The following is a 56,845-nucleotide window of genomic DNA, read 5'->3' on the forward strand; positions in this document are numbered from 1 at the left end:
GCGGTTCCTTGATCCTTAAAATCAATAAGCAGCTCTCCCTCAAGAACGATAAATAATTCATCTGTGTCAGGGTGATGGTGCCAGTCGTATTCTCCTGTAAACACAGCGAGCCGTACACAATGGTCATTAACCTCTGAAATGGAGAAATTAGCGTGCTTTTCTTTGACTTCATTTGCAATGGCGAGCAGGTTTTGCATCTCAGGCATAAGTGAAAACTCCTTTTTCACCTATTCTACCGCAGCAGCGTCATTGGAAGGTATATTTTTTTCCATTTCATCATAAAAAGCGATCCAGCTGCTGCGCCGGATCGCTTTTTATTTACAGGTTGTCTGCCTTTTATGCTTTACTTAGTTAGTCGTTGTCGCGGGCGTTTCCGCCTTTTGAGCCGATTTCTTGATAGAATTCCTTATCATGATTTTTGCTTGTCGCTTCTCCGCCTTTACGGCCGATTTCTTGATAGAATTCTTTATCATGATTTTCGCTAGTGGCTTCTCCGCCTTTTTCACCGATTTCTTGATAGAACTCTTTGTCATGGTTCTTGCTAGTGGCTTCTCCGCCTTTTTCGCCGATTTCCTGATAGAATTCTTTGTCATGGTTTTTGCTAGTGGCTTCTCCGCCTTTTTGACCAATCTCTTGATAGAATTCTTTATCATGGTTTTTGCTAGTCGTTTCTCCGCCTTTTCTACCTGCTTCTTCTCTGCTCATTTTGTTATCTTGTGCCATTTTGAATTCCTCCTTTAATTGGTGTTGGTTGTTGTATTCCCGCTGTCATTTCTTTTAAACAAACAAAACACATTGAGTGTGTTTTAACTGAAAAAAGCAGACGGAATGCGGTGCCCGTCTGCTTTTCTTCTATTCATGATTCTGTTCTGTTTCTATGAGCCGCTCAAGGACGCGCCGCTTTTTATAGAGCATCATGCCTGTTTCGGTAATGTCGTTTAAGGTCGAGCGATTAGCCGCCGCGCCAAAGACCATTCCCGCGACCGGCACCATTTGAAAAAGCTTTTTCCAGCCAAAGGTGTCACGGTAGCCTAAAACCACTTCCCTCCAGCCTTGGATTTGGGAAGCGACATTCTTATATGTACGGTCCTGATCATAATCTTTTAATTCTTTCAGAATGGATTTTTTACCGACAACATCTGCTGAAGTAAGCTGCAAACATTTTACTATAAAAACCCGCTCTTTTTTCTCCTTTGGATCATAGCCATAGGCCACTGCGATATCCTGCAGTGTTTTTAATGATAAACCGAGCACAGCCGGAATGTCTGCCGCCAGTGTAAATACACCGCCCACACCCGTGGTCGCTCCCTGAACGGTTGCAGCGTTGATTCGGTTTTTGCCCATCGCTTCAGCAACATCATCCATAACAGCCAGAGGCGCTTTTTGTACGTCCTCCAGTGATTCAAAGGTTTGCTCGGGCAGTTTCTTTTGAAACGTTTTGATAATCTGTTTTTCCGATGTCAGGTACTGTCCTCCAGTTTGAACAAAGCTGCCCACCTCATCCAAAAGCTTGCCGATCTTTTTCTGGATGAATTCCGGCGTCAGCTTGTCCAGCAGCTGAAACGGGAGACGGCTGAGTTTTTCCCAAAACCAGACTTTTTGCTGCTCTTTTTCCCATTTCTCTATTTCTTTTAATTGCTGATGTAAGTCTTCTTTTCGTTCTGTTATCACCCAACTCGCACTTCCCTTCCGTTTTTCTACTATATAGTATACCTTCATTTTTCTCTAAAACGTTTTTATTTTTCACCTGCGGGTACCCTTTTTATAAAAGCAGAAGGAGTGATGGAAATGCCTTGGTCTATGAAGGATTACCCCGCTTCACTGAAAAATCTCGAGAAGCCTGTGAAGAAAAAGGCGATTGACATTGCGAATGCCATGATTGATGAAGGCTATGAGGACGGACGCGCCATTCCGATTGCGACGAGCAAAGCAAAGGAATGGGCGGAAAACGCCTCAAAAAAGGAAATTGACGACTTTCTCAAACATGATGATGAAACAGAACGCGATGAGGAGGCAAACGATGACGCCAGACCGGAGCTAATGAATAAAGCGGAGCATGTCATCAAGCATAAAAATGGCTGGGCCGTCAAAGCTGAGGATGCCAAACGTGTATCTGAAATCAAGGAGACGAAAAAGGAAGCGATTGAACGGGCGAAGGAAATTGCGGAACATAAAGGCACAGACGTCATTGTTCATTTGGCTGACGGCAGTGTGCAGAGAAAGATAAAAACAGAATCATAAGCAAATATGCTTTTGTACGTTTCGGGACTGGCTGGAACGGTTATTGATATATAAATCATTAAGGAGAGGTGAATATGATGCTTAGCTTTTTGGTTTCATTAGTTATTGCTATCTTAATTGGACTAATCGGAAGCGCCATCGTCGGCAACCGCATGCCGGGAGGAATCTTCGGTTCGATGATTGCAGGGCTGATCGGCGCATGGATCGGGCACGGTCTGCTCGGAACTTGGGGACCGAGCCTCGCAGGATTTGCCATTATTCCGGCAATTATCGGGGCAGCGATCTTCGTATTCTTACTGAGCCTCGTATTCCGCGGACTGCGCAAGGAAGCCTAGATATTAGATGATTCAGGAGACATCGTTTCATACAGAAACGATGTCTTTTTATGTATGGACCTTATCAGATGCCCTACATATCATGTTACATAACAGGGAAAAATTTGAGTGTCATTTTTGACCATCATTGGTTGACAAGAAATCGTGATGATCATATGATGTAGATAAAATAATTTGGTTTAAGGAAACTCTTTGTTGTATGGCAAAAACAATTAGAATTCAGGTGAATACATGATGAATAAGGACATCACAGCACAATCTCCCCGTTCCAAAGCAGTCCAAGACGCGCTTGACGGGAAAAGCAGAGGATTCAGAGGACTGCTGCCTTTTTTAGGCCCGGCGTTTATTGCAGCCATTGCCTATATCGATCCCGGTAACTTCGCAACAAATATATCAGCTGGTTCTAAATATGGATATATGCTGCTATGGGTGATTTTATTTTCTAATATCATGGCGCTCTTGATCCAATCACTCTCCGCCAAACTCGGTATCGCGACCGGCAAAAACCTGCCTGAGGTCGCTCGTGAGGAATTTCCTAAGCCCGTCTCTATCGGCTTATGGATTCAAGGCGAGCTCGTCATTATCGCGACTGATCTGGCGGAATTTATCGGAGCGGCATTGGGACTGTATTTACTGTTCGGCATCCCGATGCTCGAAGCGTCTATTATTGCGGCGATCGGCTCCTTCGCGATTTTGGAGCTTCAGCGCCGCGGTTATCGCTCACTTGAAGCCGGTATTGCCGGCATGCTGTTTGTAGTGGTCATCGCCTTTGCGCTGCAGACCTTTTTTGCAAAGCCGGATGCCGTCTCAGTGATGAAAGGACTTTTCGTTCCGACATTTCATGGTACCGACAGCGTGCTTCTTGCAGCAGGTATTCTCGGCGCAACCGTTATGCCGCATGCCATTTATTTACACTCTGCCCTCACACAGCGGCGGGTGGTCGGCAAAACAGATGCTGAACGGAAGAAAATCTTCAGATTCGAATTTATTGATATTTTAATAGCGATGCTGATTGCAGGGGCTATTAATGCGAGTATGCTGATTGTGGCTGCCGCATTATTCTTCAAAAACGGGCTGTTTGTCGAGGACCTTGATGTCGCGTTTCAGCAGTTCGGTCATCTTGTCAGTCCTGTTTCAGCCGCGTTATTCGGAATCGGCCTGCTGGTAGCGGGCCTGTCCAGCTCGTCTGTCGGAACACTTTCAGGCGATGTGATTATGCAGGGATTTATCAACTACCGCATCCCGCTGTATGTACGGCGGTTCATCACCATCATTCCGCCGATCTTGATCATTGCATCAGGAGTCAATCCGACGTCGGCTCTTGTGCTGAGCCAGGTGGTTCTTTCCTTCGGCATTGCCTTTGCCTTAATCCCGCTTATTATGTTCACAAGCAACAAGCGGATTATGGGTTCGCTGATCAATGCCAAATGGGTAACAGTGGTTTCTTGGCTGATCGCTGTGCTGATTGTTGCTTTGAATGTGTTTTTGATCGTCGATACGTTCCGTTAGAAAAAAACCGGCTGAAAGAGCCGGTTTTTTATTTTAGCTTAAAAGCTCATTAATATCATTTTTTACAGAAATTTGTTATGATAGAAGAAAAAATCGGAGTTTTGATAATGTCAGTATTTATTCTGTTTTATTTATGGATTGTCCCTATTGTTATCGGAATTTTATGTTCTGTTATCGCTTATAAATCAACAGGTAAAAAAATGCGAATCGCGCCCGGCATGGTCATGGTGGTGCTCAGTATCATTTCCTTGATTACCGCTTTTACGGCCGGAGGCGCTAATTTTCACGTGTTTATCGGCGGAATGTTTTTATTCGGCACTTTATTAGTTGGGTCTGCTTTTCCTTTCTTTTTCGGACTTTCGAAAAAAGGAAAATAAGCTTATAAAGACATTCATTTTGTAAGATTTGATACAAATAAACAGACAAGGACAAATGCATCTGCTTTGAAAGAAGATGCACTTGTCCTTGTGTCCGTTTTGGGCACGGCGAAAATCATGACAGGCTGCATAGATCATTCCTGCTGATCCCAATAAATATACGAGTCATTTTAAAGGTTCAAACAACCGATTTTATGACTCACCCTCCGTAAAATCAAAAAACAGGAGCCTTCACGGGCCCCTGTTTTTTTAGAATAACCGTTTTAAGCTTTTCTTCAATGACGGCATTTCAATTTTTTGGTTTTCGAAGAAGTTTTTCAGCATATATTTGCTGAAGCCTTTTGCCTGTCCGTAGGTGATTTTCCCGGGCAGCGGCGGTTCGTTTCCGATCATGACGTCGACAACGACCGGCTGATCGGAGTGAAGCGCCTCATGGAAAGCCGGTGCAAGTTCTTCCGCTCTCGTCACCTTGATGCCTTTTGCCCCGCAGCTTTCTGCAAATGCGGCATAGTCGACATTCTGAAGTTTTGTGACATAGTCGATGTTCCCTTTGACCTGCTGTTCATATTCAATCATGCCGAGATTTTCATTGTTTAAAATGACGACAGCAATCGGGAGCTTATATTTGACCGCGGTCGGAAGATCCTGCATGACCATGGAAAAGCCCCCATCACCGCAGACTGCGATGGCTTGGCGCTCCGGTTCAGACAAGCTCGCCGCTATAGCTCCCGGCAGGCCGCAGCCCATTGTCGCAAGCCAGCTGGAAACGATGAAATCCTGGTTCGCTTTCATTTTGAAATGACGTGCCATCCAGACGGTGACAGTGCCGACATCTACAGACAGCACCGCGTCTTCGGCGGCTGCCTCCTGAAGACGCGCGATGACCTGCTGAGGTTTTAGAGGTGTTGCCGCCTCAGTTTCATCTTTTTCAATTTCGTTCCACCAATGTTGCATATGTTCAGTGCAGGCATTCAGGAATCGTCGGTCTTCCTTCCATTCAATATACTCCGTCAATTCGCGCAGACCGAGAGTCGAGTCACAGACAAGCCCCGCTGTTACCGGATAGCGTTTGCCGATTTTCGCTGGGTCTGAATCAAGCTGGATTGCCGGTGTGTCTTCCGGCAAGTAATCACGATACGGGAACGAGGTGCCGAGCATAATTAACAAATCGCATTCTTCCATTGCCTCATAGGCCGGCTTTGTCCCAATCTGTCCAAGGTTGCCGAGAAAGTGCGGGTGCTTATCGGGAACAACGCCTTTTGCGGGGAGTGTGACGACGATCGGCGCCGCTGCTTTATCCGCAAATTCAAGCAGCTCCCGCTTCGCCTTTTTCATTCCCTGTCCCGCCAAAATGATCGGCTTCTTCGCATTGTTAATGTATTGCGCGCATGTCACAAGCTGTTCTTTCTTCGGTTCAAGATTTCCTTCAATATATACCGGTGATGTGTAAACGGGTTCCCGTTTGATTTTCTCCGCAAACAAGTCATCTGACACACTTAATACCGCAACGCCTTTTTTGCTGTAGGCGGTGCGGATCGCTTGATTCAACAGATCCGGCAGTGATTCCGCACTATGTACCTCCCTGTTGAACACTGCCACGTCTTCAAACATTTGCTCAAGTTTAATTTCCTGAAAGTAGTCCCGTCCGACTTCGCCTGAAGAAACCTGGCCTGCAATCGCAAGCACAGGAGCGCCGTCCGCTTTTGCATCGTATAAACCGTTCAATAAGTGCACCGCACCCGGCCCTGCAATTGACAGGCAGACACCGATCTTGCCGGTGAGTTTTGCCTCAGCCGCGGCTGCCAGCGCTGCCACCTCTTCATGGCGGGTTTGGATAAATTCCAATTGATTTCTGTCGTGTCTCAGTTCCTCAATAAATTCGTTAATGCTGTCTCCGGGGATGCCGTAAACATGATCAACTCCCCATTGTTCAAGCAGTTCTGTCATTGCTTGTCCTGCTGTTTTGTGTGCCATGCCGTATCCTCCTTTTTCCTTTTTTTAATACCACAGGGGGAGCCGTTTAAAACCCGGAGGCAACTATCGCTTGCTGTATTTCCTTCTGAACAGGTCTAAGGCCGCCAAAAAGCTCTTGTCCTTGACGGTAATATGGATGCCCGCAGCGCCGTTTAGAAAATCTCTGATTTGCATTTTCCGATTTGGCACCATCAAAAGCGGCAATCGCTCCGGCGAAAACCATTTCAGCCCGGCCGTTTCCATGCCGTTTTCTATCGCTTGTCCGCCTGTTATGCTCCCTGCAAACACATGCTGTTCGTCTTGAAACTTAGGTCTTTGATAGACACCCAATTTCCCGGAAAGCTCTATCAGATATCCCGTTTCTTCCATTACCTCCCGGACCGCCGCTGCCTCCGGGGTTTCTCCTGATTCAACCCGTCCGCCCGGCAAATCCCATAAAGGAACGTCTTTTCGTTTGACCAGCAGAATCTGCCGTTTTGTGTTTGTCACTATGACAAATGCCCCTTCCGTATACATCGCCATCTCCCCTTTATTTTAAAAAAGACCAAGGAGATGTCCCTTGGTCTTAGCTGCTCACTTTTTAAAATGATACGGTAATGTGGCAACGATTATGTCCTTCTTCCAGAACAGCCGGACTCTGAGCAGGAAGGCTGACTGGTTGTGCAGAATGGTGTGCCAGCGTTTTTTTGTGATAAATTGCGGGAACAGCACCATGACAGAAAACTGTTTCTTCTTCGCTTTTGCTTCAACAGTTTCCAAAAACTTATCAAACGGATGGACCAGGCTTCTGTACGAAGAGTGAAGCGTGACGAGACGCACTCCATTATTCAGCTCTTCCCAGCGTTTTTCCACTTTCTTTTCCTGTTCTCTGTCAAACGACACGTGAACGGCAATGACCTGATCTGACAGTGATTTCGCATATTGAATGGATTTTTGCACGACGGTTGTGACGCCGGCTACAGGCACAATTACGACCGTACCTTTGATTTCTTCCGGCTGTTTGTTTACGATGCGAAGCTGTTCACCGACAGCCGTATAGTGATTTTTAATCGCAAAAAACAAAAAAACGACGATAGGCATAAAGATTAAAACAGGCCATACGACATTAAACTTCGTGACAAACAGGATGGACAGAACCATAAACGATATCAATGCACCGCAGGCGTTGATCAGCATTTTTCCAATCCAGCCTTTTGGTTTTTGTTTGATCCATTTGATGCACATCCCTGTTTGTGAAAGGGTAAATGGAATAAACACACCGACCGCGTATAACGGGATTAAGTGCTCCGTCTGCCCTCCAAATAACAGAATCAGCACAATTGAGGCAACGCCTAAAAAGATAATCCCGTTTGAAAAGCCTAAGCGGTCGCCTCTTACTGTAAACATGCGCGGCATGTATTGGTCTCTCGCCAAGTTGAAGGCAAGCTGCGGGAAGGCTGAAAAGCCCGTATTCGCCGCAAGGACCAAAATTAACGATGTCACACCTTGAATGACATAGTAAAACACATTTCTGCCGAAGGTATCCGACGCGATTTGTGAAATGACCGTTTCATTCGGTTTCGGAGCCGTCCCGTAACCGTATGCAAGTACCGTAATGCCGGCAAACAGAACCGCAAGCAAGATCCCCATCATAGCCAACGTTCTCGCCGCGTTTCGCGCAGGCGGGTTTTTGAAGGCTGGAATCGCGTTGGAGATCGCTTCAACTCCGGTGAGCGCGGAGCAGCCGGATGAAAAAGCCTTAAGCAGCAAAAACAGCGTAATGCCGGCTACCGGTGTGCCGATCGGTGTATGATGGACTGGCTGATCAATTTGCCCTGTCATAAGCTTAAAAAGACCGACGGCAATCAGGATGAAAAGCGCCGCCACAAACAGATAGACCGGGTAGGCAAGAATCGATGCTGATTCTGACAGCCCCCGCAGATTTAAAATCATAATCACTAAAACAAGTAAAACAGCAATCGGTATATGATAATCATGCAGTGCCGGGAACGCCGACGTGATGGCGTCCGTCCCTGCGGAAATACTTACTGCTACAGTTAATATATAATCGACAAGCAATGAACCGCCTGCAATCAGCCCGGGCTTTTCGCCGAGGTTTTCTTTTGATACAACGTACGCCCCGCCGCCCTGCGGATAAGCGTAAATAATTTGCCTGTATGAGAGAATCAGCGCGAGCAGCAAAATGAGTACGCCGACCGCTATCGGAATGGAATACCAAAATGCAGCAGCGCTTACCGCCGCCAATATGATAAGAATTTGTTCCGTTCCGTAAGCGACAGATGATAAAGCATCTGAGGAAAGCATGGCAAGCGCCTTTAATTTCGTCAGTTTTTGTTCTCCTGCTGCTTGTGATTTTAACGGTTTCCCAATCAAAAAACGTTTGATTGAATGATACATCGATGTCTTCCCCTTTTAATTTCATTTTTCATTAAAACAATAAAACATCCGCATCTGCTCTCACATTTTGTAATAATCCTTTCTGCTATGATGATTCTGTACGCGATTTACATCCTGAAAATTGAACAGCAAAAAACACAGAGGCAAACGGATGCCCCTGTGCCTTAACATCGAACACAGGTTTCATTCATCTCCTCTCATGAACGCTTACGAGGTTAGCTGACGGATTCGGGCATATGAGAGTTTGCCCTACCTAAAAAGGATTCACCCCGAGCGGCAAAATGCCGCCAAAATGGGTCCCCCGCTCTGTTTACAGATTAAGCGATTTGTTTTCTAAAAGAGATCATACTCCCGTTTACGTATGTTGTAAAGAGGCTTATTGGCCGGGAGAAAAAAATAAAATGACAGGTTCCACATATGGAAAACTTAAACCAAAAACAAAAAACAGAGGCTGAAATCAGCCTCTGTCTTATTCTCTGTCTGTCTTTCTCTTTCTTTGTCTAACGGTTATCCAAATGAAGGCTGCCGCAATTACCATCATGAGAGCCAGCACGCCGATATACAGCAGTTTTTGCCCATGATCTTGTGCTGTTTTTTCCGCTTCAGAACTGTTTGTTTCCGATTTGAGCTGCTGGTGGTTTGTAAACACCTGCTGGCTGTTTGTTTCATTGGTGACGGTCGCCGTGTCATCATTGCTGTTCAAAAAGCTGATGATTTCTTTTGTGACGGCCGCGCCATTTCCTTTCAGCGGTGCAAAAACAGCCATCGTATAATGTGAATCCCATAAAGACGCTTGGGTAAATGCCACTTGTTTCGTCGTCTCGTTCAGCATTTCAAAGCCCGACACGTCAAACGAGCCGTCTTTCGCTTGAGGCACGAGCAGATCAGAAGATTGCTCTTTCAAAAGAGAGAACTGGCTGATGCCGCCGATGAAAATTAAGTTCCGTCCTTTCGCGTCCTCCGCTTTAATTTCAGATGCTTTCCTTACTGTGAAAGATTGCTGGGCTTCGCTTCCAAAGGAATCAGTAACGAGAGAAAGCTCCTTAAGCTTGGATGTGCTCAAGCTGTCAGGGAGCACAATCAGTGTTGCCTGTTCCTGATTTCCGGCGTATGGAAGCGGCCATTCTTGAAAATCGGCTGACGGGGATGTGCCTTTGATCGTGTAAGACAACGTGCTGCTTTTATCAATGAAGACCCATTTCTCTTCGTCCGTTGTGTTGCAAGGGTTGTTTTCCTTTAAGCCCGTGGTGATAAACTGTATATCAATGTAGCGGTTTTTCCGCAGCAGCTCAGGGTCTACTTTCAGCGTGACATGATAGTATCCGTTTTTATCTTCTTTTCCTAATTCATCAAGTCGAACTGAATGCGGCTGACCGTTGATGAGGACCTTCAGCTCTGCTGCTTGAGAGGCTGAACCGCTTTCTGCCGCGGCTGCTTGAATCGTTTCCGATTTCTTTAGTTTAAGCGACAGCTTGGCTGATTGATTTTGGTCTATCATCGCAGAAGCCGGATAAAAATAATGTGCTGAAGATGTTTTGTCAGCTCCGATTGTCATATCTTCTGCCCCGAATTTCTCAAGGGTCAGCTTATTGCTTTCCTGCTTTTCAGCCTTCTGAAGCTTGCCAATTGAAAGTGTTTCCCCGCTTAGCTGGCCGGTGTAAGTCTGATCGGTGATGACGCTGATTTTTTCTGAGAGCACATCATCAGATGCCGCTTGTGCAAACAGAACCGGCTGCTGCTTGCCCTGTGCTTTCAGCACGCGCTCCGCAAGCAGCAGTTTTTCTCCTTTTGCCTGTAAGCCGGCTTGTTTGATCAGATTCTTCACCTTGCCGTTCCAATGCTTATCCACTCCGATGAAAATCGTCGGCTTGTCGATTTTCTTCATTTCAGATTCCGTGACATACGAAATGCTGATACTGCTGTCCACCATTTTCAAATAGCCTTCTGTTTTCACTGCAGCTTCAATTTCCGCCGAACTTGGGTCATCCGGAATGACGATGGCGGTTTTCTCCGCTGTATTTCCCGATTGGGCGAAAGGATACGGATAATGGTCCAGCGACGTTCCCTTCGCTTCACTGCTGTCCGCCAGCGTCAGGCGGCTGTCCGGATAAATTTTGATCCAGTTGCCGGACGTATCCTGTCTGACGCAGACGCCCTCTTTCAAGACGCCGTAAAATTTCAGTGATACGCTGTGATAGCCTGGGGCGGACTGGCTTTTGTTCAAGTTCAGCTTCAGTGTTTTCCGTTTTGAATCGCCGTTTAGCTTTAACGTTTTTACCGGTTCATTGTCAATTACAGCCGTTAACGATGAAGGGGAAATTAAAAGATCTGATGCCTCATATTCAATCACCAATTGCTGGCTGCCGGAAGAGGCGCCTGCCGGAATCTGATACGTCAGTTCCGCGCTGTCTTTTGATCCGTACAATGTCATAAGATCGTTTGTCAGCACCTGCTGTTTGGCTTGTTCACGGCTGCTTTTGCCCAGCAGCGAGCCATAGACCTGCATCTCTTGAGCGAAGGCCGCTTGTCCGGTCATCGCCAGCAGCAAGAAGCTTGTAAGAAAAATAAGTAGTTGTTTCAAAAAGGTCACCCGCTTTTATGTTGATTGTATCGTTCTGTTTTGTACCATTTGACCTCTTGCTTGAATAAACGGTGCTTGATTTCTACGAATAAAGAATAGATCACGAGCACAATCCATGCCTGCGAGTACGTAAAGTACATAAGAAATACGATAAAGAAGTTTTGTCTGTTCATTTCTGTTTTTTCGATGCTTAACGTTATCATGACCTCCGTCATAAATAAGAAAAACGCCAAAATCCAAAGGATCATTGCCAAAAACCCGACCGCCAAATGCAAATCATAAAACAGATTGACCACAAATATCGTGTTTGACATAATCACGCCAAAGAAAAACAGGAAATACGTAAAGAAAAAGTAAAACAAGTCAAAGATAATCCGTTTTCGTTTCAGTTTGAAAAACTGCGCCAAAAACTTCAGGACGACATATTGGTTGCCGCGCGCCCACCTCGTCCGCTGGCGCCACCACACCTTCCACGTTTCCGGCTCCTGCTCCCAAGTAATAGCTGCCGGGAAAAAGCGGATGTGATAGCCGAGGTTATACACCCGGATGGTCAGCTCGGTATCTTCAGCCAGCGCTTTATCATCCCAGCCCCCGAGCTTTTCAATAATGCTTCTGCGGATCGCGAAATTGGTTCCGGGAATGGTAGCGATTTTGAACCACTTCCATCTGCCTCCCTGGGCCATCCACTGAAAACAGATCGTTTCAATATTGATAAACTTCGTCAACAGCGTTTTTGCCGCATTGATGACGCGGAATTTCCCCACCACTGCGCCTGCCTTCTCGTCATTCATCAGACCGAGAACAAGATAATACACGGCCATTTTTTCAGGCGTGTTGTCGGCGTCATATACACAAATGACATCGCCGTTCGATTCAGCAAAACCGGAGTTGAGCGCCGAGGATTTGCCTTTTCCGGCGTTAGGCGGTTTTGTGATCACCATTTTGATAAAATCGTATTTCTCGGAAAATTCATTGACGATATCACCCGTCCGGTCTGAAGAATTATCGTTTACCACAATAACCTCCAGCCGGTCCTTCGGATAATAAAGATTCACCATTGCCTTCAGCGTCTGCCGAATGACAACTTCTTCATTATGGGCCGGAATGAGCACACTGACCTTCGGCAGCTCCTTCATATTTTCTCTCCACTTCGGAATGTTCCGCTCGAAGGTCATGTAGTGGCGGAACCCGCCTTGCATGAGAAACATGTGATAGAGAAGCATCACCCATATTAAACTTAGCGAGATAAAGAACAGCGTATTACCCAAGGCTTCTTCTCTCCTTAAACATTCTTTTTTTCAATGTGGCTCTCAAGTAAAACGTATAGCTGACAAACATCACGACAAACAAGAGCACAACGGCGGAGAGAATCCATAACGCCTTTTCCAGCGGTGTTTGCCGATGGTGGTCGAAAAACTCGCCAATGGCACTTACATTGTTTTTTACGTGAACCGTTCCGTCACCGCTTGTATGGATTTCCACTTTGTCCGTTTTGACGGTTTGCTGCGTTTTCTTCAAATCAAGCCATTCACTGTCCGGAATGCGTTCCATCTGGTCAACGAGCTCCGGCAAATATTTCATCCCGAGATACGGGTGATAAAACCCTCCGGCCACTCCGCCTTCAAAATCAATCATCTGGGAAATGTGTTCCTCCATATCGCCGAGCGGGTTTTGCTTTGATGTATCGACAAAACCGATTGTTTCCGGATACAGCGTCATCCCATGCAGCATAGCTGGTTTGGTCAAAAAAGGGGATGCGCCGGAAGTTTTCCATGTTGTATCGCTGAGCTGCACCTGCCCGAAAATGCTTGAGAAATACTGTGAAGCCATTTGATAGCCGTACTCAGACATCGTATAGTGCGGGGCTTCAAATGCCAGCGGATAAAGCCCTGCCGAGGTTAAATCCTCAATGGCGTGCGTCAGCTTTTGCCTTGTATATGTTTCTTCCTTTTCCTGAAACGGCTTCAAATAGCTCTTATAGGCCTGTTCATTCGGAAAAGCCTGTTCCTTTTCCAAAATGGACGGAGTGTTATCGGCATTTTCCGAAGTGATCGGCTGGTCCGCCTTGGCATCCCAAAATTCGAAACCCTCTCCTGTTTCACTGTGGCGATAGGCGTGTGTGTAGCCGTGAACAATGATACTGCCGCCCATGCTTTGCAGTTTTTTCAATACCTTGACCATCTTCGGTTTATCAGACAAATACACTTTATCGCCTGTTTCCGGATTCAGATACACCGGAATGACTGACAGGATAAAAGGCACATGTCTCTTGTACAGATATGTACCGGCTTGAAGCAGCAATGTTTCATCAGACATCGGGCTGATATCCTCCAGCCGCAAATATAAAAGCGCGGTTCCGGCCTTCTCTCCAAATGCTTCCCGAAGCTCTTTCGCCACAATCAGATTGTCATTTAACAGATTGGTTAAGCCGATGTACACATTTGATTTATCCGTTTTCCATATAAACGGACTCGTTTTGCCGTCATCAGATTTAAAGGTATACAGCTCCTTTCCTTTCAGGCCTGATACGCTCAGCACGTTAAGCCCGCTCTCTAAGGAGACATCGTTTTTTTCCGTGCTGCTGTGAATCTGATAGACATGTTCTTTGCGGGTTAAGGAAGAACCGGAAAATTGGCTGATTTGTCCGGCGTTATAGCCGATGGCGACGACAGGTTTTTTTACGCCGCTGATAAGAGATACCAGTTTTTTGCTGAGCTTTCTTTTCGTTTGCCCGTAATAGATGACATGTTCTTTGCCTTTCACATCAGATGCTGTAACATCCGAATCTTTTCTGACCGTGACATGAGTTGCAAAATGGCCGGCCAATAAATCGAGCATTTTGACTTGAGGCGACTCTTTGCCGTCCAAGGTTGAATAGATGATGAGAATGCCGGAATCCTGCCCCTTCGCTTGGGCAGAAATAGGCATAGAAGCAATAGCTGTCAGCATCAGAACGGACACGCAAAGTAGCGTTATTCTTTTAAAGTTCATTCATCATCATCTCGTTTTCCAGTTCTTCTAAAAATTGATCAGCCGTCCTTATATCTCTTCGATAAGGTAAATAACAGACATGGAACGTAAGAGACACATACTTTCCGTTTGTCAGCTGATACGTGTCCAGCTGTTTTTTCAGCTTTGTCAGGACGGCCGGCATATGTTCAGCCGGCGTGTGTGTCAGCACAATGCCGAAGCGCTCGTCAGAGGGGCGGAATTTTTTATCCGTTTCCCGGACGCTTGACCTGATTTGCCGGCTGACGAATTGAAAGAGAAGGTCGGTCTCTTTCTCCCCGTACAGAGACTTAAATTCCTTGAAATAATGCATATGAAGCAGCAAAAAGACAAAGGAATTGCCGTAGCGCTCCGCCCGTTTGATTTCCTCTGACAGTTCCAGTTTCATTCTTTGCTTATTATCAAAGCCCGTCACTCTATCGACAGCCACGAAGCTTTTGATTTCAGATTGAAGTCGTTTGACTGAACGGCGCAGCTCTGCTGCGATATCATGGATTCTTCCTGATATAAAGGAAAACAGCAAAAGCGCAATTCCCCACACGATAAGCATGCGCAGCCCGTCTTCAGCCGAAAACATCACAGCCTGTCCAGTCTGAAAAAACATCATGAGCGTGCCGAGAACAAAGAGAACGATTAAGGTGACCGCCAGCGCGTAAATCGGACCGAACCAAATGCCGGCCCCGATCACGACAAATGTGATGCAAATGATCAGAAAGCCCTCCGACTGCTCGGCGGACACATAAAAAATAAACAGAGACAGGGCTGCGATGAGCCCTGAAAGATAAGCATATAATTTTTGTGATTCATTGAATGATCGTTTCATTAAAAAGCTTCCTTTCGGCTAACAGCGGCAGCAGATTGTCGAACGAGTGCGTGTCGGAGCCGCTCATGTAACCCCCATAATACGGTTTCGCCGGATCAAGAATTTCAAAGTCATTCATTCTATCATAAATCGCTTTGATGACCGAGCTGTCTTCATGCTGTTTTGTTAAAAATAAAGCAGCTAATGCGTATACGGACGGCGACTCATATTGGACGGCAGGCTCCTTCGTATCTGCCGAATATCGTCCGTACAGCTTTCCGTTTGCCTGAAATTCCTTTTTGACCCACTCTGCTATCACAGCGGCTGTTTCATTCCTTTCCGGCAAATGCCATGCGGCGTACAGCTGGTCAATGACGTTTACTTCACTGTCATATTTGTACTGCTTCGACTCTGCGCTGTACGTCTTTGGCAGGAAACCATTCTTTAAAGGGGCTAGATAGAGAACATCGGCATTTCGCTGTTCTGTTTCTTCGTCTATGATTCCATACTTTTTCAAAACAGCTAGTGCATCGGGCATGACATACGAAAGCGTCACGTCCTTTGAAGCGGCATGAGAGGCTGAATCGTAAAAGTCTGTAAACATCCCGTTGTACATGTTGTATGTCTTTAAAGCCGTGCCGATCTCACGGGCTATTTTTTCATATTGGCTGCTCCCCCAAAGAGCAGCTGCCTGATCGAGAGACACCATGATTCTCATATCATCAATCAGCGCGTTTGTCCCGCTCGCTTGACCGTTTTGTATCTTCCATGTCACCAACTGATGATTCAGAAGAAAAGAATCCGTCAGATGCTGATATTGCTCCTGAAAATGCGAGGCGTCTTGTCTGCTGACCAAAAACTCCATCCACAGGCCAATCGATTCTGATAAATAGGAGGGCTGATCTGAGAAATCTGTTTTGATAAGCCCTTGTTCATTCATAAGATTGTGATAGATGAAATACTCCGCCGGCTGAAGCGGGCGGGTATTCATGTCTGCCTCAGACTGATATAGGGTTTTATTCCCAGCTTCAGCACACCCTGCGGAAAGTCCGATAGATAAGCAAAATAAGATAGCAGCGACCAACACATGCCGCACAGGCAAGTCCCCCTTTGTCGTCCGAAGCGAATCAGACGCACCAATATATGACGAAATTATTACTGCCATGTTACAAATTATATTAACTATAGAAGAAAAAAACGAAGATTGCTAGCTTTTTTTCCCCTTTTTGAACTTTCAAAAAACAGGACCTAAGTCCAATAAAAAACCTGTGCGAATCGCACAGGTTTCTTTTTATTGATCCAAACCGAGTTTCTTCAGCTGTTCCGCCAGCGCATTGTTAATCGGTTCGTCTTTATTTTGTTTTTTCATATAAGAAGAGACGTCTCGCTTTGTAGCGCGCCCTTTGTCTTTGTTTTTCCGTTTTTCAAATACAGAAAGCTTCTCACGGTGCCCGCAAACGCACGCGAAGGTCTGGCCTTCTCCTTGGCCGCGAAGCTCCATTCTTTTATGGCAGTTCGGGCAGCGCGCGTTTGTTTTTCTGGCGATCGTTTTTCTGCTCCCGCATTCCCGGTCCTGGCACACGAGCATGGTGCCGCGCTTGCCGTTTACCTTCAGCATCATTTTGCCGCACTCCGGACATGCCGTTCCCGTGATGTTATCATGTCTGAAGGTTTGGCTGCTGTTTTTGATTTCTGTTACCGTTTGCTTAGCATAAGCCTTCATGTCTTTAATAAAGACAGCGGATTTTAATTTACCGGCCGCAATGGCGGACAGCTTTTGTTCCCACTCTGCCGTTAAAGCAGGTGATTTCAGATCCTCAGGAACGAGCTGCAGGAGCTGTTTTCCTTTTGAGGTGATAAAAATGTCTTTGTCTTTTTTCTCAATTAAAAAGCTGTTGAACAGTTTTTCGATAATATCGGCACGCGTTGCCACCGTGCCGAGACCCCCTGTTTCGCCGAGCGTTTTGACAAGGCCTTTTTCCTCTCCCTGCATAAAGGCGCTTGGGTTCTCCATAGCTGACAGCAGCGTCCCTTCATTAAAACGGGCCGGCGGTTTGGTTTGACCGCTTGTTTCAGTTAATGTGCGGACAGTGAGCGAGGCGCCTTTTTGCAGAGCCGGCAGCGTCTGATCTCTGTCGTCCTCCTGCTCGTCATCCTCGTCAGCCATATCATAAACAGCTTTCCAGCCTTGTGACTGTACGGTTTTTCCCTTCGCGGTAAAGGTTTCTCCGCCGATTTCTGCCATGACCTTTGTTTCTTCATATTCAAAAGCCGGCATCAACACAGCTAAGAAACGTTTGGCAATCAGGTCATACAGCTTGCGTTCTTTATCGCTGAGACTGCTGAGAACAAGCGGCTCTTCAGTCGGGATAATCGCATGGTGGTCTGACACCTTAGCATCGTTGACGTAGCCTTTGTGCGATTTGATGCCGCGTTTTTTAATTTGAGTGACATATTGGACATACGGTTTCACTTCCATGCCCTCCAGCCGGTCTTTTAAGGTTGGAACAATGTCACTGGATAAAAACCGTGAATCTGTCCGCGGATATGTGACAAGCTTGTGCTGCTCATACAGCTTCTGCAGAACTGAGAGCGTTTCTTTGGCGGAAAATCCGAAACGTTTGTGGGCGTCCCGCTGGAGTTCCGTCAAGTCGTAAAGCGCAGGAGCAAAGCTTTTTTTCGCTGTTTTTTTCAGTTCAGCGACCACTGCCTGTTTTCCATCAAGTTCTTTTAGCAAACGGCTTGTCACGCCTTGATCGAATGTTCTCGTCTGCTTCGATTTTTTGTCCTGCCACGTCAGCGTCATGCCATCGACTGCCGCGCGAATGCCGTAATACGGAACAGGCTTAAAGGCTTGGATGTCCGACTCGCGCTTGGCAATCATGGCTAGCGTCGGCGTCTGCACACGTCCGCATGAAAGCTGGGCATTGAATTTTGTGGTGAGCGCACGGGTCGCGTTAATACCGACAATCCAATCCGCTTCTGCTCTGGCAACGGCTGAGTGGTACAGATTTTCATACTCTTTGCCGCTGCGCAGCTTTTGAAAACCTTCCTTGATCGCTTTGTCCGTTACAGATGAAATCCACAGCCGTTTGATCGGTTTGCGGACGTTCGCTTTTTCAATAATCCAGCGTGCGACGAGCTCACCCTCCCGGCCGGCATCAGTCGCGATGACGATCTGATTGACATCTTTGCGGGTAAGCTGCGCTTTCACCGCATTGAACTGCTTTCCGGTTTTTTTGATAACAACAAGCTTTAGCGGTTCGGGGATAATCGGCAGATCCTCAAGCCGCCATGATTGAAATTCTTTTCCATAGCCTTCCGGATCAGCAAGTGTCACCAAATGGCCTAAAGCCCATGTGACAATATATTGATCTCCTTCGAGATAACCGTTCCCTTTTTTATGGCACTTCAGCACCCGGGCCAAATCGCGGCCGACTGAAGGTTTTTCAGCTAATACAACTGTTTTTGACATGCTTGATCACTTCTCTTTCTTTCACGCTCATCCTTTTATTATAACAGACTTGAACAGACACTCTCTAACCGCGCCCGTTTTTCGTGTCAATTTCTGAGAAAATGACGTGAGTGACGGTTTGGGCGTAAGGCGTTGTTTTGTTGATGAAAGCTTCTACTGCTTCAAGGCTCTCCGCGTTGATTTTCAGTATATAGCAGGCCGCTCCCGCAATCCGGTAGCAAAATTCAATATTCGGCAGCGTTTGAATGTAGCTTTTGAATCGATCGTAATCCCCGTTTTTGACGGTTGCCTCGACAATACAGGAAACCGGAAGGCCAAGTTTTTTCTGATCAACCTCCAGCGTATATTGCTTAATGATGCCAAACGATTCCAGCTGTCTCACCCGTTCGGTGACCGATGGCGGGGACAGCTTAATTTTCCTTCCTAACTCCCTCATGGACAAACGGCTGTCTTTTTTCAGTTCCGCAATGATATTCAAATCAATTTGGTCAAGTTTCATATCAAAATCCTTCTTTTATTTTTGTTCACATTATCTCGGGAATTTGTGTAAATGACAAGACTGAGGTCCAAGATAGATTTTTTAAATATGAATGTTTTCCGAACATTTTCTCAAACTTGTCATATATGCCCGCCGGATTGTTTATAGTATAGATGAAAACGTGTCCACAAGGAGGGCGATTTATGCTGCAAACGCCGATCGGAAGACTTCGCACGATGGGTTTTATTGAAGGAATGTCACTCTTAATCCTGCTTTTCGTCGCCATGCCGCTCAAATATTGGGCAGGCCTTTCGCTTGCGGTAACAATTGTCGGTTCTGTTCACGGCGGATTGTTTATTTTGTATTTGCTTGTGTTGGCCTATGTGACGTTCTCTGTGAAATGGTCGCTGAAATGGTCAGCCGCCGGTTTCGTGGCCGCATTCGTCCCATTCGGAAACTTTTTGTACGACCGCGGATTAAGAAACTTTAAATAAACGATAAAGCGGCATGTTGTGCGCCGCACTGTTAAGAAAAACAGCTTGGATCTGCTTCAGGCTGTTTTCTTTTTTAACTTAATCATCAAGTAATAATGATACAGTAGTGAAAGGAGAGGGAATGATGACGAAGAGGATTCCCTACAACCAAATAGCACCTGATGGGTTACATATCATGATGAATATGGAGGCATACACGAAAACATCCGGTATTAACCGGACAACAAGAGAGCTAATGAAAATAAGAGCATCACAATTAAACGGCTGCGCCTACTGCATTAACATTCATACGAAAGATGCCCGAAAAATGGGAGAAACCGAAGAGCGCATTTACGGATTAAACGCTTGGGAAGAGTGCAGTTTTTATACACCTGAAGAAAAAGCAGCGTTATTGCTGACGGAGCATGTCACTTTTGTTTCTAACAAGCGTGTGCCTGATGATGTTTATCAAGAGGTGCGTAAATACTATAATGAAAAAGAATATGTTGATTTAATCCTCATCATTAATCAGATTAACAGCTGGAACCGAATCGCTATCTCTATGGGCAACATCGCCGAATAAATAAAAAGCTGACCTTTTACCGGGTCAGCTTTTCGCTTTCAAAACCATTTTGTCAGCCACGCGATATAATATGCGCCAGGGATAAACATAAGCTGGGCAAGAAGTGTGCCCGCCACCCTTGACGTCACCATTGTCACAGAGGTCCATTTCAAATAAATATAGCTTCGTTTTCCTTTTGCCACATCATCGGCAAGAACAGACACTTTCGGGTCAACAAAAATGGCCAGCAGCATCGTCGCAATCCCGTTGATTAAGCCTGAGGCCATAACCGCCGTCGTGCTTCGCTCGGGTGCTAGCAGCCCTGCGTACAATGCGGAGAGCACGCCAATTGTATAAATGGACGTGATCAGCATGTTGATGACAAACAGCCGTTTTGGAATCAAGCGCATGTGAAATCCCTTCAAATACGAAGCAGACGGCAGACGCAAATAGGAGCAGGCATTTTTAAATCCATTCTTAGAAAATCCTTTCCGAAGGACTTGTAAAACGGAGCCGCCCCCGCCCGCCAAGTGGATGATCGCACGTGAAAACAGGGCGACAAACGACGGGAGCAGGATAATGCCCACAATAGTCCCAACCGTCGAGCCAAAGATCAAGAACCGGAACTGCTCGCCTACGAGCGCCAGCGCGTTTTTTCCGGCATCGTCAATTAAGCGCCCCGTGAAGGGCTGCTGCACCATGTTCGACATTCTTGACACGATTACCATGACATTAAACAAGGAAAGCGCTGATGCGATAAACCCTACCCGGGCCCCTGAAAGCCTTGTGGCATAGGCAAGGGTCTCTATTGAGTGAATCAATAACAAAAAACAGAAAATAAAAACGACTTGTGTTGTAATGACATGCACAGTATTCTTTCCTCCAGTTTCATCCTAGTGATAAGACTGAAGGAAACAACCAGAAGTTTCATGTGTGATTTGTTTTTTCACAATAAAAAACCGCCGGCTTACGCCGAGCGGTTTGTCTTATTCTTTTCTATACGCAAATAAAGATTATATGATCCGCCGATTCGGGCGGGTTCGATTCATGTAGCATTGTTCCGAAGAATCATTCTGGAAAGTAAACACCATGGAAATTTCTTGAACACAAGACAACGAAAGCCCTACCTCTCAATCGTCACTGCGGCTCCGAAGCCGCGCCGGTGTGAATTGTAAAACAAAAAAGTCTTTTTTCCATCTCATCGTTAGGGGCGATTTGTTATGAAGGAAAAGAATAAGGGCAGCTGATTTGCTGCTTGTGAAGCGGTAAAAGCTTCTCTCTCAAAACAGAAAAAAGAAGTTTACTTTCTTTTTTATTTGCTTATTTTTCTTGCTTAGCTATTCATGATAACATATCGCCCCTGCAAATACAAACTTTTATTATAATTCGAGTGAGACTGGTGTTTTCTCTCCCGCATTCATTAATCTGATATCTTCCGGTTCGATTTCAAGAATCACCAGATTCGGGTCATCCTTGCCGTCGAACCAGCGCTCCAATTTAGAACTCCAGATTTTGTCTTTCAATTCTGATGAATTGTTGATTTTGGCTTTTCCTGCAACTTCGACATACGCATCGCCAAAGCCTTCACAATCATAGCCTAATAAAATGTGCACATTAGGGTTATTCTCAATTTCTTCAGCTTTATGAGTTTCTTTGCTTGTCGGTGTATAAATCGTCAGCCCGTCATGGAAGAAAGTCATGTAGCGGGAATGCGGTTTGCCCTTTTGAACCGTTGCGAGCGAACCTACTTTATGGTGATCTAGAACATCAAGCACTTTTTGTTTAATATCTTGCTGATTCATCTCGAATCACTCCTTTTTAACGTCTCCGCTGTTACTTTTCCACATCCGGGAACGATTTAAACAAGAAAATGCGCTCTTTATTTTTCTGCTTCCCATTCACGCTTTAACAGACTGTAATAGACGAGGTCGTGGAACTTGCCTTTAATGAATATGCCTTCCCTTGCTGTTCTTTCCTCTTGAAAGCCGAGGCGCTCCGGGATCGCTCTGCTTTTGTGATTTCCGGCAGCCGCGCAGATGGCAACCCGATTCAATTCCAGGTCCTGAAAAGCATATGTGATGAGTGCCCGGCAGGCGGCAGTGATAATGCCTTTTCCTTCGTATTCCCCGTCAATCCAATAGCCAATTTCCGCTTTTTTATTCACTTGGTCAAGGTTATGCAGGCCAATCATGCCGCACAAGCTGCCGTCATACAGAATCCCCGCTTCGATACCGTTCAGATCAGCATACTGACGCCGCCAATCCGGAATGAGCGTTTCCCTGTACGTTTCGGCATCACTTGGATTTTCAGCCCAGAATAGCCATTGGCTGATTCGCTGTTGATTTTCATGAATGATCGCCGCCAGCCGATCCGCATCCTTTGGCTCCAATAACCGGATGGTAATGTGCTCGTTTACACTGCAGGTGAACATCTCCCTCGCCCTCTTTCCTTTTTTACCCATTATAACGATGTTTCCTTTTTTTTCAATATAAAAAAAGGATGGGCTTTTTAAGCCTCATCCTTACATTCTAGGGTCGGTAAAGATATCATGTTTGTCTGTGCTAGTCGAAGACATTTCCGTTACGACTGCGCCTTCCTCCCCGGCCTGGAACCAATGCTTCGTGTTCGGCGGAATTGTATATTGCCCGCCAGGTTCAAGCTCGATCTCATGCCAGACTGTATAGTATTCTCTATCCTCTTGAGGAGGAAGAACCTTTGGAAGCTGCGTTTTTTCGCCTTCAACATAAAGATACACTTTTCCGTAGCGGCAGCGGAAGGTCTCCTGCTTGCCTTCCTGCCCGTCAACCGGCGGATGGCGATGCTCCGGGCAAGTCTGCCCCGGAAACAGCACCAGTTCCTTTGAACAATAACGGTCTGTATTCACATAGACAAAGAGCTGGAGCCCGACTTTTCGTTCTTTTCCTAAGCTGTAGTCCATGAGCTGAATTTGTTCTACTTCATCATCCGTTAAGACAATACCGGCTTTTTGATAGTAGCTGTTTACTTCTTCTTTCGTGATGCTCATTTCCTCACTCCCTTTTACGTCGTCACAAAGCCTCCGCCGTTTACATGCAGCGTCTGTCCTGTCATATAGGATGATTCATCTGATGCCAGCAGCACATAGCAGCCGACATGCTCAACAGGCTGACCCGGACGGCCCATCGGCGTATTTTGCCCAAATTGAGCGACTGTATCTTCTGAGAATGTAGACGGAATTAACGGCGTCCAGATTGGTCCCGGCGCTACTGCATTTACACGGATGCCGTCTTTGACAAGCGCCTGCGCCATTGTTCTTGTAAAGGCGTTGATCGCCCCTTTTGTCGCTGTATAATCAATCAGTGTCGGGTTCCCTACGTACGGGTTGATGGATGTCGTATTGATGATCGCGCTGCCTGGTTTCATATAATCAATTGCTTTTTTAGTCAAATAAAATTGTGAATAAAAGTTTGTTTTGAATGTGCGGTGAAGCTGTTCGCTTGAAATATCTTTGATGCTTTCCTTCGGATGCTGCTCACCTGCATTGTTCACAAGGATATCCAGACGGCCGAGTTCATTGACTGTTTTTTCAACCGCTTCATTACAGAACTCCTCTTCGCCTACATCTCCGGAGATTAAGAGACATTTCACGCCTTCTTGTTCAACGCGTTTTTTTGTATCTTCAGCATCTCCCTGCTCATCCTTGTATACAATGGCGATGTCAGCGCCTTCCTTTGCGTAAGCGACAGATACCGCACGTCCGATTCCGCTGTCTCCGCCTGTAATGAGTGCGACTTTTCCTTTTAATTTATCCGCACCTTTATAATGCTCGTACTCATATACCGGACTTGGATTCATTTCGCTTTCGATTCCCGGCTGACGATTTTGGGTTTGTGCCGGCAGTTCTTTCGGATAGTTTGCCATGATGATTCTCCTCCTTTGTTTTTCATGTCTATTTGTTGTGTACCTCGTGCATACTCTGGGTAAACATGGATGAGCACCTTCGGATGCTTTATCAGAAAAATGTTTCACATGAAACGCAAGGAGGAAAATGATGTGAAAAGGAGGTTGCTGAATGATTAACATGCTTTCTAAAAAATTCAGCAGACCGAAGGGGATGTTCGGCATACTTGCCGGATACATCATGGCTGCTGAAAATAAAACACTGAATCAGTGGACAATAGATCAGCTTGGCTTAACACGCGGAGACCGCATTCTAGAAGTCGGTTTTGGACCAGGATACTGCATGAAGCAGATGCTGAAACGCAAAAAGAGCGTTCATATTCATGGGATTGATGTATCAGAAACTATGCTGAAGCTGGCTGCACACAGATTAAAAACAGACCGTGTTCGCCTGATACAGGGCAGCATTGAAACGTTCCCCCTCCCCGCCGCGTATTACGATAAAGTCATTTCCGTTAACAACTACACGATTTGGAAAGACCAGCAAGAAGGCATCAAACAGATTTTTCAAGCCTTAAAATCCGGCGGCAAAGCAGCCATTACGATGCAGCCCCGGGAAGCGGATGCCGGTCCTGAAAAAACTGAATCGTTCGGAAAACAGATGCTTGCTGACCTGAAATCGGCAGGCTTCAAAGAGATTGATATCCAATATAAAGACATTAAACCTGAGCTTTCAGTCTGTGCAACCGCAAAAAAGCCCGTCACATAAATGACGGGCTTTTTCTGTTATGAATGTACGGCTTGCTTGCGCAAGACGTCTTTTTTCACTTTGCCGAGATTATTTTTCGGAAGTTCCTTTACGAATTCGATTTCAGGAATTTTGTAAGCGGACAAGCGTTCTTTACAAAATGCAATGACATCCGCTTCAGTTATTTCCTGAGTGCCGTTAGTGACGATAAAGGCTTTTGGTTTTTCTCCGTACAGCTGATCCGGTATCCCGACCACTGCTGTTTCAAGGATGCCCGGGATCTGCTGGATGACTTCTTCCACCTGATCAGGATAGACATTGTCGCCTCCGTAAATAATGACATCCTTGTAGCGCCCGGTGATGAAGATAAAGCCGTCCTCATCCAAGTAGCCGGAATCTCCGGTTCTGAACCAGCCGTTTTGCAGCACTTTTGCTGTCGCTTCAGGGTTTTCCTCATAGCCTTTAAATAAGAATGGGCTGTGGACAACGATTTCTCCGATTTCACCTTGCGGCAGCTCTTCTCTCGTCTCAGGATTTTCTACCTTGACTTGAACATCAGCAACGGGTTTACCGGCAGAGGCCGCTTTATCCATTCCCATTTCAGGAACCCATGTGCTGATTCCCCAAGCTTCTGTGCTTCCGTAACCGTGAGCGAGCTGGATGCCGATATCAAGATACCGCTGAATCAGGCTGCTAGGCACTTTTGTTCCGCCTGTCATTAAAATGATGAGCGAGGACAGATCGGTTTGATGTTCTTCCCACGCCTCAAGCAAATAAGTGTAAAACACAGGAAGGGCCATAATCGTTTGAATTTTTTCTTCTTCAATAACCTTCAGCATACGAACGGGATCTTGATCCTTTGTAAAAATAAACGTGGTTCCCGCAAACGTTCCAAGCATGATACAAATAAGCGCGCTCGTATGATAAATCGGGTGGCACGCAAGAAAACGCAGATTTTTCATTTGTGCGCTTGAGCTATTTGACTTTGATACGTAATTGTATATACCGCCATGGGTGATCATGCATCTTTTCGGATTTCCTGTTGTCCCTGACGTAAACATCAGAAGCGCTGTATCATCCGGAGAAACCGTTTCTGCTTCCGGCAAATGATCAGGGCCTGCAAAAAGCGCCTCAAACACTGGAGACGTCTCATACGCTGTTCCTGTTTCCATGATCAAACGCACAGAAGACAGCTCAGGCAGCACTTCATCCATTATCTCTTTAAATTCCGTTCCGTAAAACAATGCTTTCGGTTCACTTGCTTTTAAAATGCCTGTCATCTCGTATGGTTTCAGCTGCCAGCTGACGGGCACTACAACGGCTCCGATTTCAAGTGCGGCAAACATAATGGTTGATGCGGGGTGGCCATTTTTGCAAAGCAAAGCCACACGGTCGCCTTTTTGAATTCCTTTTTGAAGCAGCGCATTCGCCAGCTGATTGATCCGTTTGTGATATGCTGCATATGTCAGTGTGTGGGCTCCGCTTTTTACAGCTTCTATATCTTCGCTATCCGGCATGTCATGCAGAATCAGATGCTGTAATGTTTCCATATTGTCATCTCCTATATTCTCTTGAATCTTCAATAATTTGTTAGATTGTCTTCCTTACCTCACCCATTTTAACCCAAAAAAGATAACTTGTAAAACTATTTCATTTTGGAATTATTCCATTACAGAATGATAAAATAGTCCCGCATTTTTTTATTTTGTGCTGCATCCATACAAAAACACACGCCTTTTTTTGGCGTGTGAAATGGGTGGTTACGGGATGTTTTTTTCTTTCATCCATGTGAAAAAGATGCGGTTTAAACGCTGATACAGTTCTCGTTCCCCTTCCTCCTGAAAGCCCGCCATGCTTTCTCCGCTTTCAATAATGGCAGAGCTGATCGCACTCAAAATCTCTGATCCTTCAGCTGATAATGTGGCCGGCGCCATCATGACGAGAATTCTTGTCATATCGAGGGTATTTCCGTCCATGCCATTGACTTCAAAAGATGTGCTGAGGTCAACAATTTTGAAAAAAGGCAGGACGATATGATCATTTTTGAGATGATACAGCGCCATGTTTGTACCCGGTATGCCCAATCCCCCTTGTTTTTCGCGTTCTGCAAGACAATCCGCCGCTTTTTTCGGATCTCGGATGAGGCCATCCTTTTTCAGCTGTTGAAAAAGCTCAAACAGCAGCATGCCGTGATCCGTCTTTGTTTGCATTTCAGTGAGTGAAAAATGGCGCAAGACGTCTTGAATCACCGCCATGTATCGTCCCACGCTTTCCGCCGCTGCCAGCATGTCAGGGATGTCGGCTTGCCGCGTTTCTTCCTTCGGGCTTCTTTTTTTCTCAAGAATGAGCGGGATTTTCCGCTTGATATACTGCTTCACCTGGTTTGCGTCTTCCTCATTTAAAAGCGGGCTGACCATAATATAATCGACGTTTGGATAAGGGATCGGCACAGTGGACACAATCATATCATAGGCATGAGTGTCGCGGTCCTTAAGCTCGATCAGCGATGACATATCAAACGATTCAATTTCAGGCAGCTCTTTCTTCAATCTCGAAGCAAGCATTTTCGAAGAACCGATTCCGCTTGAGCAGACAACAAGCGCTTTCACTTTTGCTTCTTCTTTTTTGATTTCAAGCGCTGAACCGAAGTGAAGAACGATAAAGGCGATTTCATCATCAGAAAAGGACATGTCCGGGAAGAATTTTTCCACGCCCTCTTCTATCGCCATATACAGCAGAAAATAATCGCGCTTGATCTGTTCCTTCATTGGATTATAGATGTCGATGTTTTCTTTCATGCGGCTGATGGCCGGCTCCAAATGGGCAATCAATCCTTCATATAAAGAGTAGTTTTTCGTCAGATCCATTCTGATTTTTTCTGAAATAAAAGCGATCAGCCGTTTTGTTTGCAAGGCTGTTTCAAGCTCTATTTCCTGCGCTTTGTATTCTGTTTTGTATTTGCGGTTGGCGCTTCGCAGGTGGATCGTAATATAGCCGACCTCCGCTTCCGGGATCGTCACGCCGAAAGCATGTTCAAGCTCGCCCGCGATTTCAAGAGCGGAGCTGTATTCTTTTGCACTCTTGAGTTCATCAAGCTCGCTCTCTTCCATGCTGATCGTTTCGCCCAGTTTAATGCGTTCGATCGCAAACGTCAGATGAACGACAAGCGCTATATAGGAGCTGTCAGATAGAGAAAATGCGATTTTTTCTTTCAGCTGGAATAAAATCCGCTCCATTTTTAACAGCTCACCTTTGCTGACAACCCCGAACATCTTCTCGGTGGAATCGGCTTTTCCTTTAATGTTTAATTCAACCGCTTCCAAAAACATTTGGATGTCGAGGCGGTTCACAATCAGATTGCCGACAATTTTTCGTTTCGCGTTCTCCGGACCCATCAGCTGGATGCCAAAGCCTCTTTTTCGGATCAGTGTTAACCCGAACGGAGAAATCCATTTCTCCAGCTCATCTAAATCGTAGCTGACCGTAGCATTGGTGACCTGCAGATCATGAGCGAGCGTATACAGCTTCACCGGTTCTTGGGACTCCAATAGCGAACAGAGAATCAGCAGTTTTCGTTCGTCGGCGCTGTATTCATGCTGTTCATGTGACAGCTCGGTGAGCAGCTTTTGTTTATCTTCGGGATTTCCTACCGCCTTCAAACCTTTGCCGGGCTGTTTATCGAGCTTGAGCCCCATAGTCTCCATCAGCGGCTTGATTGATTTCAGCTCCCTGTGAATGGTTCTGGTGCTCACTTCCATCAGCTCCGCCAGCTCCGTTACGGTTACATACCGGTTCAGTAATAATAAATGCTTTAAAAGCTTTTGTTCTCTTGCAGTCATATACATAAAAAGGCCTCCAGACATTCGTGATGTGCGGATGAAGTCGCATGGAGATATAGGAAGAGGAAAAAAAGAGGTTTTCTTTATTAATATAAAGCGCTTTCAAACAGGATTCAATCACTTATTAATGGGAATTTGGCACTAAGCGGTGTGACAATATTGAAAAAGCATCAGCCGTTATGCTGATGCTTTTTCTTTATGGTATATCGCGGCCTTGTACGGCTGTATAAATACGGAACCACTGATCCTGATCAAGCTTATACGCCAAGGCGTTTACCGCGGCGGAAATACGCTCTCGTTTTCCGCTTCCGACAATCGGCATGATGCCGGCCGGATGCGTGAACAGCCATGCGTACATCACCTCGTCCAATGAGGCGGCACCGATTTCAGCCTGAACAGTTTCAAGCGCCGTGCGAATGCGCCGATCTTTTTCCGTGTTTCTGGCGAATACTTTACCGCCTGCAAGCGGCGACCAGGCCATCGGAGAAATCCGTTTTTCCTGACACAGGTTCAATGTGCCGTCCTGAATATTTTCTAATTCATATGCGGAAAGCTCAATCTGATTGGTGACAAGCTTTTCAGGCAGATACGATTCCAGCATCCGATATTGATAGCCTTTAAAGTTCGACACACCGAAATATCTGACCTTGCCGGAGCTTTTCAGCGCATGAAACGCCTCAGCTACTCCTTCCGGGTCCATGAGCGGGTCCGGTCTGTGAATCAGCAGTACATCGATATAATCCGTTCCGAGATTCAAAAGCGACTGTTCAACAGACGCGAGAATGTGTGTTTTGCTCGTATTATAATGGTGCGATTTGTGAGCAGGGCGCTCAGGTGATTCAAGAACGATGCCGCATTTTGTGACCAGCTCTATGTTTTCCCTTAATCCGGGTGAAAGGGCAAGAGCATTTCCAAACCCTTTTTCGCACGTGTAGCCCCCGTAAATATCCGCATGATCAAAGGTGGTGATGCCTTGATCGACACACCACTCAATGAGACTGAGCAGCTCAGCGTCTGAATAGTTCCATTCATTCAGACGCCAAAGCCCTTGTATCACTCTTGAAAATTGAAGATCCTCCGCCAAATGAATACGCTGCATGCAAAATCCCTCTTTTCTTTATAAACCGGGTTTTTGCCCCTTACTAGATCATTCGGCCTCAGACGCCCTTTTTCCTTTCACTCCCGTTAAAAAGGTTTTATTTCGATTGAAATTGCTTTTTTGCTTTTTCGACTACATAGCGGCTGCCGCCGTGATCTTGAACATTTTGAATCATCATCGCGACAAGCAGGTCTTTGTTTTTATAGTCATAGCCGACGAACCAGCCATTTTCGGTGCCGTCTTTATCATCCTTTGATTTTTTCAGCTCGGCTGTTCCCGTTTTTCCAGCCACAGTGATTCCTTTTACGACAGGCTGATACGCTGACCCGCGCTCATCTTCGACTACGCCTTTCAATCCTTTTGTAATATCGGTGGCTCCTTCTTTTGTGAGCACTTGTTTGTGCCAGACATCAGCGGTTTGTGAGTCTTTCTTGATAAGCGTCGGTTTCACGAGATCTCCATTATCGACAAATGGCGTGTAAGCCGTCGCTAGGTGAAGCGGAGACATTTGCATTTGTCCCTGCCCGTAGCCTGTATCCGCAAGCAAAATGTCTGAGTCAAGCTTGTCGTTTGCGATTGACGATTGCTGGACTGGGAATTCAAATGGAATATCCTCTGCAAACCCAAATGTTTTCATGCCTTTTGTAAAGGTGTCCGCTCCCATGTCAAGCGCGTTTTGCGCAAAGTAAATATTGTCTGATGTGATCAGGGCATGTTCCAAATCCACTTGCTCTAGGCTGTCAGACACTCGTGTAACAGAGTAGCCGCCCCAGCTTGAATCTTTCTGCCACTGTTTCCCTTTGATTGTTTTCTTCTCTGCGGCTTTAAGCGTGCCGTTTTTCAGGCCGATAGCAGCAGCGATCGGTTTAATCGTGGATCCTGGTGCATATGTTTTGTTGAATTTCGCAGAAAACGGATTGTTTTTGTCTTCGTTTAGTTTTTTCCATTCTTTATCGCTCCATCCGAAGATAAATCCGTTTGGATCGTAAGAAGGCGCGCTGACAAGAGCCAGTGTTTCACCTGTCTGCGGCTGCAGTGCGACAGCCGTCCCGCTGTCATCCTTCAGCTCGTCATAAAGCTTTGTTTGCGTTTTGATATCGATTGTGAGATGTAGATCCTCACCGTCTTTCGCTTTCGTTTCAGCGATGACTTCGCCGGTTTGCGGAACGTAGATTTTCCATCCTGTTGTGCCTCTGAGCTTGTCTTCATACACATTTTCAAGACCTGCGATTCCGATGTTTGATGTATCGCTGTATGTTCCGTCTTTCTTTTTCTTCAGTTCTTCCGCCGTAATCGCGCGAACGTAGCCTGTCAGATGAGCTGTTTTTTCGCCATACGGATAATAGCGCGAGCTGACATTTGTTCTTGTGACGCCTTTTAATGCCGTCACTTCAGACACTAACTTTTCTTCGTCCGGTTTTACTTTTTTGACCGGCACGAATGAATCATCTTTGACCCAGCTTTGTTTCAGCTTCTGGTTGATGTCATCTTCAGTTAGATCCAGTTTTTTCGCGAGCTCTTTTATGACTTTTTCTTTTTTATCGTCAAGTTCTCCGGGAATAATTCCGATTTCCGGAACATCTGTGTTGACAGCTAAGCCTTTCCCGTTTTTATCGTAGATTTGGCCGCGTTTCGGTTCAATGCTGGCGATTTGAACGGTTTTGTCATCAGCCAGCTGCTTGAAAATAAACGATGGGTCCCAATCTATATTCCATGACTCCTCGTCATCTGTTTTTTCTTTTTTCAGCACAGCGGTATTTTTAAAGCTGACTTTGCCCGCATTTGTGTCCATGCTGACTTTGTATGGGATGTGCTTCATCGTTTTATTGTCTTTATCATCCTCGTCCACTTTTCCCGCAGTGACTTTCAGATTTTTTACGCCTGCCTGCTCATAGATGGTTTTATATCTGCTGACGAAATCCTTTTTGGAGATTTCTTTTTTTACATCTTTGGTCAGGCTTTGATACATGTCATCGAATTGCTGATCGTTCCACTGTTTTACGAATGCTTCCATTCGGTCCTCTGGTGAATCTGTTTTGGAGCATCCGATTAATCCGATCAGCCCGATACATAGAAATAATAATAGAATACACTTTTTATACATGACTTTCCCCTGCCTTCCACTTGTTATTTTCTCTTAAATGAATTAGTACGCGCAAGATTTTTTTGAAAATGAAGGAAAAGGTTCATCGATTTTGCAGAAATCTCCTTTCGTTTCCTGTAAACTATTTGAAAAGAGGAAAGAAGGGATCGCATGGTCAGAGAAGCAGCTATGCTTCATATTAAAGAGGGGCTTGAACAAGAATTTGAGGACGCGTTCCGGCTGGCGGCGCCGATCATTGCCGGAATGAAGGGCTACATCACACATTCTTTATCAAAATGTATGGAAGAAACACATAAGTACCTGCTGCTCGTAGAGTGGGAAACGCTTGAGGACCACACTGAAGGCTTTCGCGGGTCTTCCGAGTACAAAGAGTGGAAAGCCTTGCTGCATCGGTTCTATACGCCGTTCCCGACGGTTGAGCATTTTTTCGATGTATCATAGATTTATATCATATAAAGCGTAAAACCGATGAGAGAAACAGACCAAACGAAAACGGCAGTATAGATGTTAAATGCTCCTGAGCTGTCGTTTTCTTTTTTGCGCTCTTCAAGCCCCTGCATAAACATGACCGCACCAAGAAAGACGAGCATGACCGATTGGATAACAGAGGTGTGTTCCGTATAGTTAAAAGCGATAAGCGCCAGTATGATAATGATAACCGCAAAAGACATTTTAAAAATGCGAAACAAAAGGACCATCCTTCCTTATATACGAAATATTGAGCGTTATGCCTATATTTGCCTTTGCCCTCCATTATTCTAGCGCACTTTTTTTGTATATAGAACATGAGACGGGGAAATTTAAGTTTCTTTTAATATTTGAATTCATATAAAAAAACGCGCCAGTGATCATGCGCGTTTTCTATGAAACTGATAATTCTCGATAACCTATTCCTCGGAGCACTTCGGCCATTGCCTGATAGCCATTGCTATTCGGATGGACACCGTCGAAAGACAGGTATTCCTGCTCTTTCCCTTTAAAGACACTGTAAACGTCAGCGATTTTCACATGAGGCGCTGATGCCAGCGTTTTCAAATGCGAATTAAATGAAGTAATCCATTGATCAGCAATGCCAATGCCGGGAAACGGGTTGTATAAATTAAAAACACGGATGGCGTAAGGTGATGGATCTGACCCTTTGATGTTGGCGATTTGGGCAATCATCTTTTCAAAATTCTCATGACAATGCGCGGACGCACGTCTGAAAATCGTTTCATCCTTAGAAGATTGATAGGATAATACAGATTCAATGAGATCATTTCCGCACCCTGTGATCGTAATCATATCAGCGGCTTGAATTTGTTTTTGCACATAGGGATATGACAGGAGCCCGAGGATTTCCTCTGTATCAAGACCGGATTTGGCGAAAACCGATACGGCTGTTTTTGATTTCAGATCGGCTTCCATCATGTCTCTGAAGCGCTGGACAAATCCTGCAGAAAACAGCCCAGAGCCTCTCCCCGTCGTTAGAGAATCTCCGAGCGCTGTATACTGAAGCACCATGATTTTTCCTCCACTCATGAACGTCGATACGTTAATGTACGCAGCAGAGAAAAGATCGGCTACTTATGGATACCCTATTTTTCTGGAAATCTGTAAAGCGGCTTGTTTTACCTTTTCCGTTAAGTACGGCAGCCTGTCTTCTGTAAATCTCGCTTCAAACCCTGCAATACTGATGCCGGCCGCCACCTGGTGATGATGGTTAAAAATCGGAGCGCCAATAGCGGCCGTATAGTTTTCGAGTTCTGAATAGCTGACGGTATAGCCATTTTGCACCGAGGTCTCAATCGCCTCAAGAAGCTTTGACGGTTCTGTAATGGTCCCTGAACCGATCGGAAGGAGCTCTGTCTGTTTGATGTACGCTTCAATTTCTTCACGGGGCAGAAAGGACAAAATGCTTCGGGCACATGCCCCGGCGTACAGCGGAGAGCGGCGGCCGATTGCAGTGTAAAGTCGAACGGTCTGTGTCCCTTCAATCTTCTCCACATAGATCGCTTCATTTCCGTCCCTCATGATCAAATGAACGGCTTCATCTACTTCGCGGCAAAGCTCTTCCATCACAGGCTTGGCTATTTTTCTGATATCGAGTCTGTCCGCGACAAGCTGTCCGAATTCCAAAAACACCAGTCCAAGCGTATAAACGCCGGATGGGTCTCGATTGAGGAACCCCATTTCTTCCAGTGAGCTGACCATTCGGTGAACAGAGGTTTTCGGCATTCCTGACAGGGAAACGAGTTCGCTTAAAGTAAGGCTTGGTTCATGCAAAAACAAATTGAGCAGCGCCATAGATTTCACTACGGTTTTGTTTTTATTCTGCATCATTCCATCCCCTTTGTTATGTCAGCCATTCCATTTTCATTCTTGTTTTCAGTTCTTTTAGATGCGCTTCCCGTTCAATGAAAAGCGCTTCCGCTTCTTGAAGGGATACAGGCTCAAATTGGACGTGCTCACCCGGCATGATTTGCGAGGCAATCGGAAGATCAGCTGAAATGATGTGAGCGATCCTCGGATAACCTCCCGTCGTCTGGCGGTCTGCAAGCAGGATAATCGGATTGCCGTCAGGCGGCACCTGAACTGTTCCAAATGTAACCGCCTCTGACACCATCTCAAGCGGCGCCTTCAATTCAAGCGGTTCCCCTTTGAGCCTGTAGCCCATACGATCGGACTGCGGAGTGACACGAAACGTTTCTTCATAAAACCGGGTTTTCGATTCTTCTGTAAAAAAAGAGAATTGTTTTCCTTCCAGCACTCGGATCACCGGATTCTTTTTTAACGGCAGAAATCTGTATCGGCTGACTGACCAATTCGGCGCCGCAAATCCTCGCTGGCCAAGGTGCTGGTTCAAGCGGGAGACGATGGTTTTCGAAAGAGATGACATCTCTCCAATCGGCAGTTCATCTTCCTTCTGAAGCGCTCTTCCGCGAAATCCGCCGATGCCAGCTCTGACATACGTGCTTTTGCTTTCCATCACAGCAGGTACATTGAAGCCGCCGGCTGTCGCTACATAAGCGCGGCTGCCGAGTTTGCAGGGGCCGAAGGTGACCGTGCTGTTTCCCTTAACGAGCACAGGTTTCCAAAGGGGCGCTTCCTCATCATTCACACGCAGGGTAAAGTCCGCTCCTGTTACAGCAATCAGCATTGGTTCTGACACATAAAGCGACGGGCCGGGACCCATCAGCGTAATTTCAAGGCCGGCTTCTTTTTCGCTGTTTCCGATCAGCAGATTGGCAATTCGAAGCGACACCGTGTCCATGGCGCCGCTTGCCAGCACGCCGTATTTTTGATACCCCGTTCTGCCTATATCCTGAACCGTTGTGAGCAGTCCGGGCTTTAACACTTTCATGCTCAATTGGACTCCTCCTTATAGGCGTGATAATCATCCTCTGAGATGCGGACAAATGTAACAATATCTCCTGCTCTTAATAACGTTGGCGGGTTTTCCTGCGGCCGGAATAGAGCCAGCGGCGTTTTTCCAATCAGCTGCCAGCCGCCTGGTGTCGAAATCGGATAAACACCTGTTTGCAGTCCCGCAATTCCGACTGAACCGGCGGGAATCGATGGTCTTGGCGATGATTTCCTTGGAGCTGCAATACGTTTGGACATCCCGCCTAAGAAAGGAAACCCCGGTGCAAAACCCAGCATATACACCGCATAGTCACCGCCTGTATGAATCTCAATGACCTCTTCGGGTGTCAGATGATTGATCTTCGCCACCTCTTCTAAATCAGGCCCGAATTCACCGCCATAGCAGACGGGAATTTCAACGACGCGGCGGCTGCTTTCATAATCAGCCGTTAATTCTCCGAGCCGCTCATGAACATCGCGTTTCACCTTCTCAAAAGGCGAGCTGATGCCTTGAGGCAAATGCTTATACACTTCATACATATCATAAAATACGGTAAGACTCGTAAAAGCCGGGATACATTCAATGAATCCCGGAAACGGCTGTTCTTCTATATAAGCGGCAGCGGCATGGACAAGACCGTTTACTTGCGCGCTTATTTCTTCTCCAAATCGGATCATCATTGCAGAATCACCGAGCTGTTCGATTTGTAATCGTTCAGTCATCTTTCTCACCTCGTTTATTTCTCGTTCATCAGGAGGACGAGAAGTTACAGCACCGCAAGCGACTCGTCTCGAATATCTGTGATGAGCATATGCCCCGGCGCATGTGTGATGACCATTTCAGGTTTTACATTCATAGCCACATCTTGCGGAGTTACCCCGCATGCCCAAAATAAAGGAACCTCGCCTTCACGAACAGAAACGGCATCTCCGAAATCTGGGTTGCTCAAATCCTGTATGCCGATCGCTTTTGGATTGCCGATATGAATCGGTCCTCCGTGCACAGCCGGAAAGCGCGAGGTCACCTGTGCGGCGCGTACAGCGAGCCGTTCAGGAACCGGTCTCATACTGACAACCATCTGTCCATGAAACGGCCCCGCCGGAACACAATCTATATTCGTTTTGTACATTGGAACGTTCGTCCCCTCGTCGATATGTCTGACGGGTATTCCATTATTGATCAATGCTTGTTCAAAAGAGAAACTGCATCCGATCAGAAAGCCGACAAAATCGTCCTCCCAGTATGGCGTAATATCAGATACTTCTTCCGTTAAGATACCGTGCCTGTAAATACGGTATTTCGGAAAATCCGTTCTAATATTCGCATCCGGCGCTGCATGCAACGGCACAGGCGAACCGGATTCCGTCACATCAAGCACCGGACAGGGTTTTGGATTCCGCTGGCAAAACAGCAGAAAGTCAAATGCCAGATCTTTTTTCAAAATCACAAGGTTCGCTTGAGCATAGCCGCCTGACATTCCGGCGGTCGGCCCGTTTATTTTCCCCTCTCGAATAAACGCGCGCACATCTCTTGGCGCCATCTTGTTCAAATGATCCACTCTTATCAGCTCCACAATTGAGGAAGTTGTGTAAATAACGTGTAGACGCCCATAATCGCCATGACGATGACAACCAGTGCACCTGAGCCTGTCAGCCAAAGCGGATGCTTATAATCACCGACAATGTTTCTCTTATATGCGGCAATAAGCAGCGTTCCAAGCGCAATCGGCAGAATCAAACCGTTCAGAGATCCGACAAGCACGAGAATTTTCGCCGGCTGGCCGATGGTGACGAAGGCTAATGTAGAAACGACAATAAAACCGATAATAATACCGCGCGAATTCTTTTCAATTTTTGGAGAAAAGGTTTTGAAAAACGAAACAGATGTATAGGCTGCCCCAATAACAGATGTAATCGCCGCAGACCACATGATCAATCCGAAAATTTTATAACCGACATTTCCAGCAGCAAGCTTGAAGACAGACGCCGCAGGGTTGCTTTCGTCGATGTGCAGGCCTTTTGACACAACGCCAAGCACAGCTAAGAAAAGGGCGATCCGCATGATGGATGTAATTAAAATGCCGATAACTGAGCTTTTTGTCACCTGGGGGATGGATTCCTTGCCTTTAATCCCTGCATCAAGCAAACGATGTCCGCCGGCAAATGTGATATATCCCCCGACGGTTCCGCCGACTAATGTGACAATTGCGAATATACTGATATGTCCAGGGGCAAACGTGTTAGCCACAGCCTGTCCGACCGGCGGCGCTGTGGTGACCGCAACAAAGACAGTTAAAATAATCATGACGAAACCCGCGATTTGCGTAAAGCGGTCCATCGCTTTTCCTGCTTCCTTGATGACAAAAATCAGAATGGCGATGACGGCGCTGATTAAGGCGCCTGTTTCTGGTGTAATACCGAATAAGACTTGAAGCCCGAGCCCGGCACCTCCGATATTCCCGATATTAAAAGCCAGGCCGCCAAGCACGACGAGAATGGCGATGAAATACCCCAGTCCGGGAAGCACCATATTCGCAATTTCCTGACCGCGTTTTCCAGAAACCGCGATGATGCGCCATACATTGGTTTGGGCAAAAATATCTAAAATAATAGAGATTAAAATAACAAAACCGAAGCTTGCCGCGAGTGTGTTTGTGAATGTTGCGGTTTGTGTCAGGAATCCCGGGCCGATTGCTGATGTCGCCATTAAGAAGGCGGCCCCCATCAGCAACGACCAGCTGCCCGTTTTTTTTCCTGCTGTTTTTTTCTGCTGCTCCATCTATTTTCCTCCTTCTGATTACTTCTGCGCTGAAATAGCAGTCACTTCGATTCCGGCCGCTTTAAGCTCTTTTCGTATTTTTCGCGCAAACGTCAGCGCATGGGCACCGTCTCCGTGAATGCAAACCGTATCTGCTTTTAAGGACACATCATGTCCTTGCTGGGATTTGACCGCTCCCTCTTTTACCATTTTGATCACCTGGCTGACAGCGGCATCGTCGCTTTCAATCAGCGCATCAGGGTGAGAACGCGGTGTCAGTGTGCCGTCCGCTTGGTATGTTCTGTCGGCGAACACTTCACTTGCTGTTTGAAGCCCGATCCGTTCTCCTGCTTTTACAAGCTCGCTCTCAGCAAGGCCGAAAAGAATAAGTCCTGGATCGACCTTGCAGACAGCTTTTGCAATGGCGTCCGATAGCTTCTGATCGACTGCGGCCATATTGTACAAAGCACCGTGCGGCTTGACGTGCTGCATGTGAAGTCCTTCCGCTTTTAAAAACCCTGACAAGGCGCCAATTTGATAAACCACAAGATCATACGCTTCCTCTGGAGAAATCGCCATATTTCGACGGCCGAAGCCGAGCAAATCCGGGAGTCCCGGGTGAGCGCCGATTTTCACGCCTTTTTCAGCAGCAAGGGCAACTGTTTTCCGCATGACACTTGGATCCCCTGCATGAAATCCGCATGCGACATTCGCTGAAGTGACAAACTCTAAAATATCTTGATCAAGACCTATCGTATAGGCTCCAAAGCTTTCCCCTAAATCACAATTTAAATCAACTTGAAACACAGAATCCCTCCTGCCAAGCAAACGATTGCTTTATGTATTTTATTGTTCCGAAATTCGGAACGACTATTCCGAATTTTTGAACTTTATTTCATTATATTCAATCATATCAGTTTGTGAAATAACTTTGTTAGAAAACCTACCATGGTCCTAGAAGAAAATCTCCCTGATAAAAAAAGAAAAGAGTCCTTATCTCAGGACTCTTTTCTTATAGTACCCAATGGCGTATCGCTTTAGCGACGCCATCTTCTATATTTGTATCAGTGATCCAATCAGCCGTTTCCTTCACGACGTCTTGAGCATTGCCCATCGCTACGCCCAGCCCCGCTTCCTTGATCATCGCGATATCATTCAGGCTGTCGCCCATCGCCATGACATTTTCCATCGTAAAGCCGAGTTTTTCAGAAACCTTCGCAAGGGCTGCGGCTTTGTTGATGCCGAGCGCGTTGACCTCGATGTTTGTCGGGCTTGAGTTTGTGATTTCGAGCTCTTTATTTTTTCTGAGCTCCGCCAGCACTTCGTTTCGGATGTCGTCATCCTCTATGTCAAATCCGAATTTAAGCCATTCATGATCAGTGATGTTTTCCGGGAACTCGCCTCTCCACACTTTGTTAACAGTTGAAGCCCAGAAATTAGTGTTGTGCTTATTCCGCAAATCCCACATCATTTTGATATGATCCGTGTGGAGCAGCTTGCGTTCCACTAAATTAAAATTCGAGTCCCAGATTTCGCTGCCGTTAGCCGTGATTAAAAAAGATGACAGCTTCAGCGACTCAGCCAGCTCCCGGCACGTCATCAGCGTCCGGCCCGTACTGATGACCACGTAAACGCCTTTATCCTCCGCCTCACGAATCGCGTTGCGGTTTTCGTCTGAAATCAGCTGCTCGTCATTCAGCAGTGTTCCGTCCATATCAATAGCAATCAGCTTGATATTCACATCTTCTCTTTGAACAGACATATATGTACCTCTCTTTATCTTTTAGTTGTTCTGATTCTATTCTAATACATTATACCCAGCGGAACAAAACAGCCATTTCACATGTTTCAAGTGGAGACATTAGAGGAAAACAAATGGTGAGGTGATAAAACATGAAAGAGAGAAAACAGCAGAACCGACCTAATGAAAACCCCGAACATAATGACTTGACCGATCCGATACCGAATGAAGAGCTGAAGGAGAACATGAATGATGAAAAACAAAAGCGGCAGCAACGAGATGACTCACAAAGCGAACGGGATTACGATACGAAATAATAGAACCCCTCACAAATCGTAGTGAAGGGTTTTTTTCATGTTTCAATATAGATGCCGATTTCAGCTTCAGCAACAGGCTGCCCGCCCACTGACGCCTTGGCATGTCCAAACACAAATCCGCGCCGGTTGCGGGTGACTTCAAACGTAAGATCAAGCCGGTCACCGGGTATGGCCGCGCCCAGCTTTTCCGCTTTCTTCACGGATGACAATAAGCCCAAGCTGTTCTCATCTGTAATCCCTGTAAAAGCCGCGGTTTGCGCAAGTGCTTCAATTACAAGTGAAAACGGCATTTCTGTTTGCGTGTCAGTGATAAACCAGTCGTTCTCACTGACCAGCTTATAAGCAGCTGCATGCTTGCCGGGCTCGCTTTCCGTCACGCCGTCAATTAATAAAAATGGGTAGCGGTGAGGCAGCATATATGGTTTCATCGTTCTCCACCCTTTCTTTCATTTCATCAAGCATTATCGCTTTTTTGCGTATGTATTCATTTTGCTGCTCTTATCTCACTGAACGGATAAAAGACAAGAGACTCAGTCCCAATGATATCTTCATCAGAAGGCATCCCCATTCCGTTTCTGCTGTCCATCGAATTAAGACGGTTATCTCCCATTACAAAATATTTGCCGGCAGGAACCTCAGCTTCAAAATCACTCGTGAGATTTTCCCCTGACGCTTGCATTTCTTGTTTATACTCCTTTAGATATGGTTCGTCGACTTTCTTACCGTTTATGTATAGCTGATCATCCTTCATGATAATGGAGTCGCCAGGCAAACCGATTAACCGTTTTATAAATGAACGGCCGCTCTTTTCGTCACGAACCACGATGATGTCGCCTCTATGAAACCCGCCCGTATATTTGGCTGCTTTGTCAACCAAAATTCGTTCTGAGTCTTTTAGCGTCGGAGCCATTGATGAACCTTCAACGAGATAGGGCATATAAAACGCCATTCTGATCATGAAAATGAAAGCTAGAATACATGCAGTACTGAGTACAATCCATTTGGTTTTTGATTTTTTCTTTAATGTAATCGTTTTTGCGTTCAACTTCTTCCACCTGATACCTTCCTAAGAATTCCATGTCATTATACAGCATTTGGATCTTTTTGGTTAGTGATCTGTTAAAATTTTTGTAAACGGCCGGAGCAACCATTCGTCCCGGCCTGCATGTTTATAAGTTTCTTAAACGCACACAAATTTCGTCAGTGACCTCTTCCGTCGTGCTTTGTCCGCCAATGTCGCGTGTTTTAATGCCGTCAGCCGTGACTCGTTCCATCACATTGAGGATCTTTGCCCCCAGTTCTTCCTCTCCGAAATGGTCAAGCATCAGCTTCGCTGTCCAAATCTGGCCGATTGGGTTGGCAAGGCCTTGGCCGGCAATATCAGGAGCTGAGCCATGAACCGGTTCGAACATGGATGGGTACTTGCCGGACGGGTTCATGTTCGCAGACGGCGCAATGCCAATGCTTCCCATCAGGCTTGAGCTGATGTCGGTTAAAATATCGCCGAACAGGTTGCTTGCCACAATGACATCAAACGTTTCCGGACGCGTCACAAAAAAAGCGGCCAACGCATCAATATGCTGGGATGACGTTTCAATCTCGCTGTAATCAGCGGCAGTCTGCTGAAAGACTTCATCCCAAAACGGCATCGCGTGATAAATGCCGTTGGACTTTGTCGCGCTTGTCACATGACCGCGCCGTTTTTTCGCCAATTCGAAGGCAAAACGCATGACACGTTCTGTCGCTTTTCTCGTAAACACGGCATTCTGGATGGCGATTTCATCGTCACCCCTGTGAATGCGTCCGCCGACTTCACTGTATTCACCTTCACTGTTCTCGCGAATCACCACTAGATCAAAATCGTTCGGATGCCGCAGAGGCGACGTGATGCCGTCCATTTGTTTGGCCGGTCTCATATTAATAGAAAGCTCAAGCTCTCTCCGGATCTTCAGCAGCAGCCCCCATAAGGAAATATGGTCGGGAACCAGTTTCGGATTTCCGACCGCTCCCAAGAAAACCGCTTCAAATTGAGTGAGCGTATGTATTCCGTTCTCAGGCATCATTTCGCCGTGCTCCATATAATAGTCACAGCTCCATGGAAATGACGTAAATGAGAATGATAAACCTCCGTGCACCTCAGCTGCTGTGTGAAGCACTTTCTCAGCAGCGGCTACCACCTCTTTTCCTACTCCGTCTCCCGGTATTGCCGCAATCTCGAATTGTTTCATCGTCATTCTCCTCCCCTGTTATCGTAAGCGTTTTCTATTATACTAGATGGCGAGATGGTAAAAAAAGCCCGTGACGTATAGTCACGGGTCCGGTTATTGATTCAGTTTTTTTAAAACGGTGGCATGCAGCGGTTCATGAGACGGAATACCGCACACCTCGTGAAGCACTCCGCTGTATCCTTTTTCCGCGATCAGCGCTTGCAGCTCGACCGCTTCCGGATCACCGGCAAAGTCGAATCGCAGCGCCGCAGCAATGCCTTCAGCCAGCGCATTCGGCTCTTTGATTTTCTTCGCCGGACCTACAAGCCTGTCATTTTCTCCAAGCTTTCTGAGCGGCGATCTCGCCACACGGGTCACATCGTCGGTGATGAATTCATTTTCAAAGCGGCCGATGATTTTTTTAATATATTGCTCTTGTTCTGATTGCTTAAAATGATACGTTTTGATGAGATAATCACCGGTTTCAAGCAACGCCGAGTGAACAACACGGCGGATTTCCGGGTGATCGATCGCTTCTTTTATCGTTTTTAATCCGCGCTGATAGCCGACATAGGCCGTTACAGCATGGCCGGTATTAACGGTAAACAGCTTTCGTTCGATGTACGGCGTTAAATCATCAACAAACAGCGCGCCTTTTATTGCCGGTGTTTCCCCTATAAAGCCTGATTCGTCGATGACCCATTCAAAGAACGGCTCAACCGACACTTTGAGCGGATCTTCATGATGCTGAATCGGCACGATCCGGTCAACCGCGGAATTCGGGAATCCGACAGTGTTGCCGACAGCCTCCTGCTCCGCCTCTGTTAAGTGGCTGTATACTTCTTTTTTTAAGAAACTGCTTCCGCCAATCATATTTTCACAGGCAATGATATTCAGTGTGTCGGCAGAGCTTCTTCGTCTTAAGCCTTCTGCGATAGACGGGGCAATCAGCTTCAATACATTCGGGCCGACAGCCGTCGTGATGAGCGCCGCCTCATTGATCAGCCGATACAGCTCCTCCGGCTGGCTGCCGCTGTTGATGGCGCTGACCGGGCCGATCACCTCTGATGAATGACCCTCTTCAGCGAGCTCCACCGTGTATTTCCGTTTTTCATTAAGGCGGCTGACCATCGTATCGTTCACATCCGCAAACACCACATCATAGCCGGAGTGGTGAAGCAGCGCACCGATAAAGCCCCTCCCGATATTTCCCGCGCCGAAATGTAAGGCAATCATGCTAGTTCACCTCGTTGAAAATCGCGATCAAATCTTCTTCGCTTTTCGCAGAAATCAGGCGTTCAATGTTTTCTTCTTCTGAGCAGATGATGGCGATGTTAGACAAAATGTCTAAATGCTCGTTATTTTTTCCGGCAATGCCGAATACGACTTTGGCTGTGTTTCCTTCTCCATACTCTACTCCGCCAGGAATTTGAATGATTGAAATCCCTGAGTGAAGCACTTCGCTTTTGGCATCTTCTGTGCCGTGGGGGATGGCAATAAAATTCCCCATAAAGGTAGAAGATGTTTCTTCCCGTTCAAACATTTTATCAATATAATTGTCTGTCACATAGCCGTTGTCAATCAGCGTTTGGCCCGCCAATCTGATTGCTTCTTCTTTTGTTGCAACCGTTTGATTGAGTTTGATGTTTTCTTTTGCGAGTACTTGCATGAGTATCACTCTCTTTCTATGAGATTACTTTTTTAGCTTTTCAATAAGCTCGTCATATTTCGGACTGTTTAAGAAGTTATCCACTGATAAGTGCGTCGCATTCGGCAGCTTTGCCTTTGCTCGATCTGTTAAGTCTTTGTGGGTAATGACAATATCCGCATCGCTCGGCAGATTGTTAATCGCCGTGTTGGTCACACTGATATCCAGGTCTGCTTTTTTGACTTTGTTTCTTAAAATCGAAGCCCCCATCGCGCTCGAGCCCATTCCGGCGTCACATGCGAAAATAATGTTATTGACGCTTTCAGGAGACAGCTCAGACGCTTCCTCAGCTTTTGCTTGTTCTGCCTCTAAAGCAGCGGCAGCTTGGCTTTTCTTCCCCTTCATGGACTGCATTTTTTCTGTTGCGGCAGCGAGGTCTTCTTCGCTTGCTTTTGAAGATTTCAGGATCACTGCTGATACGATGAACGAAACAGCCGCAGCTACTAATACACCTGCCAATACGCCGAAGTATCCGCCTCTTGGCGTCATGGCCATCAATGCGATAATGCTGCCTGGTGACGAAGCTGCGACCAGACCGGCGTTAAAGATAGAGAACGTCAGGAGTCCGCTTGCTCCGCCTGCAATCGCTGCCAGAATCAATGCCGGCTTCATTAAAATGTACGGGAAGTAAATTTCGTGAATCCCCCCGAAGAAATGAATGATTGCCGCTCCAGGAGCCGTTGATTTTGAAGAGCCTTTTCCAAAGAACATATACGCGAGCAAAATGCCGAGCCCCGGTCCAGGGTTTGCTTCTACTAAAAACAGAATTGACTTTCCGGTATCGGCTGCCTGCTCGATTCCAATCGGACTTAAGATACCGTGGTTGATCGCGTTATTTAGGAACAAGACCTTCGCCGGTTCCACGAAAACGCTTGCAACAGGCATCAAATTAGCGTTTACAATGACCTCTACACCGGTCGCCAGTAATTGATTTAACGTTAGAACGACTGGGCCGATCGCATAAAACGCGAGAATCGTTAAAGCCGCGCCGACAATCCCTGCTGTAAAGTTGTTGATCAGCATTTCAAAGCCTTGTTTGACTTTATCCTTGAACAATTTATCAGTCTGTTTAATGAGGTATCCGCCCAGCGGACCCATGATCATCGCACCTAAAAACATCGGAATATCCGACCCGACAATTACCCCAATTGCCGCCGTCGCCCCGACGACTCCGCCGCGGTGGTCGTAAATCATTTTTCCGCCTGTATACGCTATCAAAAGCGGCAGTAAATACGTGATCATTGGGCTGACAAGCGTGTTCAGCTGTTCATTTGGAAACCATCCCGCCGGAATAAACAAAGCGGTAATGATGCCCCACGCGATAAACGCGCCGATATTCGGCATGATCATTCCGCTCAAATAACTGCCAAAGCGCTGAACTTTCACTTTCATGCCGCCTTGCTGCTGTTCTTGCTGCATATATAAACCCTCCCTGTTTTGTTTGTCGCTAAAAGAATGATAATGTAAGAGAATGATGCTTCCCTTTGACTCTATATTAAAACGCTTACAACGTGTGCACAATTGAAAGTAAAGAGGACTTTGGCACACGGGTGTGACAATTTTTTAAAAATAAAAAGGCTCCTGTTTTAGGAGCCCTTTCTCTTTCCTCTATAAATAATCTTGCCGTTTTGGACCACATACTTCGCGATCATCCGTTCACTCACAATAAATACAGGATAGGCGCACACAAGCGCAAAAACAGCCATCGGCACATGCTGAACGGCCGGAATCATTGAGCCTGCCGCATTGCGAAGGAGCATCAAAAGATAAATAAGCAGCACGATGAGTGCCAAAGACACAATCATAATCGGAGCTGATACTTTATATTCGTAAAGCCGTTCCCGGCAGTGTCCGCAGCGAAATTGGCACGGGACATTTGACGATCTGACCATGTCGCCTGTCAAAGGTTTGCCGCAGTTCGGGCATACTGTTTCTTTCATATGGTATTTTCACTCTCCATTCATATGCCCATTATACCAGAGACCATCCTGTTTCGTTTTGTTACTGTTCAACACATTTTCACATTTTTTATCACCAGCATACTTGTCTCGGTCTTTGAAATCCTCTACGCTTAAGAAGATCTTAATGAAGGGGATGTATGAATGCTTCCGATTAATAGACAGCAGCACATACTTGAGTGGCTGAAAAAAGAAGGCGCGCTCAGAATTTCTGATATCAGTCAGCGGTTCGGTGTGTCAGAAATGACAGTATACAGAGATGTGAATCAGCTTGTCCAATCAAACCAGGTGATAAAAACGGCCGGCGGCATCACGCTCCCAGTCCGTGCGCCTCAGGCTGATCACACGTGCAGCTATTGCCTTAAGCCAGCCAATCAGGCTTATTCGGTCCAGCTGATTACGGTGACACAAGACATTGAACAGCTGTGCTGCGCACATTGCGCGTTTTTGCGGTATGCAGATAAAACGGAAGAGGTTTCTCATTTGATTTGCAAAGACTTTCTGTTACAAACTACGGTCAGTGCCGCTTCGGCTTATTTTGTTGTAAACGCTGAATTAAATCTGCACTGCTGCCAGCCGCAGGCCATACCGTTTGCGACTCTTGACCATGCTGAACGTTTTCAAAAAGGCTTTGGCGGAGCCGTCCGCACCTTCGATCAAGCGCTGGAAGACATGCTGAGAGACAGAAAAAAGCACTGCACCTGCACCAAGAAATAACACAATATAATTAGCGGAAGGTGGTGTCTGAGTAATGCAACGGAACAGATGGTGGATCATACTTCTGCTTTTTCTTGTTTTCCTGCCGAAAACAAGCTTTGCTCACGCCTATATTGTCAAATCTTCGCCCGGAGAAAACAGTGAATTAAAAAGCGCTCCCGCACAGGTGGAAATTGAATTTAATGAACCGGTTGAAGAGGGCTTTCACTACATTAAAGTCTATAATTCAGACGGAGACCGGGTGGATACGGACAAAACAGAAATCAAAAAAGACAACAATCACATCATGACCGTGAAGCTGAAAAAGAATCTGCCTCATGACGTGTACAGAGCGGAATGGAATGCCGTTTCGGCAGACGGGCACCCTGTTTCCGGCGTCATCCCGTTCAGCATCGGAAAAGCGGATGGAGGATTCAGCAGCCAGAAAACATCAGGCTCAGCCCTGAATCCGGGAACAGCTGCAGACCGCGCCATTCTGTATACAGCCTTTTCTCTGTTTATCGGGACCGTTTTCTTCCATCTCTTTTGGTATAAAGGGGACGGAAGAAAACTCGCCAAACGGACGAAGCGTTTGCTCGTCATCTCAGTGACTGTGCTGGGGCTGGCGCTCCTGCTTCAGCTTCCGATACAGACTAAAGCGAATGCAGGCGGCGGCTGGAGCAACGCCTTTCAGCCGGGGTACATGAAGGAGACGCTGTTTGAAACCGCGGGAGGCACAATTTGGATGATTCAGGCCTTGCTGTATGCACTGCTTGTCCTGTCTGCCGTCCCAGTGTTACGCAAAAAGCGTTTTGCGTCCTTCGCATATTGGACGGCGCCGCTCATTTTCTTTTTCGGTCTCCTGCTTGCCAAAGCGTTTACCGGACATGCCGCTGTTGTTGAAGAAAAGACAGTCGGTATCCTGATGGATTTCCTTCATTTATCGGCCGCCTCCATTTGGATCGGCGGAATAGCGGCCATCGTTTTACTGCTGTCACAGGAGTGGAGACAGCCGGACAAAACGCTTGCTTGGGAGACCGTAAAACGGTTCTCTCCATGGGCGCTCACAGCAGTCGGTGTCATTTTGTTCTCGGGCTTGCTCAATGGATTTTTCATCATTCGGTCAATGGACTCACTGTTCCATACGGCGTATGGCCAAGCCTTGTTAGTCAAAAGCGGACTGTTTGTTTTGATGCTGATTCTGGGCGTTATTCATTTTCTGCTTACCAGAAAACGGCAGGGATCCAAAATCACCCGCACGCTAAAAGCGGAATGGACAATCGGCATCGCTGTCCTGATCACAGCTGCCGTATTTACAAGTCTGCCAAGTCCGCCTGAGCCTGCACCGGAACCGTTTTATCAAACCAAAGCGATTGAAAACGGGCAAAGTGTTTCTCTCAGCATCAGCCCGAACCAGCCCGGCAAAAACGAGTTTGAACTCAGGGTTACCGATCATAGCGGAAACCCAGTAAAAAACATTCAGCAAATCACCTTGACCGTTTATAAAACGGGACTGTCAGGCAATAAAAACAAAAGCACGTTTCAATTGAAGGAAAAAACGGATGGCATCTTCCAGACTGAAAACCTGTCCATTAATGAAAAGGGAAACTGGAAGATCAAAGTCCACGGACTGACCGGCGACTTTAACGAAATCAATATCATGTTTACAAAGACAAATTAAAGGAGTGTTTGAGTTGTTGAAAAAAATCGCATTCACACTATGTCCAGCTGTTATCGGCTCTCTTTTATTCTTTACGGCGCCTGCCAGCGCGCACGTGTCTGTAAAACCGGCTGAATCCGCCACAGGCTCATGGGAGACCTACACAATGAAAGTTCCTTCCGAAAAAAATCAGCCGACAACAAAGGTTGTTTTAAAAATGCCAAAGAATGTTGAGTTCCAGCAATACGAACCGGTTCCTGGCTGGAAGGTGTCTACTGCCAAACACGACGACAAATCAGTATCCGTGACGTGGGAGGCCACTGACGGAGGCATTCAGGAAGGCCAGTTCCAGCAGTTTACCTTTGTTGCCAAAAACCCTGATAAAGCGGAGGAAGCCGCTTGGGATGCCTATCAATATTACAAAGACGGCAGCATAGTTGAATGGACAGGCGATGAAGATGCGGATACGCCTCATGCCATTACAAAAATCACCGCAGCCAAAGAAGTAACAGATGAGCATGGCGCCACTCAAACGAAAGATGATTCTGCTTCTGCAGACTCAGGTTCATCGGCTCTTGATATCACAGCAATTGTGCTGTCTGCGGCAGCCATTATTTTATCTGTTGCAGCTCTTGTAAAGAAAAAGCGCGCCTAAAGAAAAAGCGATCCAGATGAGTTCTGGATCGCTTTTTTTGATTTATCCGCGTCCTGCCTGGAAGGAAGGGTATTGTGTCATACCGCCGTCCGCGAATAACGTAATGCCTGTGACGTAGCTGGCTTCCTTCGAAGCAAGCCAGGCTGCCACTGCCGCAATTTCCTCCGGTTCACCGATATATCCCATCGGAATCATGCTTTCTACATCTGCTCTCTGCTTAGGATCAGCAAATTTTTCAGCATTGATTGGCGTGTTGATCGCGCCTGGCCCGATATTGTTGACACGAATGCCTTTCGGCGCATATTCCAGTGCCAATGTTTCCGTCATCAGCTTGATTCCGCCTTTACTTGCCGCATAGTGAACAAATAATGGCCACGGAATTACTTCATGTACGCTCGACATATTAATGACATTTCCTTTTATATCGTTTTCAACAAAATATTTAATCGCTTCACGGCTTCCTAAAAAGGCGCCCGTTAAGTTTGTGCTGATGACTTTTTCCCAATCCTTGAGCGGCATTTCATGAGACGGCACGGGATTTTCAAGACCGGCATTATTAATCATAATATCGAGTGTGCCGAACTCTTTAATCGCTGTTTGGACGATGTTTTTTACATCTTCCTCTTTCGTTACGTCTCCTTGGACGACAATGGCTTCACCGCCCGCCTTGATGACCTCTTCTTTTACCTCGTTTGGATCCTGTTTATTACTGTAATAGTTGATGACCACTTTCGCCTGCTCCTTGCCGAAGCGAACGGCCATTGCCTTTCCTAATCCTGAAGCAGCTCCTGTGATAGCGACGACTTTTCCTTTTAAATCCGGATACATATTCATCCTCCTTAACTGTTATGAATTCGTTTTGGCGATTCCTAAAAATACGGCAGCCGCAATAATCAGTGCAATCCCGATCGCAATCGCAATCAGCTGGCGTTTTGATTTCTTTTCACGCAGGATGAAAATACCGCCAAGCGTCGAGATGACAATTCCCATTTGAGAGAGAGAAAAGCTTGTGGCAACGCCGACTTTCGGCTGAGAAATAAACAAAAACATATTTCCCCCTGCCCAAATTAAGCCCGGGAGAATATTTCGGATGGCATACTTGTTGAAGGGCTTGTGCTTATAGGTTAAAATGACCCCTCCAATGACCATCCCGATCGCCTGCGGCAACAGGGCGGACCATCCAGATACATTAAATAATCTTGCGACAACGACATAAATCAAATAACCCAATGTCGAGACCAGAAGGATTAAAATGCCCTTTTTTAAGTTGCTCGGCTCTCCATCTTTTTTGTCTTTCTTATCTTCTAATGACGTGAGAACGATACCGACAATAATAAAGATAAGAGCGAGGACTCCAAGTGTAATCGAAATCGGTGTTGACCACTCTCGGAAAACAATGACGCCGAACAGTGAGGTGGAAACAAGCTGCATCCCTGTGGAAATCGGCATCGTTTTGGACACACCCATTAACTGAATGCTTTTGAGCTGGTTGCTCTGCCCAAGTGACCAAAATAAGCCGGATATAATTCCAACGATAAAAATGCGCATGGACAAGACGGGTTGGACAAACAAATAAATAACGATAGAAACAATTAACGCCCCGATCGTCGTTCCCAGTGTTTGGCTGTACGGCCCGCCGCCTAATTTCACATTGAAGAGAACAATGCTCCCCCAAAACAAAGCTGGGAGAAGAGCCAAAAATAAATCCATTGTTGGGGAACCTTCTTTCAAAATGTATTTGCTGTTATTTTGGCTGGAATTGATGTGTTTATTCGCTGAAACAAAAAAAGAGCTGCCGGATCTTCCGGCAGCTCTTCAGGAGCATATCGTTTCGTTTATAAACCGATGGACATATATTTTGTTTCAAGGTATGGTTCGATACCTTCTGAACCGCCTTCACGTCCGATTCCGCTTTCTTTCATTCCGCCGAAAGGAGCTTGAACCGCGGACGGTCCTCCGTCATTCCAGCCGATAATTCCGTACTCAAGGTTCTCGGAAATATAAATGCCGCGGCGGTAATTTTCTGTGAAGAAATAAGCAGCCAAGCCGTACGGTGTATCGTTGGCGAGCTCAATTGCTTCATCAATATCTGTAAAAGTGACGATTGGCGCAACAGGGCCGAATGTTTCCTCGTGCATGATATTCATGGACGTATTGACGTCAGCGAGCACTGTCGGATTGACAAAGTAGCAGCCTTTATCATCGTTTCGTTCATAAGTGCCCCCAGCGACAACCTTCGCTCCTTTTTCAACCGCATCATCAATTTGGCTGACGATTTTTTCAAAGCCCCTTTTGTTGATAATCGGACCGACGTTTACGCCTTCCTCAAGTCCGTTTCCTACCTTCAGCTTCGATACTTGCTCGCTCAGTTTCGCAGCAAATTCATCTTTGATGGATTCATGGACGATGAGCCGGTTGGCGCATACGCATGTTTGGCCCGCGTTTCGGTATTTAGACACCATTGCCTGTTCAACAGCAAGATCAATGTTTGCATCTTCATCCACAATCAGCGGGGCATGTCCGCCGAGCTCCATGGATACGTGTTTCACAGTATCAGCGCTGTTTTTCATCAGGATTTTCCCTACAGGTGTTGATCCTGTAAAGGTGATTTTGCGGATTTTCGGACTGCTTGTAAAAACATTTCCGATCTCCTCGCCATCACCGATGACAACCTGAAGCACGTCTTTTGGAATACCCGCTTCGTATGCGAGGCGTGCAAGTTCATAGGCTGACAGCGGTGTATCAGGCGCCGGCTTGATAATAAACGTACAGCCGGCAGCAAGAGCAGGCGCCGCTTTACGTGTAATCATCGCATTTGGGAAATTCCAAGGCGTAATCGCGGCAACTGGGCCGACTGCCTGGCGCGTCACGACAATTCGTTTTCCGGTTGTCGGAGCCGGAACGGTTCTTCCGTACACACGCTTCGCTTCCTCTGCGAACCATTCGATATACCCGGCGCCGTACAGCACCTCCCCTACAGCTTCCTGGTACGGTTTTCCGTTTTCCTTCGTAATTAAATCCGCAAGTTCTTCTTTATGTTCAACGATTAGCTCATACCACTTTTTCAAAAGAGACGCTCTTTCGTTCGCTGATGTTTTAGACCATGATGTAAACGCTTGATGTGAACGTTCAATGGCTTCTTCTACTTCTTTGGCTGATTGCTGAGGAATCGTTTTGATCGCCTCGCCTGTAGCCGGGTTGTAGACCGTTAATTGATCTGGCATATTGAACATTCCTTTCTATTCTTGGATTTACTTAAAATGATAGCAGACCCGTGTGCGGTCTTTCCAATGATTAAGCTCGCAGACCTGCTTCCACAATGTGGAGCCCTTCATTCAGAAGGTCATCTGAAATAACCAGCGGCGTCAGGAAGCGGATGATATTGCCGTTGATTCCGGCTGTCAGCAGCAGCAATCCGTTTTGATTCGCGTACGCTGCGATGGCTGCCGCTTTCGCTTTATCAGGTTCACGTGTTTCAGGGTCTTTGACGATCTCGATTGCTGCCATCGCCCCAAGTCTGCGAATGTCACCGATAAACGGGTATTCTGTTTGCCATTCAAGCGCTTTTTCTTCAATGATCCTGCCGATTTCCTCAGAACGTTCATTGAGGCCTTCTTCTTCAATAATGTCCAAAACAGCCAATGCCGCCGCGCACCCAAGCGGACTTCCCGCATACGTGCCGCCGAGCTCTCCGGGCGCCGCCGCATCAAGCATATCCGCGCGTCCGATCACACCGCTTAACGGCAGCCCAGCCGCAAGAGATTTCGAAACCGTGATCAGGTCTGGCACGACATCAAAGTGCTCGATCGCGAAATAAGTGCCCGTTCTGGCAAATCCGGTTTGTATTTCATCGGCCATAAAGACGATGCCGTGTTCTTTACAGAAGGAAGCGACGTGCTGCACAAACCGTTTAGAAGGAACAATGAATCCGCCTTCTCCCTGCACCGGCTCCATCACAATACACGCTACCGTTTCAGGAGCAACTGCTGCGATAAAGAAGTCATTGAACGCTTGAATGACCATATCGTCATATGCATCATCACTCAGTCCGGCAGGCTTCTGATAATAATACGGAAACGGCGCCTGGTATACCTCTGATGCAAATGGCCCGAAACCGAATTTGTACGGCTTTACCTTGCTTGTCATGCTCATCGTCATATTCGTGCGTCCGTGGAACCCGCGTGTAAACGAGACAACGCCTTGGCGCTTGGTATACTTTCTGGCGATTTTCACAGCGTTTTCGACCGCTTCCGCTCCGGAATTGAGGAAAATCGCTTTTTTCTCATGAGTGCCCGGGGCAATGCCGCAAAGCTTTTCAGCTAATTCAATATAAGACGGATACATCATGACGTTAAAGCCCGGATGGATCAGCTCCTCCGCCTGCCGCTTCACAGCTTCTACCACCTTCGGATGCGAGTGTCCGACGTTTAAAGTTCCAATAGCGCCAGCAAAATCAATAAATCTCCGGCCGTCCAAATCATACAGCTCTGCTCCCTCTCCTTTTACCGCCAGGCTGCGGTTTCCGTTGCTCACACCTTTTGAGACAAATCGGTCCCGTTTTTGCTGCCACTCCGCTGTAGTGAAAGTTGATGCCGTTGTTTGACTCATGTGAATTCCCCCGCTGTCATTATTTTCTTATCATTCTGACTTCTTTTTGGTATGATGAAAAGTACCAATTATAACTTTTTGACGGTACCAAAAGGAGACACCGCAATGGACATCTCAATCACTCTCGATCGCTCAGAAAAAGCGGATTATATCTATCAGCAGATTTATCAAAAGCTGAAAAACGAAATCCTCAGCCGTAATCTGCTGCCCCACTCGAAGGTCCCCTCCAAACGAGAGCTGGCTGAAAAGCTGAAGGTCAGCGTAAACTCTGTGAATTCAGCCTATCAACAGCTGCTCGCCGAAGGGTATTTGTACGCTGAAGAAAGAAAGGGATTTTTCGTGGAACAGCTGGACACATTCTCCTCTGAGGAACAGCCCTCATTTTCACTGCCGGATGACCTGAAAGAGGTTCATATCGATCAAAGCGATTGGATATCTTTTTCACATATGAGTGCCGATACAGATCATTTTCCAATGAAAAGCTGGTTTCGCTGTGAGCAAAAAGCGGCTGCCCGCTCACACCGCACGCTCGGCGACATGTCTCATCCGCAAGGCATATATGAGGTAAGAGCCGCCATTACAAGGCTCATCTCTCTGACGCGGGGCGTGAAATGCCGGCCGGAACAAATCGTCATCGGGGCGGGCACCCAGGTGCTGATGCAGCTGCTGACTGAGCTTTTGCCCCAGGATGCGGTGTATGCGATGGAGGAGCCTGGTTACAGGCGAATGTACCAGCTTTTGCAACATGCCGGAAAACAGGTGAAGACGATTATGCTTGATGAAAAAGGGATCTCCATTTCTGAAATCACCAGACAGAAGCCTGATGTATTAATCACTACTCCTTCGCATCAATTCCCGGCCGGAACAATTATGCCTGTATCCCGGAGAATTCAGCTGCTGAACTGGGCAGCGGAGCAGCCGAGCAGCTATATTATTGAGGATGATTATGACAGCGAATTTAAATATGATGTAGACAGTATTCCGGCGCTCCAAAGCCTCGACCGCTTTCAAAACGTCATCTATATGGGCACATTTTCAAAGTCACTTCTCCCCGGATTGCGGATCAGCTACATGGTGCTGCCGCCGAAGCTGTTACGGGTATACAAAAAGCGGGGCTATGACCTGCAGACCTGCTCGTCGCTCACCCAGCTCGCCCTGCAGGAATTTATCGAGTCCGGAGAATATCAGAAGCATATAAAAAAAATGAAGCAGCATTATAAAGAAAAGAGAGAACGCCTCATCCGCGCATTAGAATCAGAGTTTGGAGGGGAGATTACAGTAAAAGGGGCAAATGCGGGACTGCATTTCGTTACTGAATTTTACACCTGCCGCACAGAACAAGAGATCCTCGCGCATGCCGCCGCCCAACAGCTTGAAATCTTCGGGATGAGCCGGTTTCGCTTAAAAGAAAGCCGTCCGCAGCCTGACAAACCCGCGCTTATTATCGGCTTTGCACGGCTGAGGGAAGAGGACATTCAGGAAGGTGTGCAAAGACTTCGCCGCGCTGTTTATGGACATAAAAAAATCCCCGGTTCAGGGGATTGATTTACCAGCGCTCCTGGTCCACGTTCAGCACTGCTTCAAGCAGGCCCGGAAATGCCCTTTCAAGATCTTCTGTGCGAAGCGAATAATAACGGCGCTTTCCTTCTATGCGTACTTGAGCGATGCCCGATTCTCTTAATACTTTAAAATGGTGGGACAAGGTCGACTTTGCAACCTGTACATCAGCACAGGTGCTGCACGTTTTCTCTTTTGCTTCGGCCAATTGCTTCACCAGCTCTAAACGAAGCGGATCACTCAGTGCGTGAAGAACCTTTGTCAGCTGCAATGTTTCTGTTTCTGGATGGTTTGGAATGTTCATGACACAAATGTATCACACAACAATTAGAATGACAATTTTACTATTTGAGGGTTTTTCCTTTACCTGATTTTGATTACATGGTACATTTAGTTCGATCAAATTCGAACAATAAATTTTAAAGAAAAATGGAGGAGATTTACATGATCGTATTACAAGCTTACATCAAAGTAAAACCAGAAAAACGCGAGGAATTTTTGAGCGAGGCTCAATCACTTGTTCAGCATTCAAGAGCTGAGGAAGGCAACGCGCAATACGACCTATTTGAAAAAGTAGGCGAAGAAAATACATTTGTCATGCTTGAAAAATGGAAAGATGAAGCGGCAATGAAATTCCATAACGAAACTGCGCATTTCCAAGGATTTGTCGCAAAAGGAAAAGAATTGCTGAGCGCTCCTCTTGATGTTGTGCGCACAGAGCTCAGCGAGTAAGGAAAGGATGTCTCACATGAACGAAGTAATCAAATCATTAACGGATCACCGCTCCATCCGCAGCTATACGGACGAGCCGGTGTCAGAAGAGCAGCTGGACCACATTATACAAGCGGTGCAATCAGCCCCTTCTTCTATCAACGGCCAGCAAGTAACCGTCATCGCGATTCAGGATAAAGAGCGCAAAAAGAAAATCTCCGAGCTGGCGGGCGGACAGCCGTGGATTGACCAAGCTCCGGTTTTCTTGCTTTTCTGCGCAGACTTCAACCGTGCAAAAATTGCGCTTGAAGATCTGCATGACTTCAACATGGAAATCACAAATGGGCTAGAATCCGTTCTTGTCGGCGCAGTAGATGCCGGCATCGCACTTGGCACAGCGACGGCAGCGGCTGAATCACTCGGACTTGGCACTGTTCCGATCGGCGCGGTTCGCGGAAATCCAAATGAACTGATCGAGCTGCTTCAGCTTCCGAAATACGTGTTTCCTGTATCGGGTCTGGTCATCGGCCATCCTGCTGATCGTTCAGCGAAAAAACCTCGTCTTCCAAAGGCAGCGGTTTATCACAAAGAAACGTATCTGCAGCAGGACGAGCTGACATCACACATTCAGTCATATGATGAACAAATGTCCGAATACATGAAAAACCGGACCAACGGAAAAGAAACACGAAACTGGTCGCAAGGCATCGCCTCATACTATGAGCGCCTGTACTATCCGCATATTCGTGAAATGCTCGAAACACAAGGATTTAAAGTTGAAAAATAAGCCACACCCGGCCTGTCGGAATTCCGGCAGGCCCCTTTTATTGTCCGGATAAAATCCATTGACTTTCATTTTGTTTATTTGGTAAAATTTTATCGAGGTTACTCATTGGTTTCCTGTGAACCAATGGGTTTTCTATTGTTCAAGAAAGAAGGAAGCCATGAGATGCTTGATAAAAAAACAGAAATCTTGTTAGCCGCACGGAAGCTTTTTTCTGAAAAGGATTTTACATCGGTTTCCATGCAGGCAATCGCAGAA

The 56,845-nt window shown here is 46.4% G+C and carries 59 protein-coding genes and 1 riboswitch (2 of these 60 running past the window's edge); of the genes, 16 read left to right on the forward strand and 43 right to left on the reverse strand.

All coding sequences use genetic code 11. From position 1 onward, the window contains the following. From M1D69_RS18690 to M1D69_RS18700, 3 genes are all read right to left on the reverse strand, one after another. Positions 1-206, reverse strand: the 5' portion of a protein-coding gene (locus M1D69_RS18690; protein ID WP_458105230.1) for a cupin domain-containing protein. Its footprint begins 136 nt before the window's first position; 206 of the gene's 342 nt are visible here — the first part of the coding sequence; its start codon is at positions 204-206; its stop codon lies off the left edge, out of view. A gap of 145 nt (positions 207-351) precedes the next feature. Next, positions 352-723, reverse strand: a complete 372-nt coding sequence (gene gsiB, locus M1D69_RS18695) for a glucose starvation-inducible protein GsiB (protein ID WP_010333086.1) — start codon at positions 721-723, stop codon at positions 352-354. A gap of 129 nt (positions 724-852) precedes the next feature. Beyond that, positions 853-1,671 (reverse strand): EcsC family protein, encoded by an 819-nt coding sequence (locus tag M1D69_RS18700; protein ID WP_458105229.1) that lies wholly within the window; start codon positions 1,669-1,671, stop codon positions 853-855. Positions 1,672-1,788: 117 nt separating this feature from the next. Between M1D69_RS18700 and M1D69_RS18705 the strand changes: the two genes are divergently transcribed. From M1D69_RS18705 to M1D69_RS18720, 4 genes are all read left to right on the forward strand, one after another. Beyond that, entirely contained in the window at positions 1,789-2,241 is a 453-nt protein-coding gene (locus M1D69_RS18705; protein WP_458105228.1) for a DUF2188 domain-containing protein, read from the forward strand. Positions 2,242-2,318: 77 nt separating this feature from the next. Further along, positions 2,319-2,576 carry a GlsB/YeaQ/YmgE family stress response membrane protein gene (locus M1D69_RS18710; protein WP_010333083.1) on the forward strand — a complete coding sequence of 86 codons (258 nt, stop codon included), beginning with the start codon at positions 2,319-2,321 and terminating at the stop codon, positions 2,574-2,576. A gap of 231 nt (positions 2,577-2,807) precedes the next feature. After that, a complete protein-coding gene (locus M1D69_RS18715) occupies positions 2,808-4,085 on the forward strand; it encodes an Nramp family divalent metal transporter (RefSeq protein ID WP_049809886.1) in 1,278 nt (425 codons plus the stop codon). 107 nt (positions 4,086-4,192) lie between these two features. Further along, positions 4,193-4,462: a hypothetical protein gene (locus M1D69_RS18720; RefSeq protein ID WP_458105227.1), complete on the forward strand. Its 270-nt coding sequence runs from the start codon at positions 4,193-4,195 to the stop codon at positions 4,460-4,462. 249 nt (positions 4,463-4,711) lie between these two features. Here the strand turns inward: M1D69_RS18720 and M1D69_RS18725 are convergent, their stop codons facing one another. The 10 genes from M1D69_RS18725 to lrpC all read right to left on the reverse strand — a co-directional run bounded on the left by M1D69_RS18725 (position 4,712) and on the right by lrpC (position 19,199). Then, entirely contained in the window at positions 4,712-6,436 is a 1,725-nt protein-coding gene (locus M1D69_RS18725; protein ID WP_458105226.1) for a pyruvate oxidase, read from the reverse strand. A 63-nt stretch (positions 6,437-6,499) separates the two neighbouring features. Then, positions 6,500-6,952, reverse strand: coding sequence for an NUDIX hydrolase (locus M1D69_RS18730; protein WP_458105225.1), 453 nt, complete (start codon positions 6,950-6,952; stop codon positions 6,500-6,502). A gap of 57 nt (positions 6,953-7,009) precedes the next feature. After that, positions 7,010-8,833 (reverse strand): potassium transporter KimA, encoded by a 1,824-nt coding sequence (gene kimA / locus M1D69_RS18735; protein WP_024120267.1) that lies wholly within the window; start codon positions 8,831-8,833, stop codon positions 7,010-7,012. Between the two features lie 189 nt (positions 8,834-9,022). Further along, positions 9,023-9,167, reverse strand: a riboswitch (cyclic di-AMP (ydaO/yuaA leader). A gap of 135 nt (positions 9,168-9,302) precedes the next feature. Beyond that, positions 9,303-11,414, reverse strand: coding sequence for a cellulose biosynthesis cyclic di-GMP-binding regulatory protein BcsB (locus tag M1D69_RS18740; RefSeq protein ID WP_458105224.1), 2,112 nt, complete (start codon positions 11,412-11,414; stop codon positions 9,303-9,305). Between the two features lie 5 nt (positions 11,415-11,419). Next, positions 11,420-12,682 (reverse strand): glycosyltransferase family 2 protein, encoded by a 1,263-nt coding sequence (locus M1D69_RS18745; RefSeq protein ID WP_458105223.1) that lies wholly within the window; start codon positions 12,680-12,682, stop codon positions 11,420-11,422. Then, positions 12,675-14,405, reverse strand: a complete 1,731-nt coding sequence (locus M1D69_RS18750) for a DUF2334 domain-containing protein (RefSeq protein ID WP_458105222.1) — start codon at positions 14,403-14,405, stop codon at positions 12,675-12,677. The genes M1D69_RS18745 and M1D69_RS18750 overlap by 8 nt, the downstream gene beginning before the upstream one ends. Further along, positions 14,395-15,246, reverse strand: a complete 852-nt coding sequence (locus tag M1D69_RS18755) for a diguanylate cyclase domain-containing protein (RefSeq protein WP_059291930.1) — start codon at positions 15,244-15,246, stop codon at positions 14,395-14,397. Before M1D69_RS18755 ends, M1D69_RS18750 begins: the two co-directional genes overlap by 11 nt. After that, complete coding sequence (locus M1D69_RS18760; protein WP_458105221.1) at positions 15,227-16,321, reverse strand: lipoprotein YdaJ; 1,095 nt, start codon at positions 16,319-16,321, stop codon at positions 15,227-15,229. Before M1D69_RS18760 ends, M1D69_RS18755 begins: the two co-directional genes overlap by 20 nt. A 195-nt stretch (positions 16,322-16,516) precedes the next feature. Next, a complete protein-coding gene (locus M1D69_RS18765; protein WP_458105220.1) occupies positions 16,517-18,700 on the reverse strand; it encodes a DNA topoisomerase III in 2,184 nt (727 codons plus the stop codon). 64 nt (positions 18,701-18,764) lie between these two features. Beyond that, on the reverse strand, positions 18,765-19,199 hold the full coding sequence (gene lrpC / locus M1D69_RS18770; protein ID WP_010333071.1) for a transcriptional regulator LrpC: 435 nt from the start codon (positions 19,197-19,199) through the stop codon (positions 18,765-18,767). A gap of 182 nt (positions 19,200-19,381) precedes the next feature. Between lrpC and M1D69_RS18775 the strand changes: the two genes are divergently transcribed. Both M1D69_RS18775 and M1D69_RS18780 read left to right on the forward strand, forming a co-directional pair. Continuing rightward, positions 19,382-19,672 (forward strand): DUF3817 domain-containing protein, encoded by a 291-nt coding sequence (locus M1D69_RS18775; protein ID WP_010333070.1) that lies wholly within the window; start codon positions 19,382-19,384, stop codon positions 19,670-19,672. A gap of 124 nt (positions 19,673-19,796) precedes the next feature. Next, entirely contained in the window at positions 19,797-20,234 is a 438-nt protein-coding gene (locus tag M1D69_RS18780; protein ID WP_458105219.1) for a carboxymuconolactone decarboxylase family protein, read from the forward strand. A gap of 38 nt (positions 20,235-20,272) precedes the next feature. Here the strand turns inward: M1D69_RS18780 and amj are convergent, their stop codons facing one another. From amj to M1D69_RS18805, 5 genes are all read right to left on the reverse strand, one after another. Then, positions 20,273-21,082: a lipid II flippase Amj gene (amj, locus tag M1D69_RS18785; protein WP_458105218.1), complete on the reverse strand. Its 810-nt coding sequence runs from the start codon at positions 21,080-21,082 to the stop codon at positions 20,273-20,275. Between the two features lie 510 nt (positions 21,083-21,592). After that, positions 21,593-22,015: a pyridoxamine 5'-phosphate oxidase family protein gene (locus tag M1D69_RS18790; protein WP_119995252.1), complete on the reverse strand. Its 423-nt coding sequence runs from the start codon at positions 22,013-22,015 to the stop codon at positions 21,593-21,595. Between the two features lie 77 nt (positions 22,016-22,092). Beyond that, a complete protein-coding gene (locus M1D69_RS18795) occupies positions 22,093-22,644 on the reverse strand; it encodes a GNAT family N-acetyltransferase (protein ID WP_059334509.1) in 552 nt (183 codons plus the stop codon). Between the two features lie 90 nt (positions 22,645-22,734). Then, positions 22,735-23,238: a D-lyxose ketol-isomerase gene (gene lyxE, locus M1D69_RS18800; RefSeq protein WP_458105217.1), complete on the reverse strand. Its 504-nt coding sequence runs from the start codon at positions 23,236-23,238 to the stop codon at positions 22,735-22,737. A gap of 14 nt (positions 23,239-23,252) precedes the next feature. Further along, complete coding sequence (locus M1D69_RS18805) at positions 23,253-24,113, reverse strand: SDR family oxidoreductase (protein ID WP_044161809.1); 861 nt, start codon at positions 24,111-24,113, stop codon at positions 23,253-23,255. Between the two features lie 151 nt (positions 24,114-24,264). On the opposite strand from M1D69_RS18805, the gene M1D69_RS18810 reads away from it, so the two are divergent. Next, positions 24,265-24,861, forward strand: coding sequence for a class I SAM-dependent methyltransferase (locus M1D69_RS18810; RefSeq protein WP_458105216.1), 597 nt, complete (start codon positions 24,265-24,267; stop codon positions 24,859-24,861). Positions 24,862-24,878: 17 nt separating this feature from the next. Here M1D69_RS18810 and M1D69_RS18815 read toward each other — a convergent pair whose 3' ends face one another. From M1D69_RS18815 to M1D69_RS18830, 4 genes are all read right to left on the reverse strand, one after another. After that, on the reverse strand, positions 24,879-26,390 hold the full coding sequence (locus M1D69_RS18815) for a class I adenylate-forming enzyme family protein (protein WP_458105215.1): 1,512 nt from the start codon (positions 26,388-26,390) through the stop codon (positions 24,879-24,881). 210 nt (positions 26,391-26,600) lie between these two features. After that, a complete protein-coding gene (locus M1D69_RS18820) occupies positions 26,601-28,685 on the reverse strand; it encodes a BglG family transcription antiterminator (protein WP_458105214.1) in 2,085 nt (694 codons plus the stop codon). A gap of 190 nt (positions 28,686-28,875) precedes the next feature. After that, positions 28,876-29,778, reverse strand: coding sequence for an aldo/keto reductase (locus M1D69_RS18825; RefSeq protein WP_458105213.1), 903 nt, complete (start codon positions 29,776-29,778; stop codon positions 28,876-28,878). Between the two features lie 97 nt (positions 29,779-29,875). After that, positions 29,876-31,882 (reverse strand): penicillin-binding transpeptidase domain-containing protein, encoded by a 2,007-nt coding sequence (locus M1D69_RS18830; RefSeq protein ID WP_458105212.1) that lies wholly within the window; start codon positions 31,880-31,882, stop codon positions 29,876-29,878. A 150-nt stretch (positions 31,883-32,032) separates the two neighbouring features. Here M1D69_RS18830 and M1D69_RS18835 point away from each other — a divergent pair, with 150 nt between their 5' ends. After that, the gene (locus M1D69_RS18835) at positions 32,033-32,323 is read left to right on the forward strand and encodes an antibiotic biosynthesis monooxygenase family protein (RefSeq protein ID WP_458105211.1); all 291 of its coding nucleotides are present in this window, start codon (positions 32,033-32,035) and stop codon (positions 32,321-32,323) included. 2 nt (positions 32,324-32,325) lie between these two features. On the opposite strand, the gene M1D69_RS18840 is transcribed toward M1D69_RS18835, so the two are convergent. The 9 genes from M1D69_RS18840 to M1D69_RS18880 all read right to left on the reverse strand — a co-directional run bounded on the left by M1D69_RS18840 (position 32,326) and on the right by M1D69_RS18880 (position 39,747). Next, positions 32,326-32,571 carry a YczI family protein gene (locus M1D69_RS18840; RefSeq protein WP_326057934.1) on the reverse strand — a complete coding sequence of 82 codons (246 nt, stop codon included), beginning with the start codon at positions 32,569-32,571 and terminating at the stop codon, positions 32,326-32,328. A gap of 172 nt (positions 32,572-32,743) precedes the next feature. Further along, positions 32,744-33,385, reverse strand: coding sequence for a GDSL-type esterase/lipase family protein (locus tag M1D69_RS18845; protein WP_458105210.1), 642 nt, complete (start codon positions 33,383-33,385; stop codon positions 32,744-32,746). A gap of 63 nt (positions 33,386-33,448) precedes the next feature. Continuing rightward, positions 33,449-34,201 carry an IclR family transcriptional regulator gene (locus tag M1D69_RS18850; RefSeq protein ID WP_458106118.1) on the reverse strand — a complete coding sequence of 251 codons (753 nt, stop codon included), beginning with the start codon at positions 34,199-34,201 and terminating at the stop codon, positions 33,449-33,451. Positions 34,202-34,217: 16 nt separating this feature from the next. Then, complete coding sequence (locus tag M1D69_RS18855; RefSeq protein ID WP_458106117.1) at positions 34,218-35,225, reverse strand: 5-oxoprolinase subunit C family protein; 1,008 nt, start codon at positions 35,223-35,225, stop codon at positions 34,218-34,220. A gap of 2 nt (positions 35,226-35,227) precedes the next feature. Beyond that, a complete protein-coding gene (gene pxpB / locus M1D69_RS18860; RefSeq protein WP_458105209.1) occupies positions 35,228-35,950 on the reverse strand; it encodes a 5-oxoprolinase subunit PxpB in 723 nt (240 codons plus the stop codon). 44 nt (positions 35,951-35,994) lie between these two features. Beyond that, positions 35,995-36,768, reverse strand: a complete 774-nt coding sequence (locus M1D69_RS18865) for a putative hydro-lyase (protein WP_458106116.1) — start codon at positions 36,766-36,768, stop codon at positions 35,995-35,997. A 23-nt stretch (positions 36,769-36,791) separates the two neighbouring features. Then, positions 36,792-38,006, reverse strand: a complete 1,215-nt coding sequence (locus M1D69_RS18870) for an NRAMP family divalent metal transporter (protein WP_458105208.1) — start codon at positions 38,004-38,006, stop codon at positions 36,792-36,794. Between the two features lie 18 nt (positions 38,007-38,024). Then, the gene (gene pxpA / locus M1D69_RS18875; protein ID WP_458105207.1) at positions 38,025-38,792 is read right to left on the reverse strand and encodes a 5-oxoprolinase subunit PpxA; all 768 of its coding nucleotides are present in this window, start codon (positions 38,790-38,792) and stop codon (positions 38,025-38,027) included. Between the two features lie 205 nt (positions 38,793-38,997). Next, positions 38,998-39,747 (reverse strand): Cof-type HAD-IIB family hydrolase, encoded by a 750-nt coding sequence (locus M1D69_RS18880; protein ID WP_024120241.1) that lies wholly within the window; start codon positions 39,745-39,747, stop codon positions 38,998-39,000. 131 nt (positions 39,748-39,878) lie between these two features. On the opposite strand from M1D69_RS18880, the gene M1D69_RS18885 reads away from it, so the two are divergent. After that, entirely contained in the window at positions 39,879-40,043 is a 165-nt protein-coding gene (locus M1D69_RS18885; RefSeq protein WP_024120240.1) for a hypothetical protein, read from the forward strand. A 35-nt stretch (positions 40,044-40,078) separates the two neighbouring features. On the opposite strand, the gene M1D69_RS18890 is transcribed toward M1D69_RS18885, so the two are convergent. From M1D69_RS18890 to M1D69_RS18920, 7 genes are all read right to left on the reverse strand, one after another. Continuing rightward, positions 40,079-40,471: a 3-hydroxyacyl-ACP dehydratase FabZ family protein gene (locus tag M1D69_RS18890; RefSeq protein WP_458105206.1), complete on the reverse strand. Its 393-nt coding sequence runs from the start codon at positions 40,469-40,471 to the stop codon at positions 40,079-40,081. A 56-nt stretch (positions 40,472-40,527) separates the two neighbouring features. Beyond that, complete coding sequence (gene sipU / locus M1D69_RS18895) at positions 40,528-41,088, reverse strand: signal peptidase I sipU (protein WP_458105205.1); 561 nt, start codon at positions 41,086-41,088, stop codon at positions 40,528-40,530. Between the two features lie 124 nt (positions 41,089-41,212). After that, positions 41,213-42,277, reverse strand: coding sequence for a tartrate dehydrogenase (locus M1D69_RS18900; protein ID WP_458105204.1), 1,065 nt, complete (start codon positions 42,275-42,277; stop codon positions 41,213-41,215). An 87-nt stretch (positions 42,278-42,364) separates the two neighbouring features. Beyond that, positions 42,365-43,486 (reverse strand): mannitol-1-phosphate 5-dehydrogenase, encoded by a 1,122-nt coding sequence (locus M1D69_RS18905; protein ID WP_458105203.1) that lies wholly within the window; start codon positions 43,484-43,486, stop codon positions 42,365-42,367. Between the two features lies 1 nt (position 43,487). Beyond that, complete coding sequence (locus M1D69_RS18910) at positions 43,488-43,919, reverse strand: PTS sugar transporter subunit IIA (RefSeq protein WP_458105202.1); 432 nt, start codon at positions 43,917-43,919, stop codon at positions 43,488-43,490. 24 nt (positions 43,920-43,943) lie between these two features. Further along, complete coding sequence (locus tag M1D69_RS18915) at positions 43,944-45,377, reverse strand: PTS mannitol transporter subunit IICB (protein WP_458105201.1); 1,434 nt, start codon at positions 45,375-45,377, stop codon at positions 43,944-43,946. 167 nt (positions 45,378-45,544) lie between these two features. After that, a complete protein-coding gene (locus tag M1D69_RS18920; RefSeq protein ID WP_458105200.1) occupies positions 45,545-45,898 on the reverse strand; it encodes a hypothetical protein in 354 nt (117 codons plus the stop codon). A gap of 162 nt (positions 45,899-46,060) precedes the next feature. Between M1D69_RS18920 and M1D69_RS18925 the strand changes: the two genes are divergently transcribed. The 3 genes from M1D69_RS18925 to M1D69_RS18935 are packed head-to-tail and all read left to right on the forward strand — an operon-like array spanning position 46,061 to position 48,927. Continuing rightward, complete coding sequence (locus M1D69_RS18925) at positions 46,061-46,633, forward strand: DeoR family transcriptional regulator (RefSeq protein WP_202646946.1); 573 nt, start codon at positions 46,061-46,063, stop codon at positions 46,631-46,633. 34 nt (positions 46,634-46,667) lie between these two features. Next, positions 46,668-48,293: a copper resistance CopC/CopD family protein gene (locus M1D69_RS18930; RefSeq protein WP_458105199.1), complete on the forward strand. Its 1,626-nt coding sequence runs from the start codon at positions 46,668-46,670 to the stop codon at positions 48,291-48,293. A 13-nt stretch (positions 48,294-48,306) separates the two neighbouring features. Continuing rightward, positions 48,307-48,927, forward strand: a complete 621-nt coding sequence (locus M1D69_RS18935) for a YcnI family copper-binding membrane protein (protein WP_044161857.1) — start codon at positions 48,307-48,309, stop codon at positions 48,925-48,927. A gap of 42 nt (positions 48,928-48,969) precedes the next feature. On the opposite strand, the gene gdh is transcribed toward M1D69_RS18935, so the two are convergent. From gdh to gabT, 4 genes are all read right to left on the reverse strand, one after another. Next, entirely contained in the window at positions 48,970-49,755 is a 786-nt protein-coding gene (gene gdh, locus M1D69_RS18940) for a glucose 1-dehydrogenase (RefSeq protein ID WP_458106115.1), read from the reverse strand. An 18-nt stretch (positions 49,756-49,773) separates the two neighbouring features. After that, positions 49,774-50,637 carry a glucose uptake protein GlcU gene (gene glcU / locus M1D69_RS18945; protein ID WP_024120228.1) on the reverse strand — a complete coding sequence of 288 codons (864 nt, stop codon included), beginning with the start codon at positions 50,635-50,637 and terminating at the stop codon, positions 49,774-49,776. A 125-nt stretch (positions 50,638-50,762) separates the two neighbouring features. After that, positions 50,763-52,151, reverse strand: a complete 1,389-nt coding sequence (gene gabD, locus M1D69_RS18950) for a succinate-semialdehyde dehydrogenase (protein ID WP_458105198.1) — start codon at positions 52,149-52,151, stop codon at positions 50,763-50,765. 70 nt (positions 52,152-52,221) lie between these two features. Continuing rightward, positions 52,222-53,535: a 4-aminobutyrate--2-oxoglutarate transaminase gene (gene gabT, locus M1D69_RS18955; RefSeq protein ID WP_458105197.1), complete on the reverse strand. Its 1,314-nt coding sequence runs from the start codon at positions 53,533-53,535 to the stop codon at positions 52,222-52,224. Positions 53,536-53,640: 105 nt separating this feature from the next. On the opposite strand from gabT, the gene gabR reads away from it, so the two are divergent. After that, the gene (gene gabR / locus M1D69_RS18960) at positions 53,641-55,080 is read left to right on the forward strand and encodes a MocR-like transcriptional regulator GabR (RefSeq protein WP_458105196.1); all 1,440 of its coding nucleotides are present in this window, start codon (positions 53,641-53,643) and stop codon (positions 55,078-55,080) included. 1 nt (position 55,081) lies between these two features. Here the strand turns inward: gabR and M1D69_RS18965 are convergent, their stop codons facing one another. Beyond that, positions 55,082-55,396 (reverse strand): ArsR/SmtB family transcription factor, encoded by a 315-nt coding sequence (locus tag M1D69_RS18965; protein ID WP_024120224.1) that lies wholly within the window; start codon positions 55,394-55,396, stop codon positions 55,082-55,084. Positions 55,397-55,536: 140 nt separating this feature from the next. On the opposite strand from M1D69_RS18965, the gene M1D69_RS18970 reads away from it, so the two are divergent. The 3 genes from M1D69_RS18970 to M1D69_RS18980 form a co-directional block, all read left to right on the forward strand. Beyond that, a complete protein-coding gene (locus M1D69_RS18970; protein WP_003234477.1) occupies positions 55,537-55,824 on the forward strand; it encodes a putative quinol monooxygenase in 288 nt (95 codons plus the stop codon). A 16-nt stretch (positions 55,825-55,840) separates the two neighbouring features. Continuing rightward, positions 55,841-56,590 carry an NADPH-dependent oxidoreductase gene (locus tag M1D69_RS18975; protein WP_202853236.1) on the forward strand — a complete coding sequence of 250 codons (750 nt, stop codon included), beginning with the start codon at positions 55,841-55,843 and terminating at the stop codon, positions 56,588-56,590. Positions 56,591-56,752: 162 nt separating this feature from the next. Beyond that, positions 56,753-56,845, forward strand: partial view of a TetR/AcrR family transcriptional regulator gene (locus M1D69_RS18980; RefSeq protein ID WP_458105195.1) — the start only. 786 nt of this gene lie beyond the right edge of the window; 93 of the gene's 879 nt are visible here — the first part of the coding sequence; its start codon is at positions 56,753-56,755; its stop codon lies beyond the right edge, outside the window.

This window comes from Bacillus sp. PK3-037 (genome assembly GCF_054161355.1).

What these genes read in the sequence shown, in the direction of transcription:
- M1D69_RS18775 (WP_010333070.1), top strand. Translation starts at nt 19,382, where the DNA reads ATGCTGCAAACGCCGATCGGAAGACTTCGCACGATGGGTTTTATTGAA.
- M1D69_RS18845 (WP_458105210.1), bottom strand. Translation starts at nt 33,385, where the DNA reads ATGGTGCTTCAGTATACAGCGCTCGGAGATTCTCTAACGACGGGGAGA.
- M1D69_RS18780 (WP_458105219.1), top strand. Translation starts at nt 19,797, where the DNA reads ATGACGAAGAGGATTCCCTACAACCAAATAGCACCTGATGGGTTACAT.
- M1D69_RS18765 (WP_458105220.1), bottom strand. Translation starts at nt 18,700, where the DNA reads ATGTCAAAAACAGTTGTATTAGCTGAAAAACCTTCAGTCGGCCGCGAT.
- M1D69_RS18795 (WP_059334509.1), bottom strand. Translation starts at nt 22,644, where the DNA reads ATGTTCACCTGCAGTGTAAACGAGCACATTACCATCCGGTTATTGGAG.
- M1D69_RS18905 (WP_458105203.1), bottom strand. Translation starts at nt 43,486, where the DNA reads ATGATTGCCTTACATTTCGGCGCGGGAAATATCGGGAGGGGCTTTATC.
- M1D69_RS18825 (WP_458105213.1), bottom strand. Translation starts at nt 29,778, where the DNA reads ATGCAGCGTATTCATTTGGCGGAGGATCTTCAATTTTCAAGAGTGATA.
- M1D69_RS18810 (WP_458105216.1), top strand. Translation starts at nt 24,265, where the DNA reads ATGATTAACATGCTTTCTAAAAAATTCAGCAGACCGAAGGGGATGTTC.
- M1D69_RS18930 (WP_458105199.1), top strand. Translation starts at nt 46,668, where the DNA reads ATGCAACGGAACAGATGGTGGATCATACTTCTGCTTTTTCTTGTTTTC.
- M1D69_RS18965 (WP_024120224.1), bottom strand. Translation starts at nt 55,396, where the DNA reads ATGAACATTCCAAACCATCCAGAAACAGAAACATTGCAGCTGACAAAG.
- M1D69_RS18705 (WP_458105228.1), top strand. Translation starts at nt 1,789, where the DNA reads ATGCCTTGGTCTATGAAGGATTACCCCGCTTCACTGAAAAATCTCGAG.
- M1D69_RS18855 (WP_458106117.1), bottom strand. Translation starts at nt 35,225, where the DNA reads ATGAAAGTGTTAAAGCCCGGACTGCTCACAACGGTTCAGGATATAGGC.
- M1D69_RS18805 (WP_044161809.1), bottom strand. Translation starts at nt 24,113, where the DNA reads ATGGCAAACTATCCGAAAGAACTGCCGGCACAAACCCAAAATCGTCAG.
- kimA (WP_024120267.1), bottom strand. Translation starts at nt 8,833, where the DNA reads ATGTATCATTCAATCAAACGTTTTTTGATTGGGAAACCGTTAAAATCA.
- M1D69_RS18835 (WP_458105211.1), top strand. Translation starts at nt 32,033, where the DNA reads ATGGTCAGAGAAGCAGCTATGCTTCATATTAAAGAGGGGCTTGAACAA.
- M1D69_RS18750 (WP_458105222.1), bottom strand. Translation starts at nt 14,405, where the DNA reads ATGAACTTTAAAAGAATAACGCTACTTTGCGTGTCCGTTCTGATGCTG.
- M1D69_RS18715 (WP_049809886.1), top strand. Translation starts at nt 2,808, where the DNA reads ATGATGAATAAGGACATCACAGCACAATCTCCCCGTTCCAAAGCAGTC.
- M1D69_RS18900 (WP_458105204.1), bottom strand. Translation starts at nt 42,277, where the DNA reads ATGACGATGAAACAATTCGAGATTGCGGCAATACCGGGAGACGGAGTA.
- M1D69_RS18815 (WP_458105215.1), bottom strand. Translation starts at nt 26,390, where the DNA reads ATGGAAACATTACAGCATCTGATTCTGCATGACATGCCGGATAGCGAA.
- M1D69_RS18820 (WP_458105214.1), bottom strand. Translation starts at nt 28,685, where the DNA reads ATGTATATGACTGCAAGAGAACAAAAGCTTTTAAAGCATTTATTATTA.
- gabD (WP_458105198.1), bottom strand. Translation starts at nt 52,151, where the DNA reads ATGCCAGATCAATTAACGGTCTACAACCCGGCTACAGGCGAGGCGATC.
- gabT (WP_458105197.1), bottom strand. Translation starts at nt 53,535, where the DNA reads ATGAGTCAAACAACGGCATCAACTTTCACTACAGCGGAGTGGCAGCAA.
- M1D69_RS18850 (WP_458106118.1), bottom strand. Translation starts at nt 34,201, where the DNA reads ATGCAGAATAAAAACAAAACCGTAGTGAAATCTATGGCGCTGCTCAAT.
- pxpB (WP_458105209.1), bottom strand. Translation starts at nt 35,950, where the DNA reads ATGACTGAACGATTACAAATCGAACAGCTCGGTGATTCTGCAATGATG.
- lrpC (WP_010333071.1), bottom strand. Translation starts at nt 19,199, where the DNA reads ATGAAACTTGACCAAATTGATTTGAATATCATTGCGGAACTGAAAAAA.
- M1D69_RS18970 (WP_003234477.1), top strand. Translation starts at nt 55,537, where the DNA reads ATGATCGTATTACAAGCTTACATCAAAGTAAAACCAGAAAAACGCGAG.
- glcU (WP_024120228.1), bottom strand. Translation starts at nt 50,637, where the DNA reads ATGGATTTATTTTTGGCTCTTCTCCCAGCTTTGTTTTGGGGGAGCATT.
- M1D69_RS18910 (WP_458105202.1), bottom strand. Translation starts at nt 43,919, where the DNA reads ATGCAAGTACTCGCAAAAGAAAACATCAAACTCAATCAAACGGTTGCA.
- M1D69_RS18870 (WP_458105208.1), bottom strand. Translation starts at nt 38,006, where the DNA reads ATGGAGCAGCAGAAAAAAACAGCAGGAAAAAAAACGGGCAGCTGGTCG.
- M1D69_RS18790 (WP_119995252.1), bottom strand. Translation starts at nt 22,015, where the DNA reads ATGAATCAGCAAGATATTAAACAAAAAGTGCTTGATGTTCTAGATCAC.
- gdh (WP_458106115.1), bottom strand. Translation starts at nt 49,755, where the DNA reads ATGTATCCGGATTTAAAAGGAAAAGTCGTCGCTATCACAGGAGCTGCT.
- gabR (WP_458105196.1), top strand. Translation starts at nt 53,641, where the DNA reads ATGGACATCTCAATCACTCTCGATCGCTCAGAAAAAGCGGATTATATC.
- M1D69_RS18920 (WP_458105200.1), bottom strand. Translation starts at nt 45,898, where the DNA reads ATGAAAGAAACAGTATGCCCGAACTGCGGCAAACCTTTGACAGGCGAC.
- M1D69_RS18865 (WP_458106116.1), bottom strand. Translation starts at nt 36,768, where the DNA reads ATGGCGCCAAGAGATGTGCGCGCGTTTATTCGAGAGGGGAAAATAAAC.
- M1D69_RS18880 (WP_024120241.1), bottom strand. Translation starts at nt 39,747, where the DNA reads ATGTCTGTTCAAAGAGAAGATGTGAATATCAAGCTGATTGCTATTGAT.
- M1D69_RS18720 (WP_458105227.1), top strand. Translation starts at nt 4,193, where the DNA reads ATGTCAGTATTTATTCTGTTTTATTTATGGATTGTCCCTATTGTTATC.
- M1D69_RS18925 (WP_202646946.1), top strand. Translation starts at nt 46,061, where the DNA reads ATGCTTCCGATTAATAGACAGCAGCACATACTTGAGTGGCTGAAAAAA.
- M1D69_RS18885 (WP_024120240.1), top strand. Translation starts at nt 39,879, where the DNA reads ATGAAAGAGAGAAAACAGCAGAACCGACCTAATGAAAACCCCGAACAT.
- M1D69_RS18730 (WP_458105225.1), bottom strand. Translation starts at nt 6,952, where the DNA reads ATGTATACGGAAGGGGCATTTGTCATAGTGACAAACACAAAACGGCAG.
- M1D69_RS18975 (WP_202853236.1), top strand. Translation starts at nt 55,841, where the DNA reads ATGAACGAAGTAATCAAATCATTAACGGATCACCGCTCCATCCGCAGC.
- M1D69_RS18830 (WP_458105212.1), bottom strand. Translation starts at nt 31,882, where the DNA reads ATGTATAAAAAGTGTATTCTATTATTATTTCTATGTATCGGGCTGATC.
- M1D69_RS18890 (WP_458105206.1), bottom strand. Translation starts at nt 40,471, where the DNA reads ATGAAACCATATATGCTGCCTCACCGCTACCCATTTTTATTAATTGAC.
- M1D69_RS18725 (WP_458105226.1), bottom strand. Translation starts at nt 6,436, where the DNA reads ATGGCACACAAAACAGCAGGACAAGCAATGACAGAACTGCTTGAACAA.
- gsiB (WP_010333086.1), bottom strand. Translation starts at nt 723, where the DNA reads ATGGCACAAGATAACAAAATGAGCAGAGAAGAAGCAGGTAGAAAAGGC.
- M1D69_RS18755 (WP_059291930.1), bottom strand. Translation starts at nt 15,246, where the DNA reads ATGAAACGATCATTCAATGAATCACAAAAATTATATGCTTATCTTTCA.
- M1D69_RS18710 (WP_010333083.1), top strand. Translation starts at nt 2,319, where the DNA reads ATGCTTAGCTTTTTGGTTTCATTAGTTATTGCTATCTTAATTGGACTA.
- lyxE (WP_458105217.1), bottom strand. Translation starts at nt 23,238, where the DNA reads ATGAGCATCACGAAAGAAGAAGTAAACAGCTACTATCAAAAAGCCGGT.
- M1D69_RS18915 (WP_458105201.1), bottom strand. Translation starts at nt 45,377, where the DNA reads ATGCAGCAAGAACAGCAGCAAGGCGGCATGAAAGTGAAAGTTCAGCGC.